This window comes from Luteibacter sp. UNCMF366Tsu5.1 (assembly GCF_900119235.1).
In the GTDB taxonomy this organism is placed as follows: domain Bacteria; phylum Pseudomonadota; class Gammaproteobacteria; order Xanthomonadales; family Rhodanobacteraceae; genus Luteibacter; species Luteibacter flocculans.
The window spans coordinates 1-57671 of record NZ_FPIS01000001.1 but is presented as its reverse complement, the minus strand read 5'-3'; the positions used below and the strand labels follow the sequence as shown (position 1 = coordinate 57671).

At 65.2% G+C, this 57671-nt stretch carries 51 protein-coding genes, 1 tRNA gene and 1 riboswitch (1 of these 53 running past the window's edge); of the genes, 26 read left to right on the top strand and 26 right to left on the bottom strand.

The genetic code is table 11. From position 1 onward, the window contains the following. The 3 genes from BT115_RS00255 to BT115_RS00245 form a co-directional block, all read right to left on the bottom strand. Positions 1 to 302: the beginning of a catalase gene (locus tag BT115_RS00255; protein ID WP_072320571.1), read on the bottom strand. It extends 1135 nt beyond the left edge of the window; the window shows 302 of its 1437 coding nt (coding positions 1-302); its start codon is at positions 300 to 302; its stop codon lies beyond the left edge, outside the window. Between the two features lie 499 nt (positions 303 to 801). Further along, on the bottom strand, positions 802 to 1419 hold the full coding sequence (locus BT115_RS00250) for a hypothetical protein (protein ID WP_072320570.1): 618 nt from the start codon (positions 1417 to 1419) through the stop codon (positions 802 to 804). Between the two features lie 104 nt (positions 1420 to 1523). Then, on the bottom strand, positions 1524 to 2972 hold the full coding sequence (locus tag BT115_RS00245; protein ID WP_072320569.1) for a hypothetical protein: 1449 nt from the start codon (positions 2970 to 2972) through the stop codon (positions 1524 to 1526). A gap of 228 nt (positions 2973 to 3200) precedes the next feature. Between BT115_RS00245 and asd the strand changes: the two genes are divergently transcribed. Both asd and BT115_RS00235 read left to right on the top strand, forming a co-directional pair. Beyond that, on the top strand, positions 3201 to 4055 hold the full coding sequence (asd, locus tag BT115_RS00240) for an archaetidylserine decarboxylase (protein ID WP_072320568.1): 855 nt from the start codon (positions 3201 to 3203) through the stop codon (positions 4053 to 4055). Positions 4056 to 4199: 144 nt separating this feature from the next. Next, on the top strand, positions 4200 to 4649 hold the full coding sequence (locus BT115_RS00235; RefSeq protein WP_072320567.1) for a hypothetical protein: 450 nt from the start codon (positions 4200 to 4202) through the stop codon (positions 4647 to 4649). A 24-nt stretch (positions 4650 to 4673) separates the two neighbouring features. Here BT115_RS00235 and BT115_RS00230 read toward each other — a convergent pair whose 3' ends face one another. Beyond that, positions 4674 to 6197 carry a transglycosylase SLT domain-containing protein gene (locus BT115_RS00230; protein ID WP_072322154.1) on the bottom strand — a complete coding sequence of 508 codons (1524 nt, stop codon included), beginning with the start codon at positions 6195 to 6197 and terminating at the stop codon, positions 4674 to 4676. 135 nt (positions 6198 to 6332) lie between these two features. Between BT115_RS00230 and BT115_RS00225 the strand changes: the two genes are divergently transcribed. The 3 genes from BT115_RS00225 to greB are packed head-to-tail and all read left to right on the top strand — an operon-like array spanning position 6333 to position 9590. Then, positions 6333 to 7829 carry a helicase HerA-like domain-containing protein gene (locus BT115_RS00225; RefSeq protein WP_072320566.1) on the top strand — a complete coding sequence of 499 codons (1497 nt, stop codon included), beginning with the start codon at positions 6333 to 6335 and terminating at the stop codon, positions 7827 to 7829. Position 7830: 1 nt separating this feature from the next. After that, positions 7831 to 9093 carry a hypothetical protein gene (locus tag BT115_RS00220; protein ID WP_072320565.1) on the top strand — a complete coding sequence of 421 codons (1263 nt, stop codon included), beginning with the start codon at positions 7831 to 7833 and terminating at the stop codon, positions 9091 to 9093. Then, positions 9090 to 9590, top strand: a complete 501-nt coding sequence (gene greB / locus BT115_RS00215) for a transcription elongation factor GreB (RefSeq protein ID WP_072322153.1) — start codon at positions 9090 to 9092, stop codon at positions 9588 to 9590. The genes BT115_RS00220 and greB overlap by 4 nt, the downstream gene beginning before the upstream one ends. Before the next feature lies 1 nt (position 9591). Here greB and BT115_RS00210 read toward each other — a convergent pair whose 3' ends face one another. After that, entirely contained in the window at positions 9592 to 13158 is a 3567-nt protein-coding gene (locus BT115_RS00210; protein WP_177257332.1) for an ATP-binding protein, read from the bottom strand. 85 nt (positions 13159 to 13243) lie between these two features. Here BT115_RS00210 and BT115_RS18315 point away from each other — a divergent pair, with 85 nt between their 5' ends. Further along, entirely contained in the window at positions 13244 to 13879 is a 636-nt protein-coding gene (locus BT115_RS18315; RefSeq protein WP_072320563.1) for a response regulator transcription factor, read from the top strand. Positions 13880 to 14120: 241 nt separating this feature from the next. Here the strand turns inward: BT115_RS18315 and BT115_RS00200 are convergent, their stop codons facing one another. From BT115_RS00200 to BT115_RS00190, 4 genes are all read right to left on the bottom strand, one after another. Then, a complete protein-coding gene (locus BT115_RS00200; protein WP_072320562.1) occupies positions 14121 to 14909 on the bottom strand; it encodes a DUF3025 domain-containing protein in 789 nt (262 codons plus the stop codon). Positions 14910 to 14913: 4 nt separating this feature from the next. Further along, positions 14914 to 16236, bottom strand: coding sequence for a 30S ribosomal protein S12 methylthiotransferase RimO (gene rimO, locus BT115_RS00195; RefSeq protein ID WP_072320561.1), 1323 nt, complete (start codon positions 16234 to 16236; stop codon positions 14914 to 14916). A gap of 212 nt (positions 16237 to 16448) precedes the next feature. Continuing rightward, on the bottom strand, positions 16449 to 16577 hold the full coding sequence (locus BT115_RS18780) for a hypothetical protein (RefSeq protein WP_255369333.1): 129 nt from the start codon (positions 16575 to 16577) through the stop codon (positions 16449 to 16451). Positions 16578 to 16694: 117 nt separating this feature from the next. After that, positions 16695 to 17516, bottom strand: a complete 822-nt coding sequence (locus BT115_RS00190) for a serine hydrolase domain-containing protein (protein WP_218184700.1) — start codon at positions 17514 to 17516, stop codon at positions 16695 to 16697. A 133-nt stretch (positions 17517 to 17649) separates the two neighbouring features. Here BT115_RS00190 and BT115_RS00185 point away from each other — a divergent pair, with 133 nt between their 5' ends. Both BT115_RS00185 and BT115_RS00180 read left to right on the top strand, forming a co-directional pair. Then, positions 17650 to 18333: a dienelactone hydrolase family protein gene (locus BT115_RS00185; protein WP_072320560.1), complete on the top strand. Its 684-nt coding sequence runs from the start codon at positions 17650 to 17652 to the stop codon at positions 18331 to 18333. Positions 18334 to 18338: 5 nt separating this feature from the next. Continuing rightward, a complete protein-coding gene (locus BT115_RS00180) occupies positions 18339 to 18764 on the top strand; it encodes an HIT domain-containing protein (RefSeq protein ID WP_072320559.1) in 426 nt (141 codons plus the stop codon). Between the two features lie 57 nt (positions 18765 to 18821). On the opposite strand, the gene BT115_RS00175 is transcribed toward BT115_RS00180, so the two are convergent. The 3 genes from BT115_RS00175 to apbC form a co-directional block, all read right to left on the bottom strand. Then, positions 18822 to 19313 carry a hypothetical protein gene (locus BT115_RS00175; RefSeq protein WP_072320558.1) on the bottom strand — a complete coding sequence of 164 codons (492 nt, stop codon included), beginning with the start codon at positions 19311 to 19313 and terminating at the stop codon, positions 18822 to 18824. An 85-nt stretch (positions 19314 to 19398) separates the two neighbouring features. Then, positions 19399 to 19965, bottom strand: coding sequence for a dCTP deaminase (gene dcd / locus BT115_RS00170; protein ID WP_036114141.1), 567 nt, complete (start codon positions 19963 to 19965; stop codon positions 19399 to 19401). A 66-nt stretch (positions 19966 to 20031) separates the two neighbouring features. Then, positions 20032 to 21117 carry an iron-sulfur cluster carrier protein ApbC gene (apbC, locus tag BT115_RS00165; RefSeq protein ID WP_072320557.1) on the bottom strand — a complete coding sequence of 362 codons (1086 nt, stop codon included), beginning with the start codon at positions 21115 to 21117 and terminating at the stop codon, positions 20032 to 20034. Positions 21118 to 21277: 160 nt separating this feature from the next. On the opposite strand from apbC, the gene BT115_RS00160 reads away from it, so the two are divergent. From BT115_RS00160 to nth, 4 genes are all read left to right on the top strand, one after another. Then, a complete protein-coding gene (locus tag BT115_RS00160; RefSeq protein WP_072320556.1) occupies positions 21278 to 21724 on the top strand; it encodes a DUF2147 domain-containing protein in 447 nt (148 codons plus the stop codon). 111 nt (positions 21725 to 21835) lie between these two features. Beyond that, on the top strand, positions 21836 to 23938 hold the full coding sequence (gene metG / locus BT115_RS00155; protein ID WP_072320555.1) for a methionine--tRNA ligase: 2103 nt from the start codon (positions 21836 to 21838) through the stop codon (positions 23936 to 23938). 20 nt (positions 23939 to 23958) lie between these two features. Further along, the gene (locus BT115_RS00150) at positions 23959 to 24567 is read left to right on the top strand and encodes an RnfABCDGE type electron transport complex subunit B (RefSeq protein WP_072320554.1); all 609 of its coding nucleotides are present in this window, start codon (positions 23959 to 23961) and stop codon (positions 24565 to 24567) included. A gap of 20 nt (positions 24568 to 24587) precedes the next feature. Beyond that, on the top strand, positions 24588 to 25217 hold the full coding sequence (gene nth / locus BT115_RS00145; RefSeq protein ID WP_143144497.1) for an endonuclease III: 630 nt from the start codon (positions 24588 to 24590) through the stop codon (positions 25215 to 25217). A gap of 66 nt (positions 25218 to 25283) precedes the next feature. On the opposite strand, the gene BT115_RS00140 is transcribed toward nth, so the two are convergent. The 3 genes from BT115_RS00140 to BT115_RS00130 all read right to left on the bottom strand — a co-directional run bounded on the left by BT115_RS00140 (position 25284) and on the right by BT115_RS00130 (position 27996). Next, complete coding sequence (locus BT115_RS00140) at positions 25284 to 26801, bottom strand: SulP family inorganic anion transporter (RefSeq protein WP_072320552.1); 1518 nt, start codon at positions 26799 to 26801, stop codon at positions 25284 to 25286. Positions 26802 to 26815: 14 nt separating this feature from the next. Further along, entirely contained in the window at positions 26816 to 27505 is a 690-nt protein-coding gene (locus BT115_RS00135; RefSeq protein ID WP_072320551.1) for a carbonic anhydrase, read from the bottom strand. Between the two features lie 122 nt (positions 27506 to 27627). Further along, positions 27628 to 27996, bottom strand: coding sequence for a hypothetical protein (locus BT115_RS00130; RefSeq protein ID WP_072320550.1), 369 nt, complete (start codon positions 27994 to 27996; stop codon positions 27628 to 27630). A 489-nt stretch (positions 27997 to 28485) separates the two neighbouring features. Here BT115_RS00130 and rnt point away from each other — a divergent pair, with 489 nt between their 5' ends. From rnt to phoU, 6 genes are all read left to right on the top strand, one after another. Next, positions 28486 to 29145: a ribonuclease T gene (gene rnt / locus BT115_RS00125; RefSeq protein WP_072320549.1), complete on the top strand. Its 660-nt coding sequence runs from the start codon at positions 28486 to 28488 to the stop codon at positions 29143 to 29145. A gap of 146 nt (positions 29146 to 29291) precedes the next feature. Beyond that, positions 29292 to 30308, top strand: coding sequence for a phosphate ABC transporter substrate-binding protein PstS (pstS, locus tag BT115_RS00120; protein WP_072320548.1), 1017 nt, complete (start codon positions 29292 to 29294; stop codon positions 30306 to 30308). Positions 30309 to 30425: 117 nt separating this feature from the next. After that, a complete protein-coding gene (gene pstC / locus BT115_RS00115) occupies positions 30426 to 31457 on the top strand; it encodes a phosphate ABC transporter permease subunit PstC (RefSeq protein ID WP_072320547.1) in 1032 nt (343 codons plus the stop codon). Beyond that, entirely contained in the window at positions 31457 to 32323 is an 867-nt protein-coding gene (gene pstA / locus BT115_RS00110; protein ID WP_072320546.1) for a phosphate ABC transporter permease PstA, read from the top strand. The genes pstC and pstA overlap by 1 nt, the downstream gene beginning before the upstream one ends. Before the next feature lies 1 nt (position 32324). Further along, positions 32325 to 33149 (top strand): phosphate ABC transporter ATP-binding protein PstB, encoded by an 825-nt coding sequence (pstB, locus tag BT115_RS00105; protein ID WP_072320545.1) that lies wholly within the window; start codon positions 32325 to 32327, stop codon positions 33147 to 33149. A gap of 22 nt (positions 33150 to 33171) precedes the next feature. Continuing rightward, positions 33172 to 33885 carry a phosphate signaling complex protein PhoU gene (gene phoU / locus BT115_RS00100; RefSeq protein ID WP_072320544.1) on the top strand — a complete coding sequence of 238 codons (714 nt, stop codon included), beginning with the start codon at positions 33172 to 33174 and terminating at the stop codon, positions 33883 to 33885. 185 nt (positions 33886 to 34070) lie between these two features. Here the strand turns inward: phoU and sugE are convergent, their stop codons facing one another. The 4 genes from sugE to rnr all read right to left on the bottom strand — a co-directional run bounded on the left by sugE (position 34071) and on the right by rnr (position 38179). Further along, positions 34071 to 34385 carry a quaternary ammonium compound efflux SMR transporter SugE gene (gene sugE, locus BT115_RS00095; RefSeq protein ID WP_072320543.1) on the bottom strand — a complete coding sequence of 105 codons (315 nt, stop codon included), beginning with the start codon at positions 34383 to 34385 and terminating at the stop codon, positions 34071 to 34073. 127 nt (positions 34386 to 34512) lie between these two features. Beyond that, complete coding sequence (locus BT115_RS00090; protein WP_072320542.1) at positions 34513 to 34785, bottom strand: CBU_0592 family membrane protein; 273 nt, start codon at positions 34783 to 34785, stop codon at positions 34513 to 34515. Further along, complete coding sequence (rlmB, locus tag BT115_RS00085; RefSeq protein ID WP_072320541.1) at positions 34782 to 35528, bottom strand: 23S rRNA (guanosine(2251)-2'-O)-methyltransferase RlmB; 747 nt, start codon at positions 35526 to 35528, stop codon at positions 34782 to 34784. The genes BT115_RS00090 and rlmB overlap by 4 nt, the downstream gene beginning before the upstream one ends. After that, positions 35525 to 38179: a ribonuclease R gene (rnr, locus tag BT115_RS00080; protein ID WP_083527357.1), complete on the bottom strand. Its 2655-nt coding sequence runs from the start codon at positions 38177 to 38179 to the stop codon at positions 35525 to 35527. The genes rlmB and rnr overlap by 4 nt, the downstream gene beginning before the upstream one ends. A 218-nt stretch (positions 38180 to 38397) precedes the next feature. Between rnr and BT115_RS00075 the strand changes: the two genes are divergently transcribed. Next, positions 38398 to 38482 (top strand) — tRNA-Leu (locus tag BT115_RS00075). A 59-nt stretch (positions 38483 to 38541) separates the two neighbouring features. Continuing rightward, a complete protein-coding gene (locus BT115_RS00070; protein WP_143144418.1) occupies positions 38542 to 38901 on the top strand; it encodes a hypothetical protein in 360 nt (119 codons plus the stop codon). Positions 38902 to 38917: 16 nt separating this feature from the next. On the opposite strand, the gene BT115_RS00065 is transcribed toward BT115_RS00070, so the two are convergent. Both BT115_RS00065 and BT115_RS00060 read right to left on the bottom strand, forming a co-directional pair. Beyond that, the gene (locus tag BT115_RS00065; protein WP_083527203.1) at positions 38918 to 39184 is read right to left on the bottom strand and encodes a hypothetical protein; all 267 of its coding nucleotides are present in this window, start codon (positions 39182 to 39184) and stop codon (positions 38918 to 38920) included. Between the two features lie 256 nt (positions 39185 to 39440). Beyond that, complete coding sequence (locus tag BT115_RS00060) at positions 39441 to 40169, bottom strand: SDR family oxidoreductase (protein ID WP_072320539.1); 729 nt, start codon at positions 40167 to 40169, stop codon at positions 39441 to 39443. 77 nt (positions 40170 to 40246) lie between these two features. On the opposite strand from BT115_RS00060, the gene BT115_RS00055 reads away from it, so the two are divergent. The 5 genes from BT115_RS00055 (at position 40247) to BT115_RS00035 (ending at position 48286) form a co-directional block, all read left to right on the top strand. Continuing rightward, positions 40247 to 40882: a TetR/AcrR family transcriptional regulator gene (locus tag BT115_RS00055; protein ID WP_072320538.1), complete on the top strand. Its 636-nt coding sequence runs from the start codon at positions 40247 to 40249 to the stop codon at positions 40880 to 40882. Between the two features lie 175 nt (positions 40883 to 41057). After that, positions 41058 to 41152, top strand: a riboswitch (glycine riboswitch). 42 nt (positions 41153 to 41194) lie between these two features. After that, positions 41195 to 44065, top strand: coding sequence for an aminomethyl-transferring glycine dehydrogenase (gene gcvP, locus BT115_RS00050; RefSeq protein ID WP_072320537.1), 2871 nt, complete (start codon positions 41195 to 41197; stop codon positions 44063 to 44065). A gap of 178 nt (positions 44066 to 44243) precedes the next feature. Then, complete coding sequence (locus tag BT115_RS00045; RefSeq protein WP_072320536.1) at positions 44244 to 44909, top strand: carbonic anhydrase; 666 nt, start codon at positions 44244 to 44246, stop codon at positions 44907 to 44909. Beyond that, positions 44906 to 45781, top strand: coding sequence for a bestrophin family protein (locus BT115_RS00040; RefSeq protein WP_072320535.1), 876 nt, complete (start codon positions 44906 to 44908; stop codon positions 45779 to 45781). Before BT115_RS00045 ends, BT115_RS00040 begins: the two co-directional genes overlap by 4 nt. Before the next feature lie 99 nt (positions 45782 to 45880). Then, positions 45881 to 48286: a GH92 family glycosyl hydrolase gene (locus BT115_RS00035; RefSeq protein WP_255369332.1), complete on the top strand. Its 2406-nt coding sequence runs from the start codon at positions 45881 to 45883 to the stop codon at positions 48284 to 48286. A gap of 17 nt (positions 48287 to 48303) precedes the next feature. On the opposite strand, the gene BT115_RS00030 is transcribed toward BT115_RS00035, so the two are convergent. The 3 genes from BT115_RS00030 to BT115_RS00020 form a co-directional block, all read right to left on the bottom strand. Beyond that, positions 48304 to 50637 (bottom strand): heavy metal translocating P-type ATPase, encoded by a 2334-nt coding sequence (locus BT115_RS00030; RefSeq protein WP_072320533.1) that lies wholly within the window; start codon positions 50635 to 50637, stop codon positions 48304 to 48306. Then, complete coding sequence (locus tag BT115_RS00025; RefSeq protein ID WP_072320532.1) at positions 50634 to 51050, bottom strand: heavy metal-responsive transcriptional regulator; 417 nt, start codon at positions 51048 to 51050, stop codon at positions 50634 to 50636. Before BT115_RS00025 ends, BT115_RS00030 begins: the two co-directional genes overlap by 4 nt. A gap of 149 nt (positions 51051 to 51199) precedes the next feature. After that, complete coding sequence (locus tag BT115_RS00020) at positions 51200 to 52777, bottom strand: ArnT family glycosyltransferase (RefSeq protein WP_072320531.1); 1578 nt, start codon at positions 52775 to 52777, stop codon at positions 51200 to 51202. Between the two features lie 256 nt (positions 52778 to 53033). Between BT115_RS00020 and BT115_RS00015 the strand changes: the two genes are divergently transcribed. After that, on the top strand, positions 53034 to 53729 hold the full coding sequence (locus BT115_RS00015) for a 4'-phosphopantetheinyl transferase family protein (RefSeq protein ID WP_072320530.1): 696 nt from the start codon (positions 53034 to 53036) through the stop codon (positions 53727 to 53729). Positions 53730 to 53766: 37 nt separating this feature from the next. Here the strand turns inward: BT115_RS00015 and BT115_RS00010 are convergent, their stop codons facing one another. Beyond that, positions 53767 to 54210, bottom strand: a complete 444-nt coding sequence (locus BT115_RS00010; RefSeq protein WP_072320529.1) for a hypothetical protein — start codon at positions 54208 to 54210, stop codon at positions 53767 to 53769. Positions 54211 to 54213: 3 nt separating this feature from the next. Then, a partial coding sequence (locus BT115_RS00005) for a non-ribosomal peptide synthetase (protein WP_143144417.1) occupies positions 54214 to 57671 on the bottom strand: 3458 nt, incomplete at its 5' end.

Here is a 57671-nt window from a genome sequence, read left to right as displayed (position 1 = left end):
TCTGCCGCGCCACGCTCGCCAGCCACCGTGGAGAAGCGCGCCACCATTTCTGTCTTCTTGCCCACGGCGGAGAAGATCTTCGCGCGGGTGTACTGGGTGATGTCATTGGTCACGGTGAAGGTGCCGAACGCGCCAGCACCCTTGGCGTGCATGCGCCGCTCGGGAATCACCTCGCGGTCGAAGTGAGCCAGCTTCTCCAGGAACCAGACGTCCTGAAGCAAGGCAGGCCCACGCGGCCCGGCAGTCATCGTGTTGTTGTCGTCGACGACGGGGGCGCCGAAAACGGTGGTGAGCTTGCTCATGGGTCTTACCCTTGAAGGAGTGAGGGAGCGCGAACGCGGAAGGACGTGACGGCAACGGTAAGCAATGGCGGGCCATATGGGAAATTCATATTTATGACCGTATCGATAGATGCACCCTATCGAACCAGTACGCCGCCATCGCCTGTCATCCAGCGAAGAGGATGGGCGAGCCGTCTTTCATTGGATTGGAAATCCCCGCCGCTGCGCACTGCTCGCGGTGGCGCTACACCAGCTACGTGCCGGGATCGGGTGCTCTCAAGGACGGTGTGCGACGACTCACGTGTCGCGATCGGGCGACGCGTGTCTTACTCATTCGCGACCGAAACATCGTGCCGGCAACGCGCGCGCGTGCCTGCTTGACGGCAACCCTTCGGTCCGCGTCGGAAAACGCGCGATGCCGCCACAGCGGACAGCAACACGACCACTCGATACACGGTCTCGCCCTTCTTTGGCGGCGATGTGCATGTTTGACACCTGCTTTGGTAAGCAGGGATGCGCGTCACGGCGTGAACCACAGGTCGTCCATCTGGACCTTGCCATCCGCGATCGCCACCTTGACTTGAGCCAGGGTTCCTCCGGACGCGCAGGTAAGTCTGTATCTCGAGCCATTGTGCTCGATAAGAGGTGCCGGACTTCCCGCGCACACGCCCGACAAGCCGATCGGCGCGTCCGCATGCAACGTGAGTTCGAGCACGCGAAACTGCGCGCCCGTCACGACGTCCCTTGCAACGATCGTCACTTCGCCGCTGACAAAATCAAGATGGCGCCCGTTCAACTCAGGTACGACACTGTCGCGTATGTACAGCTTGCCGCACCGCGTAGTGAGCGTCCCTTTCAACCGGGCATAGGTTTCGAAATAGATCAAGTTCAGCGTTCCTCCGAGAGGAACCGCCTCGAAGTCGAACACCGAGGTCCCTGCGCCAGGTTCAGGCAGTGCGGCGGCACTCGGTATCGGCGTCCGCGGAATTTTCCTCGTGGTGCCGCAACTCGCGCGGGACGCCTGTTGCGCCACGGGCTCGGCTCCCGCAGCGCCATGAACCTCTGCCGACGCACCCCAACTCGGCATGGACACGTACGCCAATGCGACTACGAAACAGACAATGACCAGCCGGACCATGTCCTACTCCTTCCTTGGATGAGATCGGGATCACCCGTTCGCCGTGTACAGCGTGATGGTGCGTACCATGCAACCGTTTATCGCTACAGCGAACGGCAAGCTTGTCACTTGGTTAACCATAGATCGTCCATCTGGGCCTTGCCGTCGGCGACCGTTACTTTGAAGTCATAAACGTTTGACCCGGATGCGCATGAAAGCCGGTATCTTTCGCCATTCTTTTCGACAAGGGCGCCCGGCCCGGTGGACGTCCCGCAAGTACCTTGCACACCGACCGGTGAGTCGGCATGAAGCGTGAACTCAACCGTACGTGCGGGCAGCGCGATTGACCCATTTACAAGCAACTGTTCACCGAGAAAATCAAGATGATGCCCCCTCATTCCCGTCGCGGGCTCGTTTCGTATGTACATGTTGGGGCAGGTCATCCTGAGGTACACGTTTAGAGACGAGTAGTAAGTGCTCAAGGGTATATAGCTCTTGCCCCCTCCGAGCGGAACCTTCTCGAAATCGACAACCGTGGTATCCGGTCCCGGCTCAGGCAACGTCGGCAAACCCGGATCCGGAATCGCCTGATCGGCAGTGTCGTATTCAAACTCCGCCTGCCCGCCCTTTTGCATCGGCAGCGTCAATCGGACGATCGGCGCAAAGGTACCGAAGGTGCTCTTGTAACGCGTCTGGTCGGACCTCGCGTTGGCAAGTCCCACGGTATCGCCGCTCAGATAGAAGAACGCGCGGATCGGCACCTGAGCGCCCTCCGCCCAGCTGGCCATGCGCAACTCGTTCTGGATCGCCCACCATTGCGCGGGCATCAGGCTCCGACCTTGCACGAACGCCATGAAACGATTGGCGGCGTTGAGCTGGTCGGGCCGAACGTTCCACCCGCATTGCCCCCTGTACTTGTCTTCCGGAGGCAACGCGTTGAAATGGGTGAACCAGGCCTGCCCCGTGTTGATGCCCTGCGCGCTGCACCCGGCACTCGTATCGCCCCCTTGCGGATGTTTTCCGCAACCACTGTTCGCACGGGTGGACGTATCGGCGTCCATGGGAAAAACGCAGAGCACATTGATCACCGTCGAGCCCGGTGCGCCCTTATCCTTCGGATAGAAGATGAAGCCGTTGCGGAAGTCGAACGCGAGCCGGCTGAAATTCGTATCGGTGCGCAGCCAGGAGAACGACACGCCCGTGGAGGCGGGATTCGGATTCCAAGGCAGGTAGCTGCCTACGGTCGTAGCGCGCAGCATCACACCCGTGCAGAGAAACGCAGGCGCCAACCCATTCGACGTGGCACCACAGTCCGAACGCACGTCCTGGTACCACGCACGCAGGTCCTTGACGGCCGTCTCGCCTTCCAGTTCCTTCGTGCCGGCCGAGGTAGTACCTGGCGTCTTCGCAGCTGGTTTCTTCTGCCCTGATTCCTTCGTGTTCTGGATCTTCGCGTCCGCACGCTTCGCCGCGACCGAGGCCGTCGTCGCCTGGGGCGAAGGCATCGCCCAAATGGGTTGCGGCAGGGTGACCACGAACAGCGCGGCGCATAACCCGATGACGATCCGATGCATGTCCTGCTCCTTCCCTGGATACGACGATGGAACGACGGTCCGCTCCGATGGACCTGGAACTACTGTCCGACCGACGCGGGCGACAGCACCAGCGTTGCCATGGCGCATTTCCGGCATACGCCGTGCGGATGCGGCTAAGTCATTCGCAAGTGCTTGTTTGCAGGGCGGGTCCCGCATCCCCACAGTTCATAGGTGGTGGATCTGGCCCGGTCGCCTATACTCCGGCGCATGAAAGCCAACGTCCTGCTGCAATACATCCTCCCGCATCGCTTCCTGTCGCGCATCGTCTACCAGGCCACCCGCTGGGAGTGGGCGCCGTGGAAGAACTTCCTGATCCGGGAGATCGTGCAGCGCTACGACGTCGACATGAGCCAGGCGGCGCAGCCGGACCCGTTTGCCTATCAGCACTTCAATGCGTTTTTCACCCGCAAGCTGAAGCCTGACGCGCGCCGGGCGGATCCCGATCCGCAGGCTGTGCTTTGCCCCGCGGACGGCCGGATCAGCCAGTCCGGCCGTATCCGCGATGGCCGGATCTTCCAGGCCAAGGGCCAGGAATACACCGCGGTGGAATTGCTCGGCGACGAGGCGGCGGCAGCACCGTTCCGCAACGGCAGCTTCGTCACCATCTACCTGTCGCCGCGCGACTACCACCGCGTGCACATGCCCCTGCAGGGCGAACTCACCGGCACCACCCATGTGCCCGGCCGCATCTTCAGCGTGGCGCCGTTCGCCGTGGAGGCCATTCCGCGCCTGTTCGCGCGCAACGAGCGGCTCGTCTGCCGGTTCGAAGGCGAACATGGCCCGTTCGTGTCGGTGATGGTGGGGGCTATCCTGGTCTCCAGCGTGGCGACGGTCTGGGACGGCCTCGCCATCCCGCCCTACGCGTCGTCCATCCGCCGGCAGGATTGTCGCGGCCGCGGCATCCACCTTGAGCGCTTCGCGGAAATGGCCCGCTTCAACATGGGCTCCACGGTGATCCTGCTTTTGCCAGAGGGCTACACGCTCGACCCGCTGCAGCCTTTGCAGCAGGTCGTCGTGGGGCAACGACTCGGCGCGTGGGCAGGCGACGCCTCGGGCGCGTGACGACAAACGTGACGACTGACGTCACTATGTGACCAAAACGTCTTACATTCGACCCATGCCCAGGGTATTCTTCGCCGACCGGTCACCCTTTGAGGGGAGGGGCGTCGGGACCGCGAGAAGCATCCGTACTAGGGGAAGTCGTCCATGCGTCTGGTCAGCCATCTCATTGCCGTCAATCGCGAAATTCGCCTGAGAAGGCAGCTCGCGGACATCGAGCGTGTCGTTCTCGCCCTTCCGGTGCGGGCACACGCGGACCTTCAGCAACTGGTCCGGCGCGAGATGGAACAGGCAGCGGCATGCGACTTCCCGCATCTCTACGGCACCCCGCCCGAAGAACGCTACAGCACCTACGGTCACGGCCCCGACATCGGGCTGGGTAAGGCGCGCTCCGAGAATCCCCTCATCGCCACGCGCGGTGTGGCGCTGTGGATCGCTGCGGTCTACCACGAGACGCTCGACTCGCGCCGGCCCGGCATGGAAGACCTGCATCGGCAGATCCTGCGACTGATGCGTCAGATCAAGGAGTTGTCGGCGTCCGAGCGTACCGGCGGAGCCACCGCGTCCTGGGCGAACCGGCCGCACGCGGCCGCCTGATTCAGAGCCGTTTACGGCCTTAGATCAGCGACACACCGGCAGGCGAATGGCCTGCCCCACCGTCAGATGGTGACCCTTCAGCCCGTTCATGCGGGCAATGTCCTCCACGTCGGCACAAGAGCTGCGGCGGGCGATGCTGCTGAGCGTGTCGCCGCGGCGCACGGTGTAGCTCTTCGACGCGGTGGGACTTGGCTTCGATGCCGCCGGTGACGTGTTGACCAGAGCCGCCGATGTCGCGGCCGGCGGCGGAGGGGCCACGATCTTCACCGCGTTGTGCAGGTCACTGGCGAGAATCGGCCACGGGCCGGTCGTGCATGCCGCCATGTAGACCTTCTCTAACGGCTTGGGCACCTCGAGGCGCGTACCTGCCGGCAACGTGACCTGTGGATCGAGCCGGGGATTGAGGTTGCGCAGGGTGCGGAACCAGCCATCCGGCATGTCTCGCGCGGAACCGAGGCAAACGGTCAGTTCGGCGAGCGATGCCGAACGCGTCAGGACGATCTGCCCAGGCTGGCCGTCCACCTTGGGCCAGGTGAGGTGATAGCTGTCCGGATGCAGGAACAGCCACGCGGCGGCGAGCACCATCGGCACGTAGTCGCGCGTTTCGGCCGACATCTGGCCGTAGATCTGCGGGTCGTAGAAGCTCGCGCCGGGATTCGCAGCCGCAATGCGGCGCATGCGGCCTTCGCCGCCGTTGTACGCCGCCAGCGTGAGTTCGAGATTGTTGTTGAACGCGCCCAGCTGCTCGTCGATGTATTCCGCATTGGCCTGCGCGGCCATCGTGGGATCGAAGCGCTGGTCGAAGCCATCCGCGTTGGACAGGCCGAAACGCAGCCCGGTCGCGTACATGAACTGCAGCGGCCCGGAAGCACCCGAGCGAGATACCGCGTGTACCTTGCCGCCGGATTCCTTGGCCATGATCCCGAACAGCAACGCCTCCGGCAGGTCGGCCTTCTTGTAGGCCGGCCACATCTTGTAGCGCATCATCTGGTAATTGACGTAGGCGTCCATGAGGTTCGGGCGCAGCTGGGTCAGCCACATTTCGAGCGCCGCCTTCACCGGGCCGTTCATCACCATGAGGTCCGAGAACTGCTGGCCCTTGAGCATCGTGACGCTGCGCTGCGCCTGCGGCAGCGCATTGACGACGATGGACCCGGCGGCATCGCCGGGCTGCGCGCCCACCTCGGCGCCCTGCTCCGTATCGTCGGCATCCTCACCCTCGATGAAGCTGCCGTCCTTCAGGCGCAGCAGCCGGTCAAATACGGCGGCGAACCGCTGCTGGTCGCAGCCCGGGGTCAGGGCACATCGGGCGGAGGCATCCTTCAACTGATCGAGGGACTGCTTGCGGCTCTGCTCCGCAGCAGCGGTGTCGCCCCGACGGGCCTGCTCGATCGACGCTTCGTAGCCCTTGCTCGCCTGGTTCATCCGGTCGTACAAGGCGTTGACCTGGGGCGGCGCCTTGCCGGGACGGGGGCCGCCGCTCGACGCGCAGCCTGCCAACATGGCAAGGGAAACAACCAGAAAGGAACGCGGGACGCGGACGGACATGTACTGCTCGGAGGGACGGACGATGCCGGCCACGTTACCGCCCGGGCCGGGCGGACTCAAGCTGTTCGCCGACAAATTCTCTCTGATGTCGCTGCTTTGCGTAGACTTGTTCAGGACATTCTTAAGGAAGCTGCCATGCCCACGATCCTCATCGGTCGGAACGACGACGCGACCGTCGAACTGGACAGCCGCTACGGCAACCGCCACGGGATGATCGCGGGCGCCACCGGCACCGGTAAGTCGGTGAGCCTGATGCTGCTGGCGGAGGGATTCTCCCGGCTCGGCGTGCCCTGTTTCCTGGCCGATGCCAAGGGAGACCTCGCGGGTCTGTCCCAAGCGGCCGGAGCGCCGTCGGAGAAGCTGGCAGCGCGCCTCAAGACCCTCGGCCTGTCCGGCTGGAAGCCGCAAGCCAATCCGGTGGTCTTCTGGGACATCTACGGCAGGGCGGGTCATCCGGTCCGGGCGACGGTGTCGGAGATGGGCCCCACCCTGCTCTCGCGCATCCTGGAACTCAACGACACCCAGGAAGGCGTGATGGAAGTGATCTTCCGCGTGGCGGACGACGAGGGCCTGTTGTTGCTGGACCTCGACGACCTGCGCGCGATGCTCAGCTTCGCCGCAGAGCACGCCAAGGACATCTCCGCGCGTTACGGCTTGATCAGCGCGCAGAGCGTGGCCGCGATCCAGCGTGCCCTGCTGAAACTGGAACAGGACGGCGCGGACGCCTTCTTCGGCGAACCTGCGCTGGAACTGGCCGACCTCATGCGCCAGGACATGAGCGGCCGAGGCGTCATCAGCGTGCTGGCCGCCGACACGCTGATCCTGAAGCCACGCCTGTACTCCACCTTCCTGCTCTGGCTGCTGTCCGAGCTGTTCGAGCAATTGCCCGAGGTGGGCGATCTCGAGGTGCCGAAGATGGTGTTCTTCTTCGACGAAGCGCATCTGTTATTCGACGATGCGCCGCCCGCTCTGCGCCAGCGCGTCGAGCAGGTGGTTCGACTCATCCGCTCCAAAGGCGTGGGCGTGTATTTCTGTTCGCAGAACCCGGATGACGTGCCCGGCGAGATCCTGGGCCAACTGGGCAATCGCGTGCAGCATGCGCTGCGCGCGTTCACACCGCGCGATCAGAAGGCGGTCAAGGCCGCGGCAGAGACCTTTGCGCGCAATCCGAAGCTCGACGTCGTGGAGACGATCGGCAGCCTGGGTACCGGCGAGGCGCTGGCGTCCACGCTTGGCGACGGTGGCGTGCCGTCGCCCGTGCAGAAGGTGCTGGTATCTACGCCAGAGTGCCGCATCGGTGCGATCACGCCCGAAGAACGCGCAACCGTCCGCTCGCGTTCGCCTGTCGGAGGCAAGTACGACACTGCGATCAATCGCGAGTCTGCTGCGGAACGCCTGGCCGCTCGCGCCAGCGAGAAACTTCCCGCCGATGCTTCCCCTGCAAAGGCGGGTGACAAGAGCACGGACGGCGCCGACTGGAGCGCCACCGTGCGCGATGCCGTGTTCGGCACCGGTCGTCGTCAGGGCATGCTGGAAACGATGGCGAAGTCGATGGTGCGTACCGCGGGATCGCGGATGGGTCAGCAGATCGTGCGCGGCATCCTTGGCGGCATCTTCGGGGGCAAGCGCTGAGATGATCGATCGCGCCCTCGCCGATCCGAATACACCGTTTGCCGAGCGCGTACGTACCGGCTGGCGCTATCCGCTGCATGGCGCCGCACTGATCACCATCGGTGCGGTCACGCTGTTCGAATGCATCGCCTTCCTGCCGATCACGGGTTTGAAGCTGCTCGTGATCGGTCTGGGCTGGGTGGCGATCTACACCTACTCGTTCGAATGCCTGCGGCATACGGCCGATGGTTACGCGGAGCCGCCCGAACTCGCCGTGCATAGCGAGGACCGGACGAGCGTCGCGTTGATCATGATCCAACTCGTCGGCAACGCGATGAGCGTGCTCGCGCCGATCTTCTTCGGCTTTCCCGGCCTGCTGGTGTCGCTGCTCTTCGCTTTCGTGCTTCCCGTGATAACGATGTCGCTGACCTTCGATGGTGTCGGCGCCGCGTTGAACCCGACGACGTGGATCGCTGCCATCGGTCGCTTCGGCAGCGCCTATCTGCTGCTGTTCGTCATGATGCTTGCCAGTGGACTGCTTCAGGCCGGCGCGCAGTACGCCATGCAGGATCGCGGCCCAACTTTTTTCGGTACCGTGGCCTATTACCTGATCGCGAATTATCTGACCGTGTACAACTTTCACCTGATGGGCGCGCTCATCCACCATCGCCACGAAGCGCTGGGCTATCGGCCGGAAGCGATGACGCTCGCCGAGGCAACCGATCCCGACGACGACTCGGCACTGCTGGCGCATGTGAACCTCGTGGCACGCGACGACGTGCCCGGCGCGACCGACATCCTCACCGAACGACTGCGCGAAGGGCTCGCGCCCGCCGCGATGCACGCACGCTACCGCGAACTGCTGCGCGCGCAAGGCCGTGTGCAGGAGCTGCTGGTGCACGGACAGATCTGGATAGCAGCGCTGGTGACGGGGCGCGAGACGCGACGCGCGCTTGGCGTGGTGCAGGACTGCGTCGACGTCGATCCAGCATTTCTTCCCGACGCCACTCAGACCTGCGGGCCCCTGGCCGATACCGCCGCGCACGGCGGCATGACGCGGCTCGCGCTGCACCTCGCCGCGGGCTATCTGCAAACATGGCCGCAAGACATGGGCGCGCCGCACTACGGCCTGCTCGCCGTACGCATGCACGAGCGACTGGGTGAGACCACGCAGGCCACCGCACTGGCGCGTCGTCTGCTCATCGATTACCCGGGTCATCCGCTGACCGGCGAAATCGAGGTGCTGCTCGCCACATGGACCGCAACGCATTCGGTGAGCACATGAGCCGCTGGCGCCCACCCTCGCCTTCGTCCACCGCCATCATCACCCGCGAGGGCTTCGAGCGGCTCAAGGCGGAACTCGATCATCTTTGGCACACCGTGCGTCCCGAGGTAGTAAAGGCCCTCGCGGCTGCCGCCGCGGAAGGCGATCGCTCGGAGAATGCGGAGTACACCTATCGAAAGAAGCAGCTCGGCGAGATCGACCGCCGCGCGCGTTACCTCAGCAAACGGATTCCGGTCCTGAAGGTGGTGGAGGCCGCACCGTCGCAACGCGATGCCGTGTTCTTCGGCGCCACGATCGAACTGGAAAACGTGGACTCCGGTGAGACCGTGCGTTATCGCATCGTAGGCCCGGACGAGACAGATGCACGACTCGGCTGGATCAGCATCGATTCGCCGCTCGCCCGCGCTGTACTGAAGAAACGCATCGACGACGAGTTCGAGGCAGAGCTGCCGGGCGGCCGCACGCGATTCGCCGTGATCGGCGTCGACTACGGCTGACCTACGAACGGCTCGGCTCGGACAAGCGCCGCGCTGCATGTTCGAGTCGATCCGTGAAGCGCGCAAGCTCGGCGGCAAAGGCGTCCAACGCCACGCGATCCACCTCCGCACCGTCGCGCAGGGCCTGCTCGATACGCTCTCCGTGGTCACCCACGGCCGAATATCCGAAGACGTTCACGCCGCCGAGCACGTGGTGGACCCAATCGGCGACGTCACCCGCACTCGCGCGCTGCAAGACGTCCGGCAATCGCGCCAGCGCGCCGCGCGTGGTGTCGGCACCGGCGCGGATGACGGCAGCCACGGCCTCGTCGCTACCGAAGGCGCGACGGAGGCGCTCCATGTCGAGCAGGGGCTCGGCAGACGTGTCCGGTGCAAGCCAGCGTGCCACCGTCGCGTGGAAGGCTTCCAACCGGATCGGCTTGCGCAGCAGATCGTCCATGCCGGCAGCCAGGCAGACCTGGCGCTGATCGGGACGCGCATCCGCCGTCATCGCCACGATCGGCAGATGCCGACCCGTGCCAGCCTCGCGCCTGCGCACTTCACGCGCGACCTCGTAGCCGTCCATGCGCGGCATGTGGCAGTCCACCAGCAACAGGTCGTAGTGCGTCCTTGCGAGCGCCGCCAACGCGGCCTCGCCGTCTTCGACGACATCGCAGCCGTAACCGCGCAACCCAAGCTGCACGCGCACCAGCTCCTGGTTCACGGGATGATCTTCGGCCAGCAAGATGCGCGCGTCTCGCACGGGTGCCGCCATCCCTGTCTCCACCACGGCGGCAGCGGCCTCGACCTGCGGCAACGCCGCGGCAACGGGCAGTTCAAGCGTGACGCTGACCGTGGTGCCCTTGCCCGGCTCGCTTTCGACAGCGATGTGGCCACCCATGCGTTCGACCAGACGCCGCGAGATGGTCAGGCCGAGCCCGGTGCCACCGAAACGCCGCGTCGTGGACGACTCGGCCTGACTGAAAGGCGCGAAAACGTGACGCAGTTTTGCAGCATGGATGCCGATGCCGGTATCGGCCACCACGATGCGCAGGCGTTGCCGGGTGCCGTGTTGTTCGTCGACGCGCACCGCGATGCGAACGCCGCCCGTGGCGGTGAACTTGATGGCGTTGCCGAGCAGGTTGAGCAGCACCTGCCGCAGGCGACCGTCGTCGACGACCACAGCCGGCGCGAGTGCGACATCGATCTCCGTGTGCAGCGACAGCCCCTTTGCCTCGGCCTGCGCGCGCAGCACCGCCACCGCACCATCGATGATGGCGCGGAGATCGGCCGGTTGGGGATCGAGTGCGAGATGCCCCGCCTCGATCTTCGAGAAATCGAGCACGTCGTCCAGAATGTGCAGCAGCGCTTCGGCAGAATGCTCGATGGTGGACACCATCCGCCGCTGCCCGTCATCGAGCGGCGTGCGTTCGAGAACGTCGAGCAGGCCGATCACGCCGTTCATCGGCGTGCGGATCTCGTGGCTGATCGTGGCGAGGAAGTCGCTCTTGGCGCGCGTGGCAGCTTCCGCATCGTCGCGCGCGCGAGCGAGGCCTCGCGCGGCGAGTTCCTGCGCCGTCACGTCCACCCAGTATCCGTTCCAGCGCACACTGCCATCGGCAGCCGCCAGCGGCACGGCATCGGAACTGAGATAGCGTGCGCGGCCGTCGACTTGCGCCCGCACGGTCACGTGCAACGGCACCAGCTCACGCGCGGAACGTTCGAAAGCGGCGCGCAGCTTCTCGCGATCCTCGTCCGCCACGGCGGCCAGCAGAGTCGCGTCGCCGGACAGCAGGTCGCCCGGTTCCATGCCGAGAATCGTCTGCGGATCGCCGCCGACGTAGGTCATGGCATACACGCCTTCGCTGTCGCGCACGGCTTCGTACACCACGGCTGGGACGTGAGCGGTGACTTCCGCCAGGCGTCGCTCCGTCCGTTCGCGCCGACGCGTCTCGCGGCGCAGGTTGAGATAGGCGTAGCTGATGGCGACGAGCGACACCAGCAGCACCGCGACGAACGGCAGCACGCGATGCGCGATCTCACGCCAGGTCGGACCGACCACGTAATGCGAGGCAAACCAGGTGTTGCGGATCTCCTGCTGCCGATGTGTGGAAAGATTGACCAGCACACGATTCACCAACGGCAGCAGTGGCGCGAGATCGCGACTCACGCCGACGGCGATCGCCTCGCTGTCTCCGGTGGGCGCCGCCACCTTCAACTGGCCCAGGAACGTATCGCGAATGTAGTAATCGGCCGTGGCGAGGTTGGCGACGAAGGCATCGCCCTCTCCGGCAGCCAGTCGTCGCATGCCTTCGACTTCCGTGCCCACGGGAATCGTCTGCACGCCGGGAATGCTTTCGAGCAAGCGACGGATCGGTTCGCGGGTAACGTTGGCGAACACGCGCTTGCCGGCAAGATCGTCGCGACCGGCCACGGTGGGCGAGCCCTCACGCGTCACGATCATGATCGGGAATTCGAGATACGGGACGCTCGGCTCCAGTTGAGGGGAGGTGGCGCTCTGCGGATTGATCGCGGCGACGAGATCCACCTCGCCGCGATGGACCTTCTCCACGGTGCCTGTCCAGTCGTCGCTGGGGACCTGGCTCAGGCGCAAGCCCAGCTCGGCAGCGATCTCGCGCACATAGTCCAGGGCGAGACCTTCCGCCTCCCCCTTCCCGGAAAGCAGGCTGAAGGGCGCATAGCTCGGGTCCACGCCCAGGCGCAGGGTCGGCAGCGATTGAAGCCAGGCCTTTTCCTTCTCACTCAGGGGAATCGCCGATTGCCGCGGGCGTGGCGCGATATCCCGCCCTACCCAGCGCGCGCGCAGCTTGCCGTGGTCCGCCGCGGTGAGTTCGCCCAGGGCATGATCCAGCGCACGACCGAGCGGCGCCCGGTCCGCGGGCACGGCAAACGCCAGGGCGCTGATCGGGAGCGCCAACGGGTCGCCCACGCGCAGTTCTCGCTCCAGCCCCAGCCGCGAAACGAACTCGCGCGCCGAATAGGGGTTGTCGATGTAGGCCGTGACGTCGCCCGTACGCACGCGCGCCAGTGCGTCGGCCGTGGAGGCCGTCTCCACGAGCGTGGTGTCGGGCAGTTCGCGGCGCAGCGCGTCGATGTCGAAATAGCCCGTGTGGACCGCCAGGCGCTTGCCGTGCAGGTCGCCCGGCCGGTGCACCATGGACGCATCGCCCCGCTCCACCAGCGACGGCAGGGACTCGAAGTAGGTGGCACCTACCCGGATGCCAGGCATGCCTTTCTCCAACGGCGTGACGGAGGTCGCCACGTCGATCTCGCCACGCGCCAGCGCCGCGAGCAATTCCGGCCACGTGGCAAAGAGCCGCGTCTGCACGGTGATGCCCAGCTCAGGGGCGATCCGGCGCAGGTAGTCGGGGCCCAGGCCTTCCAGTTCGCCGTCACGCCACTCCTCGAATGGCGGGTAGCCCTCGCGGTAGGCACCGACGACCACGACCGGGTGGTGGCGCAACCAGGCCGCGTCGTCCGCCGACAGGGACGTCTCCGACGCCGCCCACGCCGGTGGCGCCAGGGCGACCAGCAGGAGCAGGATGACCAATAATGTGTGTCGGATCACGTCGTGGGCTTCGTCAGGGGAACCTTCGTGGGCATAATCGGTTCGAAGTTCGCTGTGCCGCAATGCAGTAAGGAGAACAAGAGGCATGCCACTCAAGGTCATTCTGGCAGACGACCACCCCCTGGTTCTCGTCGGCGGCGCGCTGGCGCTGCGCCATGCGCACATCGACGTGGTAGGTGAGGCAAAGGCGGCGGACGAGTTGCTGTCCATGCTCGCCGAGCGTCCCTGCGACGTCGTCATTACGGATTTTCTCATGCCGAGCGATCGGCAGGACGACGGCTTCGCCCTCGTCGAGACCATCGCGAAGGAGTATCCGAAGATCGCCCTGGTCATCCTTACGATGATCAATCGCCCCGCCGCCCTGCAGTCCATGTTGAATCGCGGCGTGCGCGGCATTGTCGACAAACGCGCCCCCATGGACGAACTGGCAACCGCAGCGCGCGCCGTGGCGGACGGTGAGACCTATCTCAGCGAGACGCTGCTGGACATCCTCAACGAGGCGGACGAGGTCTCCGAAGCGATGCCCGGTGCACCGCTGTCGCCGCGCGAGACGGAGGTCATCCGACTGTTCGTCAACGGCATGTCGCTGCAGCAGATCGCAGACCGCGAAGGCAAATCGGTGAAGACCATCAGCCGGCAGAAGCGCGATGCAATGCGCAAGCTCGGCGTTGACCACGACAGCCTGCTCGGCGATTTCGCCCGCGATCACGGGCTGGTTTAGCGCAGGCATCCGAACGTCGGCGAGGTCGCAGGAGCCGCTATAGCGGCGAGCGGAGTTTGCTGGTGGGAGCCACCCTGGTGGCGATAAGCCAACGAAGCGGTGTAGCGGCGAGGCAAGTTCCCATCGCCAGCAGGCTGGCTCCCACCGGCAGATTGCTCTCGCCGCCATGGCGGCTCCCACAAGGAGATCGCCGCTCCCACACTGACGTTGTAGGAGCCGCTATAGCGGCGAGATGGTGCGGCTAGAGCGCTGCGGGATAGACACGCCCGGCACGCAACGGCTGGAAGCACGGCGCACTCGTGTAGAACGACTCGTGCACGGCATCGGCGTGCCAGCCAGGCACGCCGGAGACCGGTAATGGGCGCAGTTCCAGCGGGTCGTTGAGCACGGCGCCCGACGCGATCGCCTCCGCGCAGATCGCTGCGGCATCGCCATCACGCATCACTACCAGCGCCTTGCCGACAAGCAGCTTGCCGGGTGTCAGTGCATGTTCGAGCAAAGCGTGACCGAACACGTCCACGCGCGCGTCGCCACGCAGCCACGCCTCGCGGTGCGACCAGAACAGGCGCGGCCAGTCGTGCGCATTCCATGCATCGAGCATGGCCGGATCGCGCAAGGTCACGATCAATCCGGCTTCGTCGAAGTGCGTCAGGGCATATTGAGCGCGGGACCGCTCACGCGGTCCCATGACGGCGATCTCCGCCATCTGTCGCGCATTGAGCGCCCGCTTGATCGCGCCATGGCGCAGCCAGATGAAGGCGTTGAACAGGTCATGCCAATTGGCGGGACGCGTGGCGATGGCGCCGCGTCGTGCGATGCGCTCCTCGTAATGCAGGCCATCGGCGAGCAGCGCCTTGTCCTGCATGACGAAATGCTGCGCCCCCGGCGAGGGCCAGAGCGCGTTCAATGCGTCGACGTCAGGCCACTCTGGCCCTTCCATGAGGGCCGCGAACGCGAACCAGTCCGAGAGCGGTGGCACCACCAAAACGCGCCTGTCCAGCGCATCCCGCGTCGGTGCCACATAACGCATGGGGTCAGGCCAGGCGGCCGTAAAGGTCGTGTGCGTCGGCCTCTTCCACCAGCACGTCCACGAACTGGCCGGGCTTCAGGAGCTGGCCGTCGTCGATACGCACCGCGCCGTCGATTTCCGGTGCGTCGGCGCTGGACCGACCCCAAGCGCCCTCGGCATCGATTTCGTCGACGAGCACCTTGATGGTCTTGCCAACCTTCCGCTGCAGCTTGGCCGCGGAAATCTCCGCCTGCACCGCCATGAACTGTTCGAGGCGGTCTTCCTTCAACTCTTCGTCGATCTGACCGGGCAGCTCGTTGGCTTTCGCGCCATCGACCGGCGAATAGGCAAACGCGCCCACGCGATCGAGCTCGGCCTCGCGAAGGAAGTCGAGCAATTCCTGGAATTCGGCGTGGGTCTCGCCGGGGAAACCGACGATGAAGGTGCTGCGGATGGTGAGATCGGGCACCTGGCGACGCCAGTTCTGGATGCGCTCGAGCGTCTTGTCGACATTGCCCGGGCGCTTCATCAGCTTGAGGATGCGTGGGCTCGCGTGCTGGAACGGGATGTCGAGATACGGAAGGATCTTGCCCTCCGCCATCAACGGCATGACCTCGTCCACGTGCGGATACGGGTAGACGTAGTGCAGACGCGTCCACACGCCAAGTTCGGACAGGCCCTGGCAGAGTTCGGTCATGCGCGTACGATAGGCCTTGCCGCGCCACTCGTGTTCCGCGTAGCGGACGTCCACGCCGTAAGCGCTGGTGTCCTGCGAGATCACCAGCAGTTCCTTCACGCCGCCCTTCACCAGTCGCTCGGCTTCGAGCAGCACCTGGTCCACCGGACGGCTGACGAGATCGCCACGCATCGACGGGATGATGCAGAAGCTGCAACGGTGATTGCAGCCTTCGGAAATCTTGAGATACGCGTAATGCTTCGGCGTGAGCTTCACACCGGTGTCGGGCACGAGATCGAGGAACTTGTTACGCGTCGGCGGCAGTGCCTGATGCACAGCGCTCATCACCGAGGCGTAATCCTGCGGACCGGTGATGGCGAGCACGTCCGGATAGCTCTCGCGGATCAGCTCCTGACGCTTGCCGAGACAGCCGGTGACGATCACCTTGCCGTTCTCGTGGAGCGCTTCGCCGATCGCATCCAGCGACTCCTGCACGGCGGAATCGATGAAGCCACAGGTGTTGACCACCACGGCATCCGCCGCGCCATAGCTCGGCACGATCTCGTAACCCTCGACCTTGAGCTGGGTGAGGATGCGTTCGGAATCGACCAGGGCTTTCGGACAGCCGAGGCTGACGAAACCGATCTTCTGGGTCTGAGCGGCCTGGGACATATGCCGTGGGTACCGGGGGTGGGAAACCGGGCATTATAGCCCCTGTGCGAGCCGCCATGGCGGCGAGAAGCCAAAGCACCGGTGGGAGCCAGCCTGCTGGCGAAAAGCCGACGAAGCGGTGTGGCAGCGAGGCAAGCTTCCATCGCCAGCAGGCTGGCTCCCACCGGCAAGCTCGCCCCCCGCCGTCGCTAGCAGCTTGTGCCTCCGATCGCTCAACGCGGCACGGCAATCTCCTGCACCGAGTTAACGAGGGTACGCGACCAGACGTCGTCGCGATTGCCGTTGGTCAGGTAGACGATGACGAAGTGATCCTCCAGGTTGGCGTCGTAGAGAATCCGCACGCGAACCTTGGTGCCGCCGTCGTGACCCAGCTCGTGCCAGCGGCCGTTCTCGACGTACTCCCAACCGGAAGCGAAGCCACCCTGGTTGCCGTTCGGAAAGCGATACGGATGCCAGTACTACATCAGCGCCGTTTGTGAGACCAGCTTTCCGTTAGCGACAGCGGACATGAATGTCGCAAGGTCGTCCAGCGTCGACACAATGCAGCCCTGGGCGATAGCGTAGTCAGGCCAGTTGATCGGCGGATCGATGACGGCGCGACCGTTCGCCGCGCGATAACTCGCGACCATGTCAGCGGGCGGACGCGACGGCTCCAGGGACGTATGCCGCAAGCCCAGTGGGCGAATGATCCGCTCCTCGACGAGCGTGCGATACGGCTTATTGGCGACGCTCTGCAACACCGCCTCAAGCACGAGATAGTTCGTACCCGAATAGCGCGTCTGTTGATCCGGCGCCGAGGTGACGGGCATCTTGCTGACTGCGACAAGCGCGTCGTGCAGCGTGGGAGAGAAAGGCCGATCCATATGCTGTGGATCGAAGAAGTCCGGCAGTCCCGTGACGTGATTCAGAAACTGCTCGATGCGCAACGCACGCCACGCGTCGGGCAGATCGGGAACGTAACGCGACGCGGGCGCGGTGAGGTCGATTTTGCCCTCCTCCGCGAGCTGCAACACAAGCGTGTTGGTGAACAGCTTGCTCACCGAGTAAATGGGGAACGGCGTCTCTCGCGTGATGGACTTTCCGCCACCAAGCACCGTCGTGCCCGTGGTGCCTTCGTAGACCAGTTGGTCGTTGTGGGTGACTCGGACCGCCTGGGCCGGAATACCGTGACCCAGGGCGTTGGCCTTGAGCTGTGCGTCCAGCGCCTCCTGCAACTCGCTGGCGCGCCCCTGCCCAGCGATCGCAAGGCAGACAGCCGCGATGACAAACCATGTCTTCATGTGCCCCTCCGGTAGTCAGGGGCATGAGCATGCCATCTCCATTGGTACCCACCACGTGCCAAACCGCACGCACGCTTCGGCGACGGCAACCGGGTTACGCTTACGCCTTCCCTCACCTACGGAGATCCGCGCCATGGGTCGTACCCTGATCCTCGATACCTCCCGTCCTCCCGAAAGCATCGACGCCTATCTCGCCGAACCGTCGGGTACGCCCAAGGGCGGCATCGTGGTGATTCAGGAGATCTTCGGCGTGAATGCGCACATCCGCAGCGTGGCGGACCGTTTCGCCGAGGAGGGTTACGTCGCCATCGCTCCCTCCCTGTTCGACCCGGTCGAAAAGCGGGTGGAACTCGGCTACGACCAGGACGGCATGCAGAAAGGCGTGAAGCTGATCGGCGAGCTTGGCCTGCTCCGTCCCACTCAGGACGTCGCCATTGCTGCGCGACTGATCGCCGATCAATACGGGGTAAAGGTCGGTACGGTCGGTTACTGCTGGGGCGGCACGGTGGCGCTGTTGGCCGCGCTGCGCGAAGGGCTTCCTTCGTCCAGCTATTACGGCGCGCGCAACGTGCCGTTCCTGACCGAGCCGGCGAAGGCCAACGTGATCTTCCACTTCGGCGAGCGCGATCATTCGATCCCGCCGGAAATGGTGGAAAAGCACCGCGAACTGAAGCCGGAAATGGACACCTGGGTCTACCCTGCCGACCACGGCTTCAACTGCGACGCGCGCGCCTCGTATGACCAACCGAGTGCGGATCTGGCATGGGAACGCACCCTGGCGTTCTTCGCCCGTGAGCTGGGTTCCGCCGCGACGTGACCGATATGTTTGCATTGGATGCGCGCCTTGCCGCCGACACGCTTCCGGTCGGCGACCTGCCGCTATGCCGCGTCCTGCTGATGCGGGACCGTCGCTACGCGTGGCTGGTGCTCGTGCCGAGGCGCGACGGCCTGGTCGAAGTGGCCGACCTGCCCGAGGTGGACCGGGCCGCGTTGTGGCGTGAAGTGGATACCGCCGCATCCGCGCTGCGAGCGGTGGCGCCCTGCGACAAGCTCAACCTGGGTGCACTGGGCAACATCGTGCGGCAACTGCACGTGCACGTGGTGGCTCGGGTCGAGGGGGATGCCGCGTGGCCGGGCCCGGTATGGGGCCACGGTGCGGCGGAGCCGTATGCCGAGGGTGAAGCGGAGCGCCGGGTGGCGGCGCTGCAGGCCGCACTGCTGCAGGCCGCACTGGGCGTGCGACCCTGATCGATATCGGCTACGTGGCGCGGTTGCGCGCCACGTAGCCTCGCAAGAGCCTGCGGCTTACTGCTGCGTCTGCGGATCGTAAGCGCCGCTGGACGCTTCCTTACCCTGCATGCGGTCCGGAAGCGCTGCCTTGTGCGGCGTGTCTTCCAACTGGCGGGCCTTCTCTTCGACTGCGTTCAGACGAACCAGCTCGCCCTTCTTGTCGTAATAGACGGCGAAACCGTAATCGAGCTGCATGCGGGCGAGGAAGCCCAGATGGTTATCGCGGATCTTGGATTCGTCGCTGGGCAGCACGAGAACCGTCTTGGGCAGCTTGCCCTGGTCCTTCAGGTAGGCGAAGTGGCTACCGGTATCGGCGGCCGAAAGCACGGCTCCATCGACGAGGAACTGGCCGCTCTTGTACGCCTTGATGGTGTAGTCGAACTGGCCCTGCTCGGTCGCCACAGCATCTTTCTTGGTGCCGCCGAAATGGCAGCCGGACAGCACCAGCATGCTGGCGAGAAGGATCGCGGCAGCGGCGCGGCCCGTCAGGGTGGAAAGTCGGATCATGCGGTGTCTCCGTGGATCGGTAAGGCGTGGAATGGGCGAGTCTACCGCGCAGCAATGTCGCGCGCGGCTGCGACACGGCGGTCGTTCAGGTGCTCGGCAGGGTGACGCCGCGCTGGCCCTGGTATTTGCCACCGCGGTCGGCGTAGGAGACCTCGCATTCCTCGTCGGATTCGAGAAAGAGCATCTGCGCCACGCCTTCGTTGGCGTAGATCTTGGCCGGCAGCGGCGTGGTGTTCGAGAACTCCAGCGTCACGTGGCCTTCCCACTCCGGCTCGAGCGGCGTCACGTTGACGATGATGCCGCAGCGGGCGTACGTGCTCTTGCCGAGGCAGATGGTGAGCACCTGACGCGGGATGCGGAAATACTCCACGGTGCGCGCCAGCGCGAACGAATTCGGCGGAATGATGCACACGTCGGACTTGACGTCGACGAAGCTGCGCTCGTCGAACGCCTTCGGGTCCACGATGGTCGAGTTGATGTTGGTGAACACCTTGAACTCGTCGGCGCAGCGAACGTCGTAGCCGTAGCTGGACGTGCCGTACGACACCAACCGGTGACCGTCGCGCTCCTTGACCTGGCCGGGCGCAAACGGCTCGATCATGCCGTGCTGCTCTGCCATGCGGCGGATCCACTTGTCGGACTTGATGCTCACTGACTGTCTCCCTCGCTGGAGCCGGAAAGGTATAGGAAGGCCGTTCGCCGCGCTACCGGCCGCGGCTCAGGTGTTCTGGATAACGATTTTCGGGAACGAAATGGCCTTGTTGCGGGCCTGTAGCGACAACGCCGCCGCCGTTCGGCGCGCGATGTCGCGATACCGGCCGGCCAGGTCCGATTCGGGCATCGCCGCGACCACGGGGGCGCCCAGGTCGGACTGCTCGCGGATGCGGATGTCCAGCGGCAGGTCGCCGAGGTAGCCGATGCCGGCCTCCTCTGCCATGCGCGCTCCGCCGCCCTGCCCGAACACGTGTTCTTCGTGGCCGCAGTTGGAGCAGATGTGGGTGGCCATGTTTTCCACGACGCCGAGGACCGGCACCTCCACTTTGCGGAACATGCCCAGCGCCTTGCGCGCATCCAGCAGCGCAATGTCCTGCGGCGTGGTGACGATGATCGCGCCGGACACCGGCACCTTCTGGGAGAGCGTGAGCTGGATGTCGCCGGTACCGGGCGGCAGGTCGATGACGAGGTAATCCAGCTCGTCCCAGCGCGTATCGGTCAGCAGTTGCATCAGCGCCTGGGTGACCATCGGGCCGCGCCAGATCATCGGCGTGTCTTCCTCGATGAGCACCCCGATCGACATGGCCTGGATGCCATGGGCACGCATGGGCTCGATACTCTTGCCGTCGGGCGAGACCGGCTTGCCGCTCAGGCCGAGCATGCGCGGCTGGCTGGGGCCGTAGATGTCGGCGTCGAGGATGCCCACGCGGGCGCCCTCGGCGGCCAGGGCCAGGGCCAGGTTCACCGAGACGGTCGACTTGCCGACCCCGCCCTTGCCCGAAGCGACGGCAATGATGTTCTTCACGCCCGGCAACGGCGCAAGCTGGCCCTGCACCTTGTGGGCATGCACGCGCCAGCTGACGGACACGGCCGCAGCGGCGATCGCCGGATCGGCTTCGAGTGCCGCCTTCGCCTCGGCCGCAGCCCGCTCCACGTAGCCAATGGCGGGATAGCCAAGCTGGATATCCACCGACACGCGGTCGCCATCGACGCCGACGGCGCGGACTGACGCGCCGAGCGACTGGCCGGAATGAGGATCGGGCACGCGGTCGAGAATGCCGCGCACGAGGGTTTCGCTGGCCTGGGACATGGGGAGGTGAGGAAAATCGAAGATCGCCCATTATGCCAGCGCCGCCCGATGCCCGCTGGCTGAAGACAAAGCGACCGGTCTGGCGCGATGCAGCTTGACGGGCGCCGCTCCGCTCGTCAGGCTCCGGCCGTACCTGACCGTATGGGGAGTCCGCACGTCCATGAAATCGCCGATCCGCACTGTTCTCGCCCTCGCCCTTGCCGTGGGCAGCCTCCCCGCCTTTGCCGCCACCGACAGTCCGGTGGGCAAGTGGAAGACGATCGACGACAAGACCCACGAGGTGAAGTCCATCGTCGAGATCACCGAACACGGCGGCCTGCTGGAAGGCAAGGTGCTCCAGGTTCTGAAATCCGACCACGGCCCGCATCCGGTGTGCTCCGAATGCGATGGCGAGCGCAAGAACAAGCCCATCGAGGGCATGACCATCATGTGGGGCCTGAAGAAGGACGGCGACGAGTGGTCCGGTGGACAGATCCTCGACCCGGCCAAGGGCAAGATCTACAAGGTCACGCTCAAGCTCGACGACGGCGGCAAGACGCTGGACGTCCATGGCTACATCGGCTTCTCCCTGCTCGGCCGCAGCCAGGAGTGGCAGCGCGTGGAGTAATCGCTGCCGACACTGTGGGAGCCGCCGTGGCGGCTCCCACAACCCCCTCATCCGACCCGCCCTTACACCCGCATGCCATAATCCCCGGTCCTACAGCCGACCGCGCGAATCATGGCCCGCCGCATCCTCGTCACCAACGCCCTCCCCTATGCCAACGGCCCGCTGCACCTGGGCCACATGCTCGGCTACATCCAGGCCGACATCTGGGCGCGGGCGCAGCGCATGCAGGGCAACGAGGTCTGGTACGTGGCCGGCGAAGACGCACACGGCACGCCGATCATGCTGGCGGCGGAAAAGGTCGGTAAATCCCCCGAGGAGTACATCGCGCAGATCCGCGCGAGCCACGAGGCGGACTTCACCGACTTCCATTTCAGCTACGACCAGTACCACACCACCCATTCGCCGGAGAACCGCGAGCTGGCGACGGCGATCTACCAGCGTCTGCGCGATGGTGGTTACATCGCCCGGCGCGACATCCAGCAGTTGTTCGATCCCGAGCGGGACATGTTCCTGCCGGATCGCTACATCAAGGGCACCTGCCCCAACTGTGGCACGCCCGACCAATACGGCGACAATTGCGAGAACTGCGGCGCTACCTATGCGCCGACGGACCTGATCGCACCGTATTCGGTGATGTCGGGCGCCACGCCGGTACTGCGCGATTCGGAGCACTACTTCTTCGAACTCGGCAAGTTCGAGTCGCTGCTGCGCGACTGGTTCGGCGGCAAGTTCACCGACGGCAAGCCGGTCATGGACAGCGGCGTGGCTGCAAAGCTCACCGAGTGGCTGGACGACGGCCTGCGCGATTGGGACATCTCGCGCGACGCGCCCTACTTCGGCTTCCCCATCCCGGACGCGCCAGGCAAGTTCTTTTACGTGTGGCTGGACGCACCCGTCGGCTACCTCGCCTCGTTCAAGGCGCTGTGCGATCGCAACGGCGTGCGTTTCGACGACTTCCTGGGCGCGGACAGCACGGCCGAGATGCACCACTTCCTCGGCAAGGACATCATCAACTTCCACGGGCTGTTCTGGCCGGCCATGCTGCACGGCGCGCAGATGCGCACGCCCACGGCACTGCACGTGAACGGCTATCTCACCGTGAACGGCGCGAAGATGTCGAAGTCGCGCGGCACCTTCATCCAGGCCCGCACCTATCTGGATACGGGCCTCGACCCCGAAGCGCTGCGCTACTACTTCGCCACGATGCTCGGCCCGCAGCCGGTAGACGTCGATCTCGATCTCAAGTCGTTCGAGGAGCGGGTGAATTCGCACCTCGTCGGCAAGTGGGCCAACATTGCGAGCCGCACCGCGGGCTTCCTGCACACGCACTTCGGCGGCAGGCTTGCCGATCGTTTTGACGATGAAGGTGCGACGCTGTGGGCCGAACTGCTGCGCCAGTACGACGGTGTGGAAGCGCTCTACGAAGCCGACGAGTTTGCGGACGTGTCACGCCGCTTCGTCGCCATGGCCGACACCGTCAACGGTTACATCGCCGCCAAGGCACCGTGGGTCATCGCAAAGGACGAAACGCGTCGCGACGAACTGCAACAGGTGTGCTCGTTCGCGATCCAGGCATTTCGCCTGCTCTGCGGCCTGCTGAAGCCGATCCTGCCGAAGGCGGTTGCGGCGGCCGAGGCGTTTCTGGGCGGCTCCATCACCGACTTCGCGGACGCTCGTCGCGAGCTTTTCGGGCATACCGTCAACGCATTCTCTCCGCTGTTCGGCCGCCTCGACCCGAAGCGTATCGAAGCGATGATCGATGCCTCGAAGGAATCCCTCACACCCGCAGAACAGGCCAAAGCCGCCGCTGCGGATGCCAAACCCTCCAAGAAAGCCAAAGAAGCACCCAAGCCCATGACCGACGCTGCCGCCACCGAAACCGCCACCATTTCCATCGACGACTTCGCGAAGCTCGACCTCCGCGTCGGCAAGGTCGTGGCCTGCGAATTCGTCGAAGGCTCGGACAAGCTGCTGCGCTTCGAGTTGGACGCCGGCCCGCTCGGCACGCGCCAGATCTTCTCGGGTATTCGCGCTGCGTACGGCGAGCCGGAGAAGCTGGTCGGCCGCAACGTGGTGTTCATCGCCAACCTCGCACCGCGCAAAATGCGCTTCGGCGTGTCGGAAGGCATGATTCTCTCCGCGGGTGACGGCGGTGCCGACCTGTTCCTGCTGGACGCCGATCAGGGCGCAGCACCGGGCGCCACCGTTCGCTGAGAGCGCGCTGCCCGACAGCCATGACGCCGACGCTCGCCGACCGTATCGACGACCTGCTGCCGCAAACTCAGTGCGAACAATGCGGGTTCCATGGCTGTCGGCCTTACGCCGAAGCCATCGCCGCAGGCGAGGCATCGATCGACCGTTGTCCGCCGGGCGGTACTGCCGGTATCGCCCGTCTGGCTGCGCTCCTGGACCGCCCCGTCGTGCCGCTGGATACGACCCGAGGCGTCGAGAAGCCACGCACGCTCGCACGCATCGTGGAAGCCGACTGCATCGGCTGCACGAAGTGCATCCAGGTATGCCCGGTGGATGCCATCGTCGGCGCGTCGAAACTCATGCATACGGTGGTCGCCGATCTCTGCACGGGATGCGAACTCTGCGTACCCGCCTGCCCGGTGGACTGCATCACGCTCGACCCGATGCCACTGGCGCAAGCGGACGATCGCGCACATGCCGAGGCCGCGCGCTGGCGCTTCCAACGCCGGGAGCGGCGACTGGTCGTGGAGCGGGAGACGCGCGAGCAACAGCTCGCGGCGCGCAAGGCAGACGTCGCCGCGCCCACGGCACGCAACGCCGTGCTCGACGCGCTGGCGCGCGCAAAAGCCCGTAAGAAGGACACCCCGTGAAAAAGGCCGATGTGGTCGAGATGTTCAGCCGTCTGCGCGAGCTGAATCCGCATCCGAAGACGGAACTGGAATACACCACCCCGTTCGAATTGCTGACCGCGGTGGCGCTGTCGGCGCAGGCCACCGACGTCGGTGTAAACAAGGCCACTCGCAAGCTTTTCCCCGTGGCGAATACGCCGCAGAAGATCCTCGATCTTGGGCTGGACAAGCTCAAGAGCTTCATCAGCACCATCGGCCTTTACAACAACAAGGCGAAGAACCTCATCGCGATGAGCCAGATCCTCGTCGAGCGCTATGCCGGTGAGGTACCGACGACGCGCGAGGCACTGGAAGAACTGCCGGGTGTCGGACGCAAGACCGCCAACGTGGTGCTGAACACCGCCTTTGGCCAGCCGACCATCGCCGTCGATACGCACATCTTTCGCGTCGCCAATCGCACGGGGCTGGCGCCGGGCGCCGATGTGCGCAAGGTCGAGGACAAGCTGGAAAAGGTCATTCCAAAAGAATTCGTGCAGGATGCGCATCACTGGCTGATCCTGCACGGACGTTACATCTGCAAGGCACGGAAACCGGATTGCCCCATCTGCCCGATCGTCGATCTGTGTGCGTACAAGCACAAGACGAAGCCAGACGAAACACGGCAGCGATAACATCCCGGTCACCACGAGGGCGGCAAGAGCAACGCGCTGTTGCCGCCCTCGTAGCGCCGTCTTGCACTAGGCGGGGCGCCGCGAGCCTTCCACGCGCCGACCCAGTTCGTGCCAATCCACGATCAGTTCGCAGCCGCGCTTCGAGGCGTTCCTGCCCCACTCGCGCAACAGCTCCAGCGACGCCTGATCGACGTGATGCAGGCGATCCATCATGACCGACAGCCGCGTGTTCGGCGGAATGCGCTCCAGCGTACGCGCCATCGTCGGCACCCTGAGGAAGGTCGCGGAACCTTCGAGGTGCAACGTGGCCGTACCGGGCTCGTCGTGATGCGTCACGTCCATCTTCAGCTTCGACGAGAGCAAGGCCAGACGCAGCAGCGACAGAGCGAAGCCGACGATCACACCGGTCAGCAGATCCGTGGCGACGATGGCAACCGTGGTCGCAACGTACACCGCCGCGGTGCCCTTGCCGTATGCCGCCAGATCCTTGATCTGCTTCGGATTGACCATCTTCACGCCGGTAAAGACGAGGATGCCGGCCAGGCACGAGACTGGCGTCATGCGCATCAGCCACGGCAACAGCATGACAAACCCGAGCAACCAGCCGCCGTGCATGATCGCGGCCATCCGCGTCGCCGAACCGGCCTGCACGTTCGCGGCACTGCGAACGATCACGCCGGTCATCGGCAGTGCGCCGAGGAAGCCACAGATGAGGTTACCCACACCTTGCGCAGTCAACTCGCGGTCGTAGTTGGTACGCACGCCGTCGTGCATGCGATCCACGGCAGCCGCCGAGAGCAGGGTTTCCGCACTGGCAATGAACGCGAACGTGGCGGCGGCGATCAGCAGCGTGGCGTCGAACAGACCGAACAGGCTACCCATCGTCGGCAGGCTTACGGCCGAGAACAGATTGGACGGCACGTCCACTCGCTTCACGTCCAGCGCGGCCCACTGAGCCACCGCCGTCATGGCAACGACGGCGAGCAATGCACCGGGAACGAAGCGCAACTTCGCCGGACGCAGTTTCTCCCAGCCCAGCATGATCGCAATGGTGCCGATGCCGATCATCAGTGCGGCAGGCGCCTGGCCTTCCGCCGCACCCGTCACCGATTCCCACAACGCCGCGGGGAGAGCCGCGAAGTTTTCCAGCCCGCGGGCCTTGGGGATGGCGTCGAGCAGCACGTGCGACTGCGACGCCACGATGAGGATGCCGATACCGGACAACATGCCCGCGACCACCGCAGGCGACGTCATGCGAAACCAGACGCCTACCTTGCACAGGCCCGCCACGATCTGGATCAGGCCCGCGAGCAGCACGACCGGCCCGAGGGCCGCGACGCCGTGCTCACGCACCAGTTCGAACACGAGCACGGCGAGACCCGCCGCCGGGCCGCTCACCTGCAACGGCGAACCGGCGATGGCGCCGACGACGATGCCACCAATGATGCCCGTGATCAGACCGGCGCTGGGCGGCATGCCCGAGGCGATCGCAATGCCCATGCACAGCGGAAGTGCGACAAGAAAAACGACCACCGATCCGAGGAGGTCGCGGCCAAAGAGGCCCTGGGAGAAATAAGCGCGCATGGAGCGGTTCCTTATCAGGCGGCGGACGCGACTGGCGTCGGCGTCGAGAACCGCGCGTGCGGGGTGGCGTCGGGCAGGTTCGTGTCGCCCGCCAGCAGCGGACGGAACCGGCCCTCGTTCGGATCGAAGGCCGTGATCTCGGTCTTGGCGATGTCGTAGATCCAGCCATGGATGCGCAGGCTACCGTTGGCCATGGCCGCCGCGACCGCGGGCAAGGTACGCATGTGCTCCAACTGGCCGACGACGTTTTCCTCGGTCAGGTAGCGGAGGCCTTCCTCACCGTGGATAGTGGGACGGTTCTCGGCCACCACGTAGCGCGCCACATCGGCATGCTTGAGCCACTGCTCGACGGAAGGCTTGCCCTTGAGCGCCGCTGGATTCTGCAGCGCCTTCATGGCGCCGCAATCGGAGTGGCCGCAGATGACGATGTGTTGAACCTTGAGTGCCGTGACCGCGTACTCGATCGCTGCGACGACGCCACTGACGTGCTGCGCGTACGGCGGCACGATGTTGCCCACGTTGCGATAGACGAACAGATCGCCCGGCTGGGCCTCGAAGATCATTTCCGGCATCACGCGCGAATCGGCGCAGGTGATGAACATCGTGTGCGGCGTCTGGCCCGATGCCAGGCGGGCGAACAGGTCGCGCTGCTCATTGGTCATGTGGCGGCGAAAACGGTCGAAGCCCTGGATGAGACGTTCCATGGTGAATTCCTCTTTGGGGGGACATGGGATAGCGAGCGCGGGGGCGCTGCGGCAGGCGGCGACGCCTGCTTCAAGAAGCGGATTAAGTGCGAAATGGACACGCGGAACGCGTGTCGGAGCGATCAGGCGATGGGAGGGCGCAGATCGAAGGCGGGCAAGTGTGCGTGCCGCGACACAGGGATGTCAGCCGGACGGGCCGACGAAAGCCGCGGCACGCGGACCGCGTGCTCGGGCGGAAGATCGAAGGTGTCGTCCAGGCCTTGATTGTCTTCAAGGCTGGGAACGGCGCCCTGTTCGTCGAGATTCACGGCACCGCCGCCACTTGCACGGCGGTCGTCGTCGGAGACATGGGCAACGTTGTAACTGACGACCGATCCCGCCGAAGCATCGCTGGGCATTGCCGAGGCACCGGACCACGCAACGACGAGCGCGAGGAACACGAGGAACGTGCCCGCGATGCGTCGAATGAAAGTGGTCGGTCGATGTCGCATGGACCCGAACCTACGCAGCGCATGTGACGGACGCAAGTACGGCGTCGCAACAAATTCAGCATTCGGCGCACTTCATAGGAAAAATCGTGATCTGGCGCGGGTTTTTGACACGCCGGCCTCGCGAGTTCGATGCAATGCGTTCATTTTTTGGACGTCCGTTTGCCCATGAACACATGAGACGATTCGCAAGATGCGCGTAATGACACCACGAAAGGCGAACATGGAGGCGCTCGTGATTCGCTCATCGCCGATGGCTTGGCCCTCCCTGACTTGCACGACGCCCTGGAGCGTCGTCAGGCTCTTCCGACCGCACCTACCCGACGTGGCGTGAGGCAAGCGACCCAATCCACGGCCTCGCCCCTTCCCAGGAGTCGGCGGTGCCCAGAATGGGTCAACCACCACCGTTCAATGCGCCGCTTGTGACAAATCGGCGACACCGACGACATCCGCCCGGCGCGCCCCGCCCGCTCGGGCTGATATCCTTCGCGGATGGATACGACGAGCAATAGCACCGCATCGACCATGGCCGGGCGGTTCAGGGGATTTCTGCCGGTCATCGTGGATGTCGAGACAGGCGGATTCGACGCCGAACGCGACGCCCTGCTGGAGATCGCCGTGGTTCCCATCGCCATGGAACCCTCGGGCCTCCTGGTACCTCAACCGGTGGTGGCCGCCAACGTCGAGCCCTTTCCCGGGGCGAACATCGACCCGCGCTCGCTCGAAGTGACCGGCATCGACCCCGACCACCCGTTCCGTGGCGCCCTGCCCGAACGGCAGGCGCTGGATCACGTCTTCAACGCCATCCGCGAAGCGGTGCGCGTCGCCGGCTGCCAGCGCGCCGTGCTGGTCGGACACAATGCGGCCTTCGACCTCGCTTTCCTTAATGCCGCGGTGCGCCGCGTGGGGCACAAGCGCAACCCGTTCCACCCGTTCAGCTGCTTCGATACCGCCACGCTCGGCGGCCTCGCCTATGGCCAGACGGTGCTCAGCAAGGCGGTGCTTGCCGCGGGCCTGGAATTCGACACCCGCGAGGCCCACTCGGCCATCTATGACGCGGAGCGCACCGCCCAGCTGTTCTGCGAGATCGTGAATCGCTGGCGTCGGCTGGAGCTTGCCGAGCGTGAAACGGCGGCACCGCTGATCGCCTGAGCATTTTCGTAAGTTCCTGAATATGACACCAAAAAGGCGGGTGTCATATCGCTGCAACATTCGGTACGTCTCATTGCAACACGGCAGGGCTGGAATACGGCCCCGGGCGGGCTTCGCCCGACACTCTATCCATCGAGGATTTCTCCGTGTTCACACGCAAACTCCGCATTGCCGCGCTGGTCGCTGCCTCGCTGTTCGGCATCTCTGCCGCGCAGGCCACCGACATCACCGGTGCCGGTTCGAGCTTCGTCTATCCCGTCCTGTCCAAGTGGTCGGCGAAGTACGCCGAGACGACGGGTAACAAGATCAACTACCAGTCCGTGGGCTCGGGCGCGGGTATCGCGCAGATCAAGGAGGGCACCATCGACTTCGGCGCCTCCGACGCGCCGATGAGCAGCGAAGACCTCACCAAGTTCGGTCTCGGCCAGTTCCCGAGCGTCGTGGGCGGCATCGTGCCGGTCGTGAACCTCCAGGGCGTCAAGGCCGGTGAACTCAAGCTCACGGGTCCGCTGCTTGCCGATATCTTCATGGGCAAGATCGCCCGCTGGAGCGACCCGGCCATCGCCGCCGCGAACCCGGGCCTCAAGCTCCCGGACGTCAAGGTCACCGTCGTGCATCGTTCGGATGGCTCGGGCACCTCGTTCAACTTCACCAACTACCTGTCGAAGGTCAGCCCGGAGTGGGCATCGAAGGTGAAGTTCGGCACGGCCGTCGACTGGCCGACCGGCGTGGGTGGCAAGGGCAACGAGGGCGTCTCGCAGTACGTCCGCCAGATCCCGGGCTCGATCGGCTACGTCGAGTATGCCTACGCGAAGAAGAACAGCATCTCCTACGCGCAGATGCAGAACGCCGCCGGCAAGTGGGTACAGCCGACCGCGGAGACCTTCGCTGCCGCAGCCGCCACGGCTGACTGGGCCTCGGCCAAGGACTTCAACCTCATCATGACGAACGCTTCGGGCGACCAGGCGTGGCCGATCACCGCCACCACCTGGATCATCATGTACAAGAAGTCCAAGAACGCTTCGCACACGAAGGTCGCTTTCGACTTCTTCAAGTACGCGTTCGACAAGGGCCAGGCCGACGCTGCCGCACTCGATTACGTTGCGCTGCCGCCGGCCCTGACGCAGAAGATCCAGGCTTACTGGGCTTCCGATTTCAAGTAATCGCCGATCTGTCCGGCCGGTGAAATACTTCCGGTCCAGACTGTCGTAAAAGGGGGTCGCCGTTCCGCAGGGAGCGGCGACCCACAGTTTGCCCAGGCCTCGGAAACCGCATCCACCATGCATGCCACCGCCAGCAATGCCGTGACGGCCCCCGATCGATCCGTCGAGGCGGCCCGCAATGCCCGGGACTCGCGCAACGATCGCGTCTTCGGGGCGGTACTTAAGGTCTGCGCCCTTCTCGTGCTTCTGTCTCTCGTCGGTGCGGCAGGCTCCACGCTGTGGCTCGGCCAGGACGCGTTCCGCACATTCGGCTGGGGCTTCCTGACCAGCGCCGCCTGGGACCCGAGCAACGACCAGTACGGTGCGCTGGTGCCCATCATGGGAACCGTCGGCACCGCCTTCATCGCCCTGCTGTTCGCCGTGCCGATCAGCTTCGGCATCGCCATTTTCCTCACCGAGATCGCGCCGCAGTGGCTGCGCGGTCCCGTCGCCTCGGCCATCGAGTTGCTGGCCGGCATCCCCTCGATCATCTACGGCATGTGGGGTCTCTTCATCTTCGCCCCGTTCGTCGCCGAGCACATCAAGCCCTGGCTGATGAACAACCTCAGCGCGGATCCGCCCGATGGGCAGGTGTCGTGGCTGGTACAGCACGTGCCGTTCATCGCGAAGTTCTTCTCCAGCGAATACCCCTTCTTCGGCGCCGGCGTGCTCACCGCAGGTCTGGTCCTGGCGGTGATGATCATTCCGTTCATTTCCTCGGTGATGCGCGAAGTGTTTCAGACGGTGCCCACGCGCCTGAAAGAGTCGGCCTATGCGCTGGGCTCGAGCACATGGGAAGTGGTCTGGGACATCGTGGTGCCCTACACGCGTACCGCGGTCATCGGCGGCGTGTTCCTCGGTCTCGGCCGTGCACTCGGCGAAACGATGGCGGTGGCCTTCGTGCTCGGCAATACCTTCAAGTTCTCGCTGTCGTTCCTCGAGACCGGCAGCTCCATCGCTTCCACCATCGCCAACCAGTTCGGCGAGGCACAAGGCCTGCAGCGCTCCGCGCTGATGGCCCTCGCCTTCCTGCTCTTCGTGGTGACCTTCATCGTGCTGCTGATCGCGCGCCTCATGCTTCGCCGCCTCGCCACGAAGGAGGGCAACTGATGTCCGCCTCGCTCTACACCACGCGCCGCGTCAAGAACATCGTCGCCATGATCCTCAGCGTGGCTGCCACCGCGATCGGCCTGTTCTTCCTCGCATGGATCCTCTGGGAGACCCTGAGCCAGGGCATCACGGCGCTGAAGCCACAGCTGTTCACCAAGATCAGCGCTTATCGCGAGGAAGGCGGCCTGGCCAACGCCATGGTGGGCAGCCTGATCCTCAATGTACTGGGCATCCTCATCGCCACACCGATCGGTGTCGCCGCCGGCACCTGGCTGGCGGAATATTCGCGCCGCTCACGCCTGGGCCCGACGATCCGCTTCCTCAACGACATCCTGTTGTCGGCACCGTCGATCGTACTGGGCCTGTTCGTCTATACGATCGTGGTGCTGCCGTCGAAGTACCTGTCCAACGGCAACGTGACCTTCTCGGGCCTCGCCGGTGGCGTGGCGCTCGCGCTGATCGCACTGCCCGTCATCGTGCGTACCACGGACGAGATGCTGCGCCTCGTGCCCGGTACCCTGCGCGAAGCCGCGCTCTCCCTCGGCGTGCCGCAGTGGAAACTCACCACGCAGATCCTGATCCGCGCCGCGCGCTCGGGCATCGTCACCGGCGTGCTGCTGGCCCTCGCGCGGATCAGCGGCGAAACCGCCCCGTTGCTGTTCACGGCCTTCGGCAACACGTTCATGAACCTCAACCCGCTCGCTCCCATGGCCAGCTTGCCGCAGATCATCTACGAATACACGAAGGACGCGAGCCCGGATATCAATACGCTCGCCTGGGCGGGCGCCTTCGTCCTCACGATGTTCGTGCTGGCTCTCAGCCTGATTGCCCGTTTCGCCTTCCGCTCCAAGGTGTCCCATGACTAACATGAACGAAGTGGCCGCCAAGCCGGGCTTCGGCACATCGCCCCACGCCTCGGGCGTGGACCTTGGCCAGGTGCCGGCGAAGATGATCGCCCGCGACGTCAATTTCCACTACGGCGACTTCCACGCGCTGAAGCACATTTCGCTCGACGTTCCGGAGAAGCAGGTCACGGCGATCATCGGTCCGTCCGGTTGCGGCAAGTCCACCCTGCTGCGCATCTTCAACCGCATCTATGCGATCTACCCGGGCCTGCGCGCCAGCGGCGAGATCATGCTCGACGGCGAGAACATCCTCGATCCGAAGTATTCGCTGAACCGTCTGCGCAGCAAGGTCGGCATGGTGTTCCAGAAGCCCGTGCCGTTCCCGATGACGATCTTCGAGAACGTGGCCTACGGCATCCGCCATCACGAAAAGCTCTCGCGCACCGACATGGAAAGTCGCGTCGAGCAAGCGCTGCGCAGCGCCGCCCTGTGGGACGAGGTGAAGGACAAGCTGAAGCAAAGCGCGCTAGGCCTGTCCGGCGGCCAGCAGCAGCGCTTGTGCATCGCCCGCGGCATTGCACTGCGGCCTGAGGTCCTGTTGCTCGACGAACCGACCTCCGCGCTCGATCCCATCGCCACCAGCCGCATCGAACAACTGGTGGAAGAACTGAAGCGGGACTTCACGATCGTGATCGTGACCCACAACATGCAGCAGGCCGCACGCTGCTCGGACATGACCGCCTTCATGTACATGGGCGAGCTGATCGAGTTCGACCGGACCGAAAAGATCTTCACCAAGCCGGACAAGAAGCAGACGGAAGACTACATCACCGGCCGTTTCGGCTAAGCCCCCGATTCCGAGGCAAGCGATGAACAACACGCACCAGCACATCATCAAGAGCTACGACGACGAACTGAAGCGCCTCACCGGCGAGATCGTCCGGATGGGCGAACTCGCCGTCGCGCAGCTCGAAGCCGCCATCGACGTCGTGGAGCGCCGCGACGAACGCGCCGCCCAGCGCGTGGTCGACAACGACGACGCCATCGACGCCCTGGAGCAGGAAATCAGCCAGGACGTGGTTCGCCTGCTGGCCTTGCGCGCTCCGATCGCGGGCGACCTGCGCAACGTGTTCGCCGCGCTGCGTATCGCCGCCGACATCGAACGCATCGGCGACTACGCCGCCAACGTCGCCAAGCGGTCCATCCCGCTCAGCCGCGTGGCGCCGATCACCGCCGCCGGCGGCCTCGCCAACCTCGCCGAACTCGCGGCCGACCAGCTTCGTAACGTGCTCAAGGCCTATAACGACCAGGACGCCGAGGCGGCGTACGAGGTATGGAAGTCCGATGCGGACCTCGACGAGGCCTATACCGTGGTATTCCGCGCCCTCCTCACCTACATGATGGAAGATCCGCGCAATATCACGCCGTGCACGCACCTGCTGTTCATGGCGAAGAACATCGAGCGCATCGGCGACCACGCCACGAACATCGCGGAAAACGTGTGGTTCGTCGTGCACGGTGAGCCGCTGGTGGCGCCGCGCGCCAAGCGCGACACCACTGCAAACCCGGATTTCGGCAAGTAGTCCGTCGTAGGGACCGTTACAGCGGCGAGGGATCGCACCACGAGATTTCCTCGCCGCCATGACGGCCCCCACGAAGAAATGGCGGCTCACGCGCTAACGTTGTAGGAGCCGCCATGGCGGCGAGGCAAGCGGGCGACATGCCCGCAACCGTGCCCTCGCCGCACTACTCAGTCGACGCCGCTGAATCAGGCAGTGAGCTTCAAGCCCACGATGCCTGCCACGATCAACCCGACGCAAAGCAGCCGCAACGGCTGCGCCGATTCGCCGAACAGCACGATACCGAGCGTCACCGCGCCCACCGCACCGATGCCGGTCCACACCGCATAAGCAGTACCCAGCGGCAGCTTCTTGCTGGCGACGGCCAGCAGCACGATGCTGACGATCATAGCCAGCACGGTGAGCACGCTCGGCCACCAGCGCGTGAATCCCTCGGTGTATTTCAGGCCAATGGCCCAGCCGATCTCGAAAAGGCCGGCAAGAAAAAGAATCATCCAGTACATGACATGGCTCCGCCAGGGCGGGGTCGTCCCCGGGAGAGAAGGCATACGGAAGGTCGTCCTTCCGAGCGGGCCGGCATGGCGCCGGCCCGCGTGTCAGTTTACCGATGCCGTATCGGCGGCGCGCCGTTCAGGGCGGGATGACGGTCGCCGCGCGGCGCAACCGTACGCCACGAACGATGCCGTACACGCTGATGAGAAACCAGGCGAGTTCCTGCAGGAATGCCGACAGATTGAACGTACCGAAGATCAGCGACAGAAGAATGCCAAACGCGCCCAGCAGGTTCATCACCTGATAGGGATACCCCTGCCCTGAAAGCTTGTGCGCCTGCAGTAGGAAGAACGCGATCAGGACCAGGGTTACGCCGATCAGACCGGCCCAGTCGTGCCAGAACAGGTTCATCGTGCTCCTCCTCGCTGACGCAACGCCTCGAACAGAACGACACCGGTCGCCACGGACACGTTGAGGCTTTCCATGTTGCCGGGCATCGGGATCTTCGCCACGAAATCGCACGTGTCGCGAGTCAGACGACGCATGCCATCGCCCTCGCTGCCCATCACCAACGCGATCGGCCCCTTGAGGTCGATGTCATAGATGGATTGCTGCGTATCGCCGTCCAGCCCGGTGATCCACACACCGGCATCCTTGAGCAGACGCATTGCACGAGCAAGATTCGTCGCCGCAATCACAGGAACGAGATCGGCGCCGCCCGCCGAGGCACGACGTACGGTAGGCGTGATGCCTACGGCGCGATCCTTCGGCACGACGACTGCCGTGACCTTCGCTGCCGCGGCGCTGCGCAGGCAGGCACCGAGGTTGTGCGGATCGGTCACACCATCGAGCACCAGCACCAGTGCGTCACTGCCCGCCGCATCGAGCAGCGCGGGAAGATCGTTCTCACTGCGCAGCGGCGGTGTTTCATAGCGTGCGATCACGCCCTGGTGGCGTGCTTCGCCACCGAGCTTCTCCAGTTGCTCCTTGCCCACCGGCTTCACCGGCAAGCCCAGCTTGCGGGCCTGCGCGGCGATCTCGTTCACGCGCGCGTTCTTGGAGTTCTGCTCTATCAATACTTCACGGACACGATCCGGATCGTTGGCGAGTGCGCCCTCGACCGGATTGATGCCGACAATCCACGTCTCGCTCATGCCTGCGGCTTGCTCCTGGGTTTACGCGGCGCACCCTTCGTCGCCGACTTGGTGGCGGTGCGTTTGGCCGGTGCCGTCTTGGCCGGCGTCTCGGTCACGGTGTTCTTTCGCGGGGCGGTCTTCGCGGAGCCACGGCCACGCGACGGCGCATCTTCGTTCGAGGCGCGGCCACGCCTCGACGGTTCGGCCGACGCCTTGCTGCCGCCCTTGCCGCGCGGCTGCTCGTAGCCGCCGCTCTGACCACCGTGACGGCCGGAACCGCGCCGCTGCGACGGAGCAGCGGTCTCGGACTCGGCAACCGGACGCGTAGCCCGCACCGGCGCTTCGACCGGCTCGGCCGCCTTCTTCGTGCGACTTCCGAAAATGCGACCCACGGCCTTCTTCGCCGCGCGACCGATCGCCATGCCCGCTTCGGCCATACCCGAGCGCGGCGCACGGGCAGGCAAGGTGGACACCGGCGGAGGCGGCTTCGGCAACGCGGCAAGACGGGCCACGAGGCGGAAATCGATCTTGCGATCTTCCAGGCTGGCGCGCAGCACCTGCACGCTCACGTAGTCGCCCAGGCGATAGCTTTCGCCGGTGCGCTCGCCCGAGAGCAAGTGGCGTGTGGGATCGAACTTGTAGTAATCGTTGGGCAACTGCGACACGTGCACGAGACCCGATACACGCGACGCCGCCAGTTCGACGAACAGGCCGAACGAGGTCACGCCCGTGATGGTGCCGGCGAATTCCTCGCCGACATGCTTCTCCATCCACGCGCACTTGAAGCGCTCGTCGACATCGCGCTCGGCTTCCTCGGCACGACGTTCGCGCTGCGAGCAATGCACGGCCATCGAAGCCATCTGGCTTTCGCTGTAGGTGTAGTCGGCAGGCTTGCCCTTGGTAAGGGCGTAGCGAATGGCACGGTGAACGAGCAGGTCCGGGTAACGGCGAATGGGCGACGTGAAGTGCGCATACGCATCCAGCGCCAGACCGAAGTGACCCTGATTCTCGGGGTGATACACGGCCATGCTCTGTGCGCGCAGCAACACCGACTGGATCAGTTCCGCTTCCGGACGATCGTGCACTTTCTTCAAAAGCGCGGAGAAGTCGGCTGGTGTGACTTCGTCGGCCGGCGGCATCTTGAGCTTGAACTCGCGGAGGAACTGCAGGAGATCCTCATACTTCTCGGCCGGCGGCGGCGCATGCACGCGGTACAGTGCCGGAATCTTGCGCTTGGAAAGGAACTTGGCCGCCTGCACGTTCGCGGCGATCATGCATTCCTCGATCAGCTTGTGTGCGTCGTTGCGATCCGAGGCGCCCATCGACACCACGTCGCCCGACGGTGCGAGGCGGAACTTCACCTCGGGCGTTTCGAAATCGATGGCGCCGCGACGCTTGCGCGCCTTCGCCATCACCTTGTACAGCCGATGCAGCGTTTCCACCTGCGGCAGCACGTCGGCGATTTCGTGGCGCACGTCCGCGTTGCGCTCACCCACCGCCTGCCAGACCTTGTTGTAGGTGAGTCGTGCATGCGAGTACATCACCGCGTCGTAGAACTTGGCGCGCTGGACCTCGCCCTCCTCGTCGATCTCCATGTCGCAGACCATGCACAGGCGATCGACCTTGGGATTCAACGAGCAGATGCCGTTCGACAGCGTCTCGGGCAGCATCGGTACGACGAAGCCCGGGAAATACGTGGAGGTGCTGCGGTCGTAGGCTTCCACGTCCAGCGGCGTACCCACGGGCACGTAGTGCGACACGTCGGCAATCGCGACGATCAAGCGGAAACCGCCGCCTTTCAACGCCTCGGCGTAGACCGCGTCGTCGAAGTCGCGTGCGTCCTCGCCGTCGATCGTCACCAGTGGCAGCTTGCGGATATCCACCCTGCCCTTGCGCTCGTCGGACGTGACCTTGGGCTCCACTTCCTCGGCCTGGCGAACGACCTGGGTCGGCCACTCGTGCGGAAGGTCGTGGCTGGCAATCGCCATCTCGACCACCAACGACGGCTCCAGGCGCTCGCCTAGCACCGCGCGGATGGTGCCCAGCGGGCCGCGATGCGGCGTCGGCGGATCGGTGATCTCGGCGACCACGATCTCGCCCGAACGCGCGCCAGCGTCACGGCCGGCAGGAATCATGATGTTCTGGTGCAGGCGGCGGTCGTCCGGCTCGACCAGGGTCACGCCGTTCTCGACGACCACGCGGCCCACCAGGCGCGGCGAACGTCGCTCCAGCACTTCCACGATGGCGCCCTGGCGGCGGCCGCGACGGTCGATACCGACCACACTGGCAAGCACACGGTCGCCATGCAGCACGCTGCGCATCTGCGACGGCGAGAGATAAAGATCGTCGCCGCCTTCGTCGGGCCGCAGGAAGCCGTAGCCCTCCGCGTTAGCGATCACCCGGCCCGGAATGAGGCTGAGCTTCTGTGCGGGCGCGTAGCCACCGCGGCGGTTCCGCAGCAGCTGGCCATCGCGAATCATCGCCCCGAGGCGCTTGCCCAGGGCGTTGATCTCGTAATCGGTGAACAGGCGGAGCGCCCGGGCAATGTCTTCCGCCATGAGCAATTCGCCGCGCTCCTCCAGCAGGGCCAGGATGGCCTCGCGGCTGGGGATGGGCTGGTCGTAGCGCTGAGCCTCGCGCTCGGCATGCGGATCGACCGCCGCCGGCATGCGGTCGGCGTACTTGGCCAGTGCCTTGCCGGGGCGGCTGGCCTTGGGTTTACGGGGGCCGTGTTCGGCGCCCGAACCTTTCTTTTTCTTCGTCACGTAGGGACCTTTGAAGGGGGATGCGAATAGTTTCACATCCGGGGTGCAAAATCGTTGACAAGTTTCTCGGACCTACCTAATCTACGCGGCTCACGGGGCGGCGACGCTGCTTCGAGACACCTGCCCAGGTGGCGGAATTGGTAGACGCACTAGTTTCAGGTACTAGCGGGTAAAACCGTGGAGGTTCGAGTCCTCTCTTGGGCACCAATTATAGACGAAGCCCCGCAGCGATGCGGGGCTTCGTTTTTTTAGGGGCTAAGTATTTCATGAGCGGCATTCCTCTCCCCTCGTCCGCCAGCCTCAGCGCCGAAGCCTCAGCACACCTTGCCCGCGTGCGCGAATGCCGAGCCGTGATGGATCAAGCGGCGCGCGACACCGCGACAGCCGCTGACGAACTGCGTCGCTACGCGAAGTTCGCCCGCCCAGGCCAGCCGTCGACGCATGTTGTGCAGATGCGCCAGCGACAGGCGTCAGCGCGACGGGACTCTGCTCAAGCGAAGCAGGCATTTCTCCAGGCATCCGCTGCCTTCGTCCATGCGGCCGGCCTGAGACTTCCGCCGCGCACGTCGCTGGAAGCGTTCGTGCTCGCGTGGATCGAGCGCGACGTGGGCAACACGCAAACCTGAGCGCCCGGTCAATGCGTCACAGACGCTCGGATCGGTCATAGGTGACGAACATCACCGCGAACAAGGCGAAAGTAAGCGACACCGCCAGCACGCCCTCCCACATGGGGTGCGCGACGAGAAATCCGACTTTCGTTGAAGCGATCATGAGCGCGGTATATGCAGCCATGATTGCCCATCCTTGCCAGCTAGTCGGGCCGATACCCCAGCCAACGCGCTTGCGACCAAACCAGTAGCTTCGCTGCTTCGCCATATACGCCTCCGGCCTCCGGTATTGCGCGGCCATTCTATTCCGTGGAAGCCGCTATTTTTCGGCGCGAAACCTGCGAAGCAACGGTGGGAGCCAGCCTGCTGGCGATCAGCCAACGAAGCGATGTAACAGCGAGGTAAATTCCCATCGCCAGCAGGCTGGCTCCCACCAGCAAGCTCTCATCGCCATCAGGGTGGCCCAATCAGTCGGCCCCTCGCCGCGATAGCGGCTCCCACAGAACCCTGAAAGAGGCGCGCGTCCTTGAGATCGACACGCTGCCGCACTCGAACGCTTACCAGGGATCGGTGCCGTCCTTGTTCGTGAAGGTGCCGGTCGGGCCGCCGTCCAGACGTGCCAGTCGGATGATCTCTTGCGCACCTTCGGCGACGGTCTGGTGGCCGCTGTTGCCGTTCAAGTCCGTGGCTGTGTAGCCCGGATTGACCGCGTGTACCCGGATGCCTTCACCTTCCAGTTCGGCCGCGAGAATGACGGTAAAGAGGTTCAACGCCGCCTTGGAGCCGTTGTAGCCGAGCAGCTTGACCGCCGCGTACTCCCACTTAGGATCGGCGTTCAGGGCGATCGAGCCCAGGCCGCTGGAGACATTGATGATTCGGCCGGCATCCGACTTGCGCAGCAGCGGAAGAAAGGCCTGCGTGACCGCGATGCTGCCGAAGAAATTGGTGTCGAAGATGCGCCGGACAGCGGCGAGGTCGGCGGTGCCGGCTGGGCCATCGGCGGGGTCCACGATAGCGGCGTTATTCACCAGGACGTCGAGGCGGCCCTCGTGCCGCTCGACGTCGGCGACGGCGGCCGCGATCGACGCCGGGTTGTCCAGGTCGATGGCGACGATGCGAGCGTCCACACCTTCGCCGCGCAGCCGATCGGCCGCGGCCTGCGCGCGGCCCGCGTCGCGAGCGCCGAGCAACACGCGATGGCCTGCCTTGCCAAGCTGCCGAGCGACTTCCAGGCCGATGCCCTTGTTGGCACCGGTGATGAGGGTGATGCGTTCTTGCTGGGTCATGCGGGTTCCTCGTTGGATAGGTGGCGGGTCGCCCCCAACGTAGACTTGGCATCACTTTTCGGGATTTACATTCGCATATGCCCGTCGCCCCTTCCGACGCTCTAAAGCCGCGAAAAACGCCGCGCCAGGCGCGCTCGGCCGCCACGGTGGCAGCCATTTTCGAGGCCACCATTCAGGTTTTGCTGATGGACGGGTACCACGGCCTGACCACGACGCGCGTCGCAGAGCGCGCCGGCGTGTCTGTCGGCACGATGTACCAGTACTTCCCGCACAAGCAGGCGCTGATGTATGCCGTGCTGGAGGATTACCTCGAAGAGGTGATCGCGGCGCTCGAGGACGCCAGCAAGCGGCTGCAACACGCGCCGCTCGCCGAGATGGCGGAAGGCCTGGCCCATGCCTACCTCGATGCCAAGCTGCGCGGCATGCCTGGCACCCGGGTGCTCTACGTGGTCGCCACCGAACTGGAAACAGCGTCGCTCGTCGAGGATATACGGCAGCGCGCCGACGACATCGTCGCGCGTCTGCTGGCCGGTGCGCAGGACGTCCGCTTCGACGACGTATCGCGTACCGGTTACGCATTGCGCACGTTGATGACGGGCACCGTGCAGGCCGTGCTCGAACACGAAGCCTCCCCGGAGGCGATCGCCGTCCTGCGGAGCGAACTGCCCGCCATGTGCCGGGCCTATGTGTTGGCGCGGGCCGATCGGTCCTAGCGAAGCACCGGGCGGCGCCGATGCTCCCGGCCTCCGACGCCCACCCAAGCCCCCGCCGACATCCCCGCCCGCAGCCCTGTATAATTCCCCCCCGCAAGGCTCGGTGGGAGAAGCGGACGGACCCGCTGCCGAAGGCGCAACGCCCGTAATCGCTCAGGCTCCCATACCACCGCGCAGTCATCACTCTGGAGAGACCGGTTCGATCCGGCGCCGAAGGTGCAAGAGGCTTTCCGCCTCCAAACTCTCAGGCAAAAGGACAGAGGGGCGCCCCACGTGCCGGCACGGCGCGTTACTGCGGATGCCTCCAAGCCCATGAGCCAGAAAACCTCTCCCTCGCTGCGCGATCTTGAGAACCACGGCGCGTTCATCGAGCGCCACATCGGCCCGAACGATGCCGAAATCGACGAGATGCTGCGCGTGGTCGGCCACGATTCGCTCGACGCGCTGACCGACGCCATCGTCCCCGGCTCGATCAAGTCGCCTGCCCCGCTCGCCCTGCCCCGCGCCGTGACCGAAGAGGAAGCGCTTGCGAAGATCCGCGCCATCGCGGACCGCAACACCGTGTTCCGCAGCTTCATCGGCCAGGGCTACTACGGCACGCTCACCCCGAACGTCATTCTGCGCAACGTGCTGGAAAATCCGGCGTGGTACACGGCCTATACGCCGTACCAGGCAGAAATCTCGCAGGGCCGCATGGAAGCCCTGATCAACTTCCAGACGATGGTCGCCGATCTCACCGGGATGGACATCTCCAACGCGTCGCTGCTCGACGAGGGCACCGCGGCAGCCGAAGCCATGGCGCTTGCCAAGCGCTCGGCCAAGTCCAAGTCGAACGTGTTCTTCGTCTCCAAGGACGTCCATCCGCAGACGCTTGAAGTGCTGCGCACACGCGCCGACGGCATCGGCATCGAACTGCACGTGGGCGACGACAGCGAAGGCGCCAACGTCGAGAGCTTCGGTGTGCTGCTGCAGTACCCGAACACCTTCGGCCGCATCAACGATTACAAGGCGCTTGCCGATGCCACGCATGCACGCGGCGGCATCGTATGCGTCGCCACCGACCTGCTCGCGCTCACGCTGATTGCCGCCCCGGGTACCTGGGGCGCAGACATCGTTGTCGGCAATACGCAGCGCTTCGGCGTGCCCTACGGCTTCGGCGGCCCGCACGCTGCGTATCTGGCTTGCCGGGATGCGTACAAGCGCTCGATGCCGGGCCGCCTGATCGGCGTGTCCCTCGATACGGAAGGCAAGCCGGCCTATCGGCTCACGCTGCAGACGCGCGAGCAGCACATTCGCCGCGAGAAGGCCACGTCCAACATCTGTACCGCGCAGGTACTCCTCGCCGTCATGGCCAGCATGTACGCGGTGTACCACGGTCCGGAAGGGCTCGTTCGCATCGCCCGTCGCACGCATCGGCTCACCGCCATCCTCGCCGCGTCGCTGGGCAAGGCCGGCGTCGCCACCGGTGCCGACTTCTTCGACACGCTGCACGTCACCGGTGTGGATGCCAAGGCGATCCATGCCAAAGCTGCAGCAGCGGGCATCAACCTGCGTGCCATCGACGGCAGCAGCGTCGGCATCAGCCTCGACGAAACCACCACGCGTGCGGATGTCGTGGCGCTCGCGGGCGTCTTCGGCGCCTCGATCGACGACGTCGACGCGCTCGACGCCGCCACGCCGGACGCGCTGCCGAAGGCACTGCTGCGCGACGTCGATTTCCTGCAGCATCCGGTGTTCAACACGCATCATAGCGAGCACGAACTGCTGCGCTACCTGCGCGGCCTCGCCGATAAGGATCTCGCGCTCGACCGCACGATGATCCCGCTGGGCTCGTGCACCATGAAGCTCAACGCCACCGCCGAGATGATTCCGGTGACGTGGCCGGAGTTCGCCAACATCCATCCGCTCGCCCCGGCCGACCAGGCCCAGGGCTACAAGCAGCTGATCGACGAGCTGGAAGCGATGCTCGTGGAATGCACGGGTTACGACGCCGTGAGCCTGCAGCCGAATTCCGGCGCGCAGGGCGAATACGCCGGTCTGCTGGCGATCCGTGCCTATCACCGCTCGCGCGGCGAAGGTCATCGCGACATCTGCCTCATCCCCGAATCGGCGCACGGCACCAACCCGGCGTCGGCGCAGATGTGCGGCATGACCGTGGTGGTCACCCGCTGCGATGCCAACGGCAACGTCGACGTCGACGACATCCGCGAGAAGGCCGAGAAGTACTCGGACCGCCTCGCCGCAATCATGATCACCTACCCGTCCACGCACGGCGTGTTCGAGGAAGACGTGGTCGCCATCTGCGAAGCCGTGCACAAGCACGGCGGCCAGGTGTACACGGACGGCGCGAACATGAACGCGCTGGTCGGCGTGGCCAAACCGGGCAAGTGGGGTTCGGACGTCTCGCATCTCAACCTGCACAAGACCTTCTGCATTCCGCACGGCGGCGGTGGCCCGGGCGTGGGCCCGTGCGCGGTCAAGTCGCATCTCGCGCCTTTCCTGCCGCGCGCGTTCGGCGGTGAGGGCGATGTGGGTATGGTCAGTGCGGCCACGTTCGGTTCCGCGTCGATCCTGCCGATCTCCTGGATGTACATCACGCTGATGGGCACCGAAGGCCTGCGTAAGGCGACCCAGGTCGCACTGCTCAACGCCAACTACATCGCCAAGCGCCTCGCGCCGCACTTCAAGACGCTCTACACCGGTCGCAACGGCCTCGTGGCGCACGAGTGCATCCTCGACCTGCGCCCGCTGAAGGACGCCACGGGCGTGGGCGCGGAAGATGTCGCCAAGCGCCTCATCGACTTCGGCTTCCATGCGCCGACGCTGTCCTTCCCGGTGGCGGGCACGCTGATGGTCGAGCCGACCGAGAGCGAATCGCAGCACGAGCTGGACCGCTTCATCGACGCCATGATCCAGATCCGCGACGAGATCCGCGCGGTGGAAGACGGTCGCCTGGACCGCGAGGACAACCCGCTGCGCAACGCTCCCCACACGGCCACCATGGTCACGGGCAGCGAGTGGACCCACGCCTATCCGCGAGAACTTGCGGCCTTCCCGCTGCCCTCGCTGAAGCTGTCGAAGTACTGGCCGCCGGTGTCGCGCGTGGACAACGTCTACGGCGACAAGAACGTCATGTGCGCCTGCATTCCGATCGACGCGTACAAGGAAGACGCGGAAGCGTAAGCCTCAGGTGAACCCTGGCCGCCCTGCGCAAGCAGGGCGGCCTTTTTTGTGCCTGGACGGGGCGATCGTCACGAATCGCAGAGGAATGCCGCCCCATACTCCCGCGCATCCGCAGCGGCCCGCTTTGGCATAAACTTCGCGCGCCCCGCCCCGCGCGGTCCGTACTACGAGGTAGCGAATGACCCAGGACACCCCCCGCGACGACAGCCTGCTGGGCCTGCTCAAGGGCGTCGAAGACTTCAGCCACAAGGTCTTCCCCGAGAGCCAGAAGCTTTTCAGCGAACTGGCCGAAGGCCAGAGCCCGCACACGTTATTCATCACCTGCGCCGATTCCCGCGTGGTTCCCGAGATGATCACGCAGACCCAGCCGGGCGAGCTGTTCGTCTGCCGCAACATCGGCAACATCGTGCCCGCGTACGGTGAAATGCTGGGTGGTGTGTCCGCGGTCGTGGAGTTTGCGGTGGCCGTGCTGCGCGTGCGCCACGTCGTGGTGTGCGGGCATACCGACTGCGGCGCCATGAAGGGCCTGCTCAACCCGGATTCCACCAGGGACCTGCCCACCGTGGAAGCCTGGCTGCGCAACGCGCAGGCCGCCCGTAGCGCCGTCTTTGCCCGCAAGGTAGACGTGCCCGACATGCTGGGCACGGTGATCGAGGAAAACGTGCGCCTGCAACTTGCCCACCTACGGACGCATCCGGCCGTGGCCGCCGCGCGCGCCAACGGTGAGCTCAACCTGCAGGGTTGGGTCTACAACATCGGCGACGGCAAGGTCTCCGTGCTGGACGAAACCAGCGACCACTTCGTGCCTCTGGCGGAGGCGATCAAGCGCGAGAACGGCCAATGATCCTGCCCGGACGGGCGCACGTCGGTCACATTCTCCGTTACGTCGGCCGTCCGCTGGTCTGGCTGCTGGCGTGGGACGTCGCCGTCACGGCGGTCTGGTACTTCGTCGGGCCTGGCTGGGTGGAGTTTCCCGCGCTGCCGCTCACCCTGCTCGGCTCGGCCGTGGCGGTGTACTTGAGCTTCCGCAACACCACCGCCTATGCACGCTGGTGGGAGGCTCGCTCGCTGTGGGGCGCGATGGTCAACGCGTCGCGCACCCTCGCGCGCGATGCGCTCACCTTGCTGCCGGATCGCAGCCTGGCCGTCACGGTCGCCCATCGGCAGATCGCCTATGTGCATGCCCTGCGCATGCATCTGCGTCGGCAGGCCCCGTGGGACGAACTGGAAGCCCACCTCGGCACCGACGAGTTGAAGCGCCTGCGCAGCGTGACCAACGTGCCCAATGCCATCCATGCGGACACGGCCGTCCTGCTGCCTGAAAGCCGACCCGATCCGATCCTGCTCGCCACGCTAGCGCGCACGATGTCGGACATCAGCAACGCACAAGGCGGCATGGAGCGGATCAAGAACACGCCGCTGCCGCAGCAGTACGCGACCTATCCTGCCATCTTCACCCACGGTTTCTGCCTGCTCTTGCCGCTGGGCCTGGTGGAAAGCCTGGGTCTGTACACGCCGCTGGGCTCCACGGTCGCGGGCTTCCTGTTTCTTGCCCTGCTGCAGATCGGTAACGACATGCAGAACCCGTTCGAGAACAAGGAAGACGACGTACCGCTCACCACGCTCACCCGAAGCATCGAGATCGATCTGCGCGACATGCTCGGCGAGCATCACGGGCTGGAGCCGGTCAAGCCGGTCGACGGCATCCTTTGGTGACGTCCCGCCCGCTTCGGCGGGCACCGTGACCCCTGGCACGGGACTTTTGCTCCGCAAGCGATTTCAATCGATACAAATCCCGATCTCGGAGATCTGCCCTTGCGCGTCGCACGCCCGCTCGTCCTCGTCGCCGCCCTCCTCCCGGCCCTGGCGACGGCCGCCACTGGCCCCGCCGATCTCGTCAATCCGCTGATCGGCACGACCAACGGCGGCAACGTCTTCCCGGGCGCGGTGGTGCCGTTCGGGATGCTCCAGTTCAGCCCGGAAGCGTCGCCGCTGCCAGGCAAGAAGGCGCCGATCGCCGCGCCGGGCGGCTACGAGTACCGCGCCACCGCCATTCGCGGCTTCAGCCTCACCAACGTCGAAGGCTGGGGATGTGCGGGCGGCTCGGGCGACGTGCCAATCATGCCGATCACGGAGGATGTGACCGCCTCGCCGTCCACCGACTTCCGTCATACCTATGCGGCCACGTTCTCCCATACCAACGAAGTAGCGAAGGCCGGGCACTATCGCGTCGCCCTGGATAACGGCGTGGGCGTCGATCTCGCCGCTGCGCTGCACTCGGGCGCAGCGCGCTTCGCCTTTCCCGCCGGCAAGCCCGCGAACGTGCTCGTTCGCGTCTCCGATTCCGAAGCCGGTTCCGAGCATGCATCGGTGTCGGTGGACAAGGCGCACCGACGCGTCACGGGCGAGGTCACCAGCGGCAACTTCTGCGGCTACATCAACGAGGCCGACCGGCGCAGCTACTACACGCTGTATTTCGTTGCGGAGTTCGACCAGCCGTTTGCATCGGCGGGCGCGTGGCACGACACCACCGTCACCGCGGGCGACACACATGCCGAAGGCGGTACCGGATACGGCCCCAAGGGCTTCCCCGAAACGGGCAAGGGCTCAGGTGCGTGGGTGGGCTTCGCCAAGGGCGTCGGTGCGGTAAACGTGCGGGTGGGTATCTCTTACGTCAGCGCCGCCAACGCGCAGGCGAATCTCGATGCGGAAACGCCGCGCGGCACGACGTTCGATACGGTGCGCGATCGCGCCGTCGCCGCGTGGAACGCGCGTCTTTCGCATATCGACGTCGAAGGCGGCACACCCGACCATCGCACGGTGTTCTACACCGCGCTCTATCACGCACTCATGCACCCGAATGTCTTCAGTGACGTCAATGGCGAATACCGCGGGTTCGATGGCGAAGTTCATCGCGTCGCCGGCGAGCAAAAGGCGCAATACGCCAACTTCTCCGGCTGGGACGTCTATCGCTCGCAATTGCCGCTGGTGGCATGGTTGGAGCCGAAGACCGCGAGCGACATCGCACAGAGCCTCTACAACCAGGCACAGCAGAACCACGGCGTATGGGATCGCTGGACGCACAACAACGGCGGCACGCACGTGATGAATGGCGATCCCGCTGCCGCCGCGCTCGCGGGCATCGTCGCGTTCGGCGCACGCGATTTCGACATGCACGGCGCACTCGCATCGCTCGTACACGCGGCGGACCACCCCACCGCACTCGACACCTCGCACGATGGCTGCGAAGTGGAATGCGTCGGGCAGCGCCCTGGCTTGGATACCTGGTTGAAGCTGCATTACATCCCCGTGGGCGCTCCGGCCTGGGGGCCCGCCGCCGACACGCTGGAGACCGTGGCCGCCGAGTTCGGCATCAGCGCCCTGGCGGCGCGGCTTGGCGACACCGCCACGTCGGCGCGCTTCCTCGATCGCGCGCAGTACTGGCGCAATCTCTTCGATCCGAAGGCCACGCCCGAAGGTGGCTACATCCGCAATCGCAACGCCGACGGCACCTGGGCGCTCGTCAAGGATGACGACAACGAGGCGCCGCATGCTTTCACGCCCGCCACCGAGGACGGTTTCGTCGAAGGCAGCGCTGCGCAATACGTGTGGATGGTGCCGTTCAACGTCGGCGGCCTATTCGATGCCATGGGTGGCCGCGACAAGGCGCGCCAGCGATTGGACGCCTTCTTCTACCAGCCCGACGGCAGCTTCGCCGTCACGAAGTCCGGACCGCTCCATGCGGAACTCGACAATGAGCCGTCGATCGGCACGCCGTGGCTCTACATCTTCGCTGGCCAACCGTGGAAGACCCAGGAACTCGTGCGCCGCGTGCTCGACACGATCTGGCTCAATGCACCCAACGGTATCCCGGGCAACGACGATCTCGGCGAGATGTCGTCATGGTACGTATTCGCTGCGCTGGGCATCTATCCGTCCATCCCCGGCCGAGCAGAAATGGTGGTGGGCAGCCCGATCTTTACCCACGCCGTGGTGCATCGCGACGGTGGCGACGTGACGATCGACGCCCCGAGCGCCGGCCCAGGCAAGCCCTATGTCACGGCCTTGAAGGTCGACGGCAAACCCACCTCGCGTGCCTGGTTGCCCGAGTCATTCGCGCTGAAAGGCGGCACGCTGACGTTCGACCTGTCGAACACACCCAATAAGGCCTGGGCAACGAAGGCAGCGGATGCGCCGCCTTCGTTCGACGTCCGTCGTTGATCCTTATGGCGTGAGTGTCACACCGCAGCGGTATCGCCGCGGCGCAACCGCAGTGCGTTAGCCACGACGGAGACAGAGCTCAAGCTCATTGCCAGCGCCGCCAGCATCGGCGAGAGCGTGATACCGAACAGCGGATACAGCACGCCCGCCGCCACAGGCACGCCCACCGCGTTGTAGACGAAGGCAAAGAACAGGTTCTGCCGGATGTTCGCCACCGTCGCCTCGGACAGCGCACGTGCGCGAGCGATGCCCGCGAGATCGCCACGCAGCAAGGTCACGGACGCACTCTGGATGGCGATGTCGCTGCCGTTGCCCATACCGATGCCGATGTCCGCCGCCGCAAGCGCGGGCGCGTCGTTGACACCGTCGCCGGCCATCGCGACGACCGCGCCTTCGGCTTTCAGCGCGGCAACAAGGCGAGCCTTGTCTTCCGGGGACACACCTGCGTGAACATCGTCGATCGGCAGGTCACGTGCGACGGCCTTCGCGGTCGCTTCGTTGTCGCCGGTCGCCATCACCAAGCGCACGCCTGCCGCGTGCAGTGCATCGAGTGCAGGTTTCGTCGAGGCCTTCACGGCATCCGCCAACGAGACGCACGCGGCAAGCCGGCCGTCGATCGCGAGATACATCGCGGTTGCGCCCTTCTCCCTCGACTGCGAGGCAAACGCCTCCGCCGCGGCGATATCCACGCGTTCGTCCTGCATGAGCTTGGCGTTACCCAGCGACACGTCGCGGCCGTCCACGCGCCCGGTGACGCCTCGGCCCACGAGCATCTGGAATCCCGTTACCGCCGGGATGGCGACGCCAGCGTTCTCCGCGGCTGTAACGATGGCCGCGGCCAAAGGGTGCTCGCTCGGTCGCTCGACGGCCGCTGCGAATGCCAGGACTTCGACGCGCTCATGTCCGAAGCAGCGAACATCCACGAGCGCCGGCCGCCCCTCGGTGAGGGTGCCTGTCTTGTCGAACACCAGCGTGGTGACCTCACGCAGGCGCTCTATCGCCGCCGCATCGCGAAACAGCACACCCGCCTTCGCACCGCGACCGCTCGCCACCATGATCGACATGGGCGTGGCGAGACCGAGTGCACACGGACAGGCAACAATCAGCACCGACACCGCCGCGACCAGCGCGTGCGCAAAGGCCGGCTGAGGTCCGAGCCACCACCAGACAGCAAACGCGAGCACAGCGACCACGACGACGACCGGCACGAACCACGCCGCCACCTTGTCGGCCAAGCGCTGCAACGGCGCACGCGAACGCTGCGCCTCCGCTACCATGGCGACGATACGCGACAGCACCGTGTCGGCGCCCACGCGGTCCACACGCATGACCAAAGCGCCATGCTGGTTCTGGGTACCGCCGGTCAGGGCATCGTGCGGCTTCTTGGCGACCGGCATCGCCTCGCCGGTCAGCATCGATTCGTCGACGTGGCTTTCGCCTTCGAGCACGCTGCCATCCACCGGCACTTTCTCGCCTGGCCGCACGCGCACGCGATCGCCCGCACGGAGCGCATCCAGCGGCACGTCGTCTTCCCTGCCATCGTCGCCGATCCGCCGCGCGGTGGTCGGTACGAGACCGAGGAGACCACGCAGCGCGTCGCCCGTGCGCCGCCGTGCACGTAGTTCGAGGAAATCGCCCAACGTCACCAGCGTGACGATGACCGCCGCCGATTCGAAATACACGGCCACATGACCATGCATGTCACGCATGCCGAGCGGAAACAGCGCCGGCAACGCGAACGCCACGGCGCTGTACACCCACGCCACACCGGTACCCAGCGCAATCAAGGTGTACATGTTCGGCGACCACGGCGCCAGCGAGCGCCAGCCGCGGGCAAAGAACGGCGCGCCGCCCCACAGGACCACCACCGTCGCCAGCAGCGCCTCAGTCCAGCGAGCGATCGCGTCCCACGGTGCCGGCCACATCCAGCCGAACAGATGCGGCCCCATGGCGACGAGCAGCACCGGCAAGGTCAACGCGGCCAGCAGACCGAGACGACGGCCGAGCGCGCGGACCTCGCCATCGTCCTCGTCCAGAGACGGCATGGCCGGTTCCAATGCCATGCCGCATTTCGGGCACGAACCGGGGCCTTCCTGACGCACCTCGGGATGCATCGGGCAGGTGTATATCGTGCCCGCAGGCGCAGGTGCCTCGGCCGCTTTCGGCTCGAGATACTTGGTTGGTTCCTGCATGAAGCGTTCGCGACACCGAGCACCGCAGAAGGCGTAATCGTGCCCCTCGTGCGTAAAGTGGTGCGGCGTCTTCGCCGGATCGACGTGCATGCCGCAAACGGGATCGAGCACGGTCGCGGCGATATCGGCCGCGCCGTGCGAGCAACAGCTGTGGCTCATGCTTCCGGCTCCGCCAGGGCCTTCAGAATCGGGCAGTCTTCCGGCGCCCCATGCCCCGGGCAGGCCTCCACCAGCTCGGAAAGACCGTCGCGCACGCGCTGCAACTCTGCGATACGCGCGTCGATGGCCCGCAATCGCGCCGCGGCGCGCTCGCGCACGCCTTCAACCCCGCCGTGCCGGTCCGCCGACAGGGCCAGCAGGTCGCGGATTTCCTCCAGCGTGAAGCCAAGATCCTTGGCGCGCCGAATAAAGCGAAGCCGCGCCACGGCGCCCTGGTCGTACTCCCGATACCCCGAGGGCCTCCGTCGGGGCTCAGGCAACAGCCCTTCCCGCTCGTAGAAGCGAATGGTGTCGATAGCCACGCCCGCGCTCTGCGCGACGCGTCCGATGGTGAGGGCTGGTTGAGTGGTCATGAGGCAAGTCTAGACCCTTGATCTAGGTCTAGTGTCAAGCATATGCGCCAGCCTGGCTTTGTCGGGCTCCTTTTACCTTGTCACCTGGGCGTGTTACGCGTGCATCGGAGTGGCTACCTACCCGGATCACCCTGTGCATCAGCCACCCATCATGGATGCACCTCCCGAAGACGGGAAGCGGGAACGATGCCCTCCCATCCGTCCGCCAACGTGATGGGTGTCTGCACAAAATCCGGGGGGTCGCCACGACTTGCATGTACCAGAGCCAGCCCTTGCGGATGACTTGCTGCCCATGCCTTGGTGTTCGCAACGATGGGCAGCGGCTTCGGCAAGCGGGCAAGGTAGGTGACCATGCCGGGCTCGTCACTCACCGCGACGACGACGATGTCACGACATTGCAGATCGCTGACGGCGTCGGCCAGTTCCTGGGGGTCCATGTGCGCTTTGACGTGCGTGCCTATCAGCAGCACCGCGGAGATGACTGCGAGCAGGCTCACCAACGACGACGCCGGGAGCTTCTCGGAGTCCTTGGCGGTTCGCAGGTGACGTACGGCCCATGCGCCGAGGGCAAGCAGCACCGCCGACATAAGTGCAGCAACGTACCATGTCGCATTGCCGCGCATGCCAATGACGGCGTTGGCGACCGGCCACGTCCATGCCACCGCGGTAACGACGAGAACGATCCAGACTCGCCGATGCGAGAGGAATGCCTCGTCAGCGGCGTAGAACTCAGCGAGCAGGAGCGCCATGCCCGGCAACAGTGGAAGCAGGTAGTGAATCTGCTTGCCGCTGATGAGCGAGAACGCCACGAACGCCGGCAACGATGCGGCGATACCCAGCCGGCCGATGCGAGTCTCGATCACACGCCTGCGGTTGGCCCATAGGCGGCGCCAACGCCACAAGAATGTCCACGGCAACAGAAACGGGATGACCCACGGCAGATACCACAGGGCACTTCGCCTGTGCGCGAAGCTCTCCGTCACACGCCCTACCGACTGGTGGGCAAGTGTAGCGATGACCGGTACCCCATCGAGGCGCAATGCGCTCGTCACCGCCCATGCTCCCAATGGCACGCAGGCTATGACAATGCACGCGGCGATACCAAATGCCATGGATACCGGTCGCTCAAGCGGACCAGCGTGCCACCAGCGGACCAGCGCCAGCGGGCCGGCCAGATGCAAAAGATACACCGGTCCCTTCATGAGCAGCCCAAGCGATGCAGCGACCAGAATCACCGCGCAGCCGCGCCAACGCGACCCTTGCGCCGAAATCACGATACCGAGCAGTCCCAACGCAACGAAACACACCAGCGGCACATCGAACATGGCAATGGGCGTGAACGCCCCGAACACGACGAAGGGCAACATGATCCAGCCGGCGGCAACGGGATCGCGGTGATGCATTCGCCGCGCGATCGCCACGACCGTCGCCACACTGCCGACGGCGCAGACGACGACTGGCAGGCGAGCAGTGAGGGTTGAGACACCCAGCAGGCTCCAGGCGACATTGACGAGCCAGAACAGCAGAGGTGACTTGTCCATATAGGGCTGACCATTCAAGGTCAGTCCAAACAGGTCGCCCGTTCGGTGCATTTCCCAGGCGATCGAGAGATAACGCGTTTCGTCGATGGGGACGACCGGGAGCACCGCAGCGGGCAATAGCCAGAGGAGCGCGACCAGCCACGGACGGTCACGCCACCACTCGAACGTCGCGCGGGAAGGAGTCATGCGCGGCAGCCTAGTCGCCCCCGCTTAGGGGCAACTGAGATTTTATGCTGGTCGCGTGCAGGCGAAGCCGCGCCAACGGCAAGAAGTCCATCGATCGGTGTCACGAACCTGCAACGGTTGTTACGAAACCACCGTTGGATCAAGCTGGGGCCAAAAGACCGTCCCACCGCCGCCCTCGCCGTCACCCGATCGGCTAGAGTCATCAGCATCCCGCTCTTTGCTGGAATCGCTGCCCTCTCCTCGCCACTGCCACCGCATGCCCGACTTCTTTCGCCTTTCGCTCGACGCGCTGGACCGTGGCCTGCCCGCCGCATTCGCGCGACATTTCGATCCGCGCGATCCATCGGATTCGGACTTCGCGCGACACGGCCTGGTCATGGCGGCGTCCCTTACGCGCGCCGTGCCGAAGCGTCAGGCGGAATTTCTGGCCGGGCGGCGATGTGCTATCGAAGCGCTGCGCGAACAAGGGTGCTCCGTCTCAGACATCGCCATCGGCACGGATCGGGCGCCCGTCTGGCCACAGGGATTCCTGGGCAGCATTACGCATAGCGACGGCATCGCCGCGGCGGTGGTCACGGGTGACTCCGTTTTGCGCGGGGTCGGCATCGACATCGAGCGGATACCGGCCGCCTCCGGGCTCGATGCGCTGCGCGAACTTGTCCTTGTGGACGACGAACGTCGGACCATGGACGTGCTGGCCGGCGAGATGGGGATAGCCGCGGCCCTGACCATGGTGTTCTCTGCCAAGGAGAGCTTCTACAAGGCCACGGCGAAAACGGTGGGCCGAGTGTTCGATTTCAGCGCCGTGCGCGTGCTGGGTATGGGCGACGCAGGCCTGCTGGACCTCGTGGTCAACGAGGATCTCATCAGCGGCTTGTCGCGCGGCATGCGTTTCCATACCAGCGTGACCTGGCTGGACGAGCGCACGGTAATGACCGCCTGCGCGTGGTGACCGTCGCGTCGAAACGCCACCACGCGCCGCGTCTGGCTTATCGCGCCTCGGGCAAGGGATCCGCCATCGGTACCGACGCCGTACCACGGCGCATCGGGTAGTCGGCGAACATCATCCGGTAGCTCGGCCAATACGCATGCAGCAGGATTGCATGCAGCGCGCCCACGACGATCAGCGCGTAGTACCAATGCAGATCGAACGCGTAGAACAGACACAGCACGGCCGTGATCGGCGCCAGGATGGCCGTGCCGAACGCCGGCTTGAGATTGAGCACGAGGCTCAGGCCGCCGATCGCCTCCACGCCTTTCAGGAACACCCAGAAATACGCGGTGTGTTGCAGCATGCCGTGGAACGATGCCAGTTCGGATTCGCCGGTCAGGTAGATGTGGAAGCCCATCTCCAGCACGCCATCGACGGCGCCAAAGACGTAGAGGATGCCAAGCAGGTAACGGGCGATCGTCTGGTGCCATTTCAGTCGCATGGTTCAGTCCTGGTCGTAGGAAGAAGGGTTCGTGGTCTGTCGCCAGTCCATGGCGATCGCGGTGGCAGCGGGCTCGTCCAACATCGAGAAATGCCCTGCGGCCACCTCAACGATGCGCAACGGGCCAGGCAGCCAGGTTTTCCAGCCATGGTCGGCCGGCATGTCAGGGCGGACCTCGTTGGTGGCGCGATAGAGCGTGACGGGTATCGCCGCACCCATGGGCGAAGGCACGTATCGCTCGTAGGCCTGACGGTTGGCATCGTGCACGGCACGCAGCGTGTCGAGCTGCTGCGAGCCAACCTCGATGCCTCTCGCTCGAAGCACTGACGGCCATTCGCTCGTCGGCATCGCGGCGAGTTCATCGACGGGCACATCGACGTCCCTGCCCATGAGACTGCCGATCTGCTGGCAGAGCGCACGAAACGCTTCTGCCTCGCCACGGGGCATGTCGGCGGTCTGCACCGTGGGAAACGCGTCCATTAAGGCCAGGCTTTCCACCTGCTCGCCCTGAGCGAGCAGCACCCGGGCCGTTTCGAAGGCCACCACACCTCCGAACGAATGACCGAGCAGTCGGTAAGGGCCATGCGGCTGCACGGAACGTATCGCTTCGGCGTTGATGGCTGCTGCCTGCTGGACCGTCGTAGCCGGTGACGAGATGGCATCCAGTCCGGCAGCCTGAAGGCCGAAAACCGCTTGCTCCTTGTCCAGGCTCTGCGCCAGCGCACGAAACGACAGCACGTTGCCGCCCACACCGGGCATGACGAACAAGGGGAGCCGTCCCGAGGCCAGTTTGATGGGCACCAACACGCCCTGGGCTGGCGCCGCATGCAGTCGCTGCACCAGTTCGGCGAGGGTTGGCGCATGGAACAAGGTGGCGATCGGCAATGCGCGCGCCCACGACTGCTCGATGCGCGCCATCAAACGGACCGCGAGCAACGAATGACCGCCCAACTCGAAGAAGTCGTCGTCCCTGGCGATGGCATCTACCGGCAGGTCGAGTACCTCGGCCCACAGCGCCGCCATATGTCGTTCGTCGTCGGTGGCCGGAGGCATGCGATTCGTGCGTGCCGCAATCGTCACGTCGATGTCCGCCAAGGCACGACGATCGGTCTTGCCGCTGGTCGTGGTGGGCCAGTCGGCAACGGAAACGAACGCCGCCGGCAGCATGTACGCCGGCAACATGCCAGCGACATGCGCGCGCAAGGCGTCTTCGTCCACCACCGCATCGGTCGCCGGATGGTACGCAGCAATCAATCGCTGTGCGCCGCCCTCCCCTTGCACCACAACGGCTGCGTTCTCAACGCCTTCGTACGCTTCAAGGCAGGCCTCGATCTCGCCCAGCTCAATGCGTTGACCACGCAGCTTCACCTGCGTATCGATACGGCCGAGGTAGTCGATCGTGCCGTCGTCATTCCAGCGGGCGAGGTCACCCGAGCGATACATCCGCTCGCCCGATACGAACGGGTCGGCGACGAAACGCTCGGCCGTAAGTTCCGGACGTTTGAGGTAGCCACGCGCGAGACCGTCGCCCGCGATGTATAGCTCACCGGCAACGCCGACAGGTTGGGGCTGGTTCAAAGCGTCAAGGATGTAGATACGCAGATTGTCGATCGGCGCGCCGATGGGAACGTGCGTGGTCGGTACCGTGGCGCAATCGTGCGCGGTGACGTCAATGGCCGCCTCGGTCGGACCATACAGGTTGTACAGGTCGGCCTGCGGAAAGCGTTCGCGGTAGGTCATCACCGCACGGCGTCCGAGTGCCTCGCCGCTGCAGACGAGTCGCGTCACGCGGTCGTGAACCGAGTGCCCGTTTTCCAGGAAGACCGTGAGCATGGACGGCACGAAATGCAAGGTCGTCACGCCGAAGTGGTCGATCGCCCGGCGTAGATACGCCACGTCGCGATGACCACCAGGCTCCGCGACGGCAATGCTAGCGCCTGTCATCAGCGGCCAGAAGAACTCCCAGACCGATACGTCGAAGCTGTACGGGGTTTTCTGCAGCACCACATCCGCGTCGGTCAGCGCATAGGCCCGCTGCATCCACACGAGGCGATTGACCAGCCCGCGATGTTCGTTGAGCACACCCTTGGGGCGACCCGTCGAGCCCGACGTATAGAGCACATAGCAAAGATCGGTCGCTGCGGCCGGGTCGGCAAGCGGCACGTCTTTGGCGTCCGCTTCGATGGCAGACCATTCGCTGTCCAGACAGCGCAGATGCACGTCGCGGCCTTCCAGCAACGGCGCGATCCGCTCGCGCAGATGCGCCTGGGTCAGCACCACCGGCGCTTCGCTATCGGCCAGCATGTACGCCAGTCGGTCGCTCGGGTAGTCCGGGTCCAGGGGCAGATACGCCGCGCCGGCACGGACGATGCCCACGATCGCCACCACCATCGCCAGCGAACGCTCCGCACACAGGCCCACGATGCGGTCCGGACCGACGCCGCGCGCCTGCAGACTGCGCGCCAGCACCTGACTGCGCACGTCCAGCTCGGCGTAGGTCAGCGAGCCTTCCTCGGCGACCACCGCGATCCGCTCCGGCGTGCGCGCCATCTGCGCCACCACGAAATCGTGGATGCGCGCCTCGCGCGGGTAGGCCCGCTGCGTGGCATTGAAAACGCCCAGCACCTGCGCGCGCTCGACCGCCGGCAGGTAATCCAGCGTACCGATCGCCTGCGTCGGTGCCGCCAGTGCCGCTTCGCCCAGGCACGACAGATGCCCCACCATGCGCTCGATCCGCGCCCGCTGGAACAGGTCGGTGGCATAGGTGATCGTGGCGCTTATCCCGTCGCCCTCTTCGACGAACTCCACACTCAAGTCGAACTTCGCGACGTCGTGTTCCAGCTCGAACGGCGTCACCCCTTCGGGCATCGCCACCGCCGCGGTGTTCTGCAGGATCACCATCACCTGGAACAGCGGGCTGATCGCCCGGTTGCGCTGCGGGCTGACCGCTTCCACGATCCGTTCGAACGGCGTGTCCTGATGCTCGTAGGCGTCCAGGCAGGTGCGCATGGTCTCGGTCAGCAGCGCCTCGAAACCTGCCGCGCCATCGATTCGGGTACGCAGCGGCAGCGTGTTGACGAACATGCCGATCAGGCCCTCCGTCTCCGCGTGGCGGCGATTGGCGATCGGCGTGCCGATGCAGATGTCGTCCTGCCCGGTGTAGCGATACAGCAGCGCCTGCACCAGCGCGAGCAAGGCCATGTACAGCGTGGCGCCCTGGACGTCCGCCTGGGTACGCAAGCCGCGCACCAGGGCCGCATCGAGCGTGAAGGCGACCGATGCCGCGTCGCTGCCGCGTTCGGCGGGGCGTGGATAATCCGTCGGCAAGGCCAGCGATTCGGGCATCCCGGCCAGCTGTCTGGTCCAGTAGTCGAGCTGGCGAGACAGCCCGCCGCCCTCTTCCAGCCAGCGCCGCTGCCAGATCGCATAGTCGGCGTACTGGATGGGCAAAGCCGGCAGCG

Coding starts and splice junctions, on each gene's coding strand:
- apbC (WP_072320557.1), bottom strand. CDS start 21,117: ATGTCCCAGGCCAGCGAAACCCTCGTGCGCGGCATTCTCGACCGCGTG.
- BT115_RS00030 (WP_072320533.1), bottom strand. CDS start 50,637: ATGAGCCACAGCTGTTGCTCGCACGGCGCGGCCGATATCGCCGCGACC.
- BT115_RS00160 (WP_072320556.1), top strand. CDS start 21,278: ATGAAATCGCCGATCCGCACTGTTCTCGCCCTCGCCCTTGCCGTGGGC.
- BT115_RS00185 (WP_072320560.1), top strand. CDS start 17,650: ATGGGTCGTACCCTGATCCTCGATACCTCCCGTCCTCCCGAAAGCATC.
- BT115_RS00200 (WP_072320562.1), bottom strand. CDS start 14,909: ATGCGTTATGTGGCACCGACGCGGGATGCGCTGGACAGGCGCGTTTTG.
- BT115_RS00250 (WP_072320570.1), bottom strand. CDS start 1,419: ATGGTCCGGCTGGTCATTGTCTGTTTCGTAGTCGCATTGGCGTACGTG.
- BT115_RS00230 (WP_072322154.1), bottom strand. CDS start 6,197: ATGTCCGTCCGCGTCCCGCGTTCCTTTCTGGTTGTTTCCCTTGCCATG.
- BT115_RS00020 (WP_072320531.1), bottom strand. CDS start 52,777: ATGACTCCTTCCCGCGCGACGTTCGAGTGGTGGCGTGACCGTCCGTGG.
- BT115_RS00180 (WP_072320559.1), top strand. CDS start 18,339: ATGTTTGCATTGGATGCGCGCCTTGCCGCCGACACGCTTCCGGTCGGC.
- BT115_RS00130 (WP_072320550.1), bottom strand. CDS start 27,996: ATGCGACATCGACCGACCACTTTCATTCGACGCATCGCGGGCACGTTC.
- BT115_RS00090 (WP_072320542.1), bottom strand. CDS start 34,785: ATGAACCTGTTCTGGCACGACTGGGCCGGTCTGATCGGCGTAACCCTG.
- BT115_RS00045 (WP_072320536.1), top strand. CDS start 44,244: ATGACCCAGGACACCCCCCGCGACGACAGCCTGCTGGGCCTGCTCAAG.
- phoU (WP_072320544.1), top strand. CDS start 33,172: ATGAACAACACGCACCAGCACATCATCAAGAGCTACGACGACGAACTG.
- BT115_RS00235 (WP_072320567.1), top strand. CDS start 4,200: ATGCGTCTGGTCAGCCATCTCATTGCCGTCAATCGCGAAATTCGCCTG.
- rimO (WP_072320561.1), bottom strand. CDS start 16,236: ATGTCCCAGGCCGCTCAGACCCAGAAGATCGGTTTCGTCAGCCTCGGC.
- BT115_RS00150 (WP_072320554.1), top strand. CDS start 23,959: ATGACGCCGACGCTCGCCGACCGTATCGACGACCTGCTGCCGCAAACT.
- BT115_RS00190 (WP_218184700.1), bottom strand. CDS start 17,516: ATGAAGACATGGTTTGTCATCGCGGCTGTCTGCCTTGCGATCGCTGGG.
- BT115_RS00140 (WP_072320552.1), bottom strand. CDS start 26,801: ATGCGCGCTTATTTCTCCCAGGGCCTCTTTGGCCGCGACCTCCTCGGA.
- BT115_RS00055 (WP_072320538.1), top strand. CDS start 40,247: ATGCCCGTCGCCCCTTCCGACGCTCTAAAGCCGCGAAAAACGCCGCGC.
- BT115_RS00065 (WP_083527203.1), bottom strand. CDS start 39,184: ATGGCCGCGCAATACCGGAGGCCGGAGGCGTATATGGCGAAGCAGCGA.
- BT115_RS18315 (WP_072320563.1), top strand. CDS start 13,244: ATGCCACTCAAGGTCATTCTGGCAGACGACCACCCCCTGGTTCTCGTC.
- BT115_RS00015 (WP_072320530.1), top strand. CDS start 53,034: ATGCCCGACTTCTTTCGCCTTTCGCTCGACGCGCTGGACCGTGGCCTG.
- BT115_RS00060 (WP_072320539.1), bottom strand. CDS start 40,169: ATGACCCAGCAAGAACGCATCACCCTCATCACCGGTGCCAACAAGGGC.
- asd (WP_072320568.1), top strand. CDS start 3,201: ATGAAAGCCAACGTCCTGCTGCAATACATCCTCCCGCATCGCTTCCTG.
- nth (WP_143144497.1), top strand. CDS start 24,588: ATGTTCAGCCGTCTGCGCGAGCTGAATCCGCATCCGAAGACGGAACTG.
- BT115_RS00175 (WP_072320558.1), bottom strand. CDS start 19,313: ATGATCCGACTTTCCACCCTGACGGGCCGCGCCGCTGCCGCGATCCTT.
- BT115_RS00225 (WP_072320566.1), top strand. CDS start 6,333: ATGCCCACGATCCTCATCGGTCGGAACGACGACGCGACCGTCGAACTG.
- BT115_RS00245 (WP_072320569.1), bottom strand. CDS start 2,972: ATGCATCGGATCGTCATCGGGTTATGCGCCGCGCTGTTCGTGGTCACC.
- BT115_RS00040 (WP_072320535.1), top strand. CDS start 44,906: ATGATCCTGCCCGGACGGGCGCACGTCGGTCACATTCTCCGTTACGTC.
- pstB (WP_072320545.1), top strand. CDS start 32,325: ATGAACGAAGTGGCCGCCAAGCCGGGCTTCGGCACATCGCCCCACGCC.
- rnt (WP_072320549.1), top strand. CDS start 28,486: ATGGATACGACGAGCAATAGCACCGCATCGACCATGGCCGGGCGGTTC.
- BT115_RS00070 (WP_143144418.1), top strand. CDS start 38,542: ATGAGCGGCATTCCTCTCCCCTCGTCCGCCAGCCTCAGCGCCGAAGCC.
- BT115_RS00135 (WP_072320551.1), bottom strand. CDS start 27,505: ATGGAACGTCTCATCCAGGGCTTCGACCGTTTTCGCCGCCACATGACC.
- pstC (WP_072320547.1), top strand. CDS start 30,426: ATGCATGCCACCGCCAGCAATGCCGTGACGGCCCCCGATCGATCCGTC.
- pstA (WP_072320546.1), top strand. CDS start 31,457: ATGTCCGCCTCGCTCTACACCACGCGCCGCGTCAAGAACATCGTCGCC.
- BT115_RS00220 (WP_072320565.1), top strand. CDS start 7,831: ATGATCGATCGCGCCCTCGCCGATCCGAATACACCGTTTGCCGAGCGC.
- BT115_RS00025 (WP_072320532.1), bottom strand. CDS start 51,050: ATGACCACTCAACCAGCCCTCACCATCGGACGCGTCGCGCAGAGCGCG.
- greB (WP_072322153.1), top strand. CDS start 9,090: ATGAGCCGCTGGCGCCCACCCTCGCCTTCGTCCACCGCCATCATCACC.
- sugE (WP_072320543.1), bottom strand. CDS start 34,385: ATGTACTGGATGATTCTTTTTCTTGCCGGCCTTTTCGAGATCGGCTGG.
- BT115_RS00010 (WP_072320529.1), bottom strand. CDS start 54,210: ATGCGACTGAAATGGCACCAGACGATCGCCCGTTACCTGCTTGGCATC.
- metG (WP_072320555.1), top strand. CDS start 21,836: ATGGCCCGCCGCATCCTCGTCACCAACGCCCTCCCCTATGCCAACGGC.
- rlmB (WP_072320541.1), bottom strand. CDS start 35,528: ATGAGCGAGACGTGGATTGTCGGCATCAATCCGGTCGAGGGCGCACTC.
- rnr (WP_083527357.1), bottom strand. CDS start 38,179: ATGCCGGCGGCGGTCGATCCGCATGCCGAGCGCGAGGCTCAGCGCTAC.
- gcvP (WP_072320537.1), top strand. CDS start 41,195: ATGAGCCAGAAAACCTCTCCCTCGCTGCGCGATCTTGAGAACCACGGC.